The organism is Streptomyces corchorusii (assembly GCF_001514055.1).
Classification (GTDB): Bacteria; Actinomycetota; Actinomycetes; order Streptomycetales; family Streptomycetaceae; genus Streptomyces; species Streptomyces olivaceoviridis.
On sequence record NZ_KQ948356.1, the window covers coordinates 399,156 to 456,826 of the forward strand.

The 57,671-nt window shown below is 69.6% G+C and carries 53 protein-coding genes and 1 tRNA gene (2 of these 54 cut by a window edge); 29 read left to right on the top strand and 25 right to left on the bottom strand.

What is annotated here, in order from left to right:
- A protein-coding gene (locus AQJ11_RS17340) for an nSTAND1 domain-containing NTPase (RefSeq protein ID WP_059263651.1) crosses the window boundary here: on the top strand, positions 1–3,871 show its 3' portion. The gene continues 527 nt to the left of window position 1, outside the view; the window shows 3,871 of its 4,398 coding nt (coding positions 528–4,398); the start codon falls outside the window, past its left edge; its stop codon occupies positions 3,869–3,871.
- Positions 3,872–4,203: 332 nt separating this feature from the next.
- On the opposite strand, the gene AQJ11_RS17345 is transcribed toward AQJ11_RS17340, so the two are convergent.
- Positions 4,204–4,473 (bottom strand): hypothetical protein, encoded by a 270-nt coding sequence (locus AQJ11_RS17345; RefSeq protein ID WP_059263652.1) that lies wholly within the window; start codon positions 4,471–4,473, stop codon positions 4,204–4,206.
- A gap of 820 nt (positions 4,474–5,293) precedes the next feature.
- The gene (locus AQJ11_RS17350; RefSeq protein ID WP_059263653.1) at positions 5,294–6,052 is read right to left on the bottom strand and encodes a GntR family transcriptional regulator; all 759 of its coding nucleotides are present in this window, start codon (positions 6,050–6,052) and stop codon (positions 5,294–5,296) included.
- Positions 6,053–6,246: 194 nt separating this feature from the next.
- Between AQJ11_RS17350 and AQJ11_RS17355 the strand changes: the two genes are divergently transcribed.
- The 13 genes from AQJ11_RS17355 to AQJ11_RS17410 all read left to right on the top strand — a co-directional run bounded on the left by AQJ11_RS17355 (position 6,247) and on the right by AQJ11_RS17410 (position 13,474).
- Positions 6,247–6,576, top strand: a complete 330-nt coding sequence (locus AQJ11_RS17355) for an SCO3933 family regulatory protein (protein WP_059263654.1) — start codon at positions 6,247–6,249, stop codon at positions 6,574–6,576.
- Between the two features lie 2 nt (positions 6,577–6,578).
- Positions 6,579–7,919, top strand: a complete 1,341-nt coding sequence (locus tag AQJ11_RS17360; protein WP_059263655.1) for an FtsK/SpoIIIE domain-containing protein — start codon at positions 6,579–6,581, stop codon at positions 7,917–7,919.
- 102 nt (positions 7,920–8,021) lie between these two features.
- The gene (locus tag AQJ11_RS17365) at positions 8,022–8,693 is read left to right on the top strand and encodes a DUF2637 domain-containing protein (protein ID WP_059263656.1); all 672 of its coding nucleotides are present in this window, start codon (positions 8,022–8,024) and stop codon (positions 8,691–8,693) included.
- Between the two features lie 17 nt (positions 8,694–8,710).
- Positions 8,711–8,899 carry a mobile element transfer protein gene (locus AQJ11_RS17370; RefSeq protein ID WP_059263657.1) on the top strand — a complete coding sequence of 63 codons (189 nt, stop codon included), beginning with the start codon at positions 8,711–8,713 and terminating at the stop codon, positions 8,897–8,899.
- Between the two features lie 14 nt (positions 8,900–8,913).
- Positions 8,914–9,069: a hypothetical protein gene (locus AQJ11_RS49810; RefSeq protein WP_167360860.1), complete on the top strand. Its 156-nt coding sequence runs from the start codon at positions 8,914–8,916 to the stop codon at positions 9,067–9,069.
- Between the two features lie 23 nt (positions 9,070–9,092).
- Positions 9,093–9,395, top strand: coding sequence for a hypothetical protein (locus AQJ11_RS17375; RefSeq protein ID WP_059263658.1), 303 nt, complete (start codon positions 9,093–9,095; stop codon positions 9,393–9,395).
- Position 9,396: 1 nt separating this feature from the next.
- A complete protein-coding gene (locus tag AQJ11_RS17380) occupies positions 9,397–9,633 on the top strand; it encodes a hypothetical protein (RefSeq protein ID WP_059263659.1) in 237 nt (78 codons plus the stop codon).
- 93 nt (positions 9,634–9,726) lie between these two features.
- Positions 9,727–9,906 (top strand): hypothetical protein, encoded by a 180-nt coding sequence (locus AQJ11_RS17385; protein ID WP_059263660.1) that lies wholly within the window; start codon positions 9,727–9,729, stop codon positions 9,904–9,906.
- A gap of 5 nt (positions 9,907–9,911) precedes the next feature.
- Positions 9,912–10,082, top strand: a complete 171-nt coding sequence (locus tag AQJ11_RS49815) for a hypothetical protein (protein ID WP_167360861.1) — start codon at positions 9,912–9,914, stop codon at positions 10,080–10,082.
- Positions 10,079–10,744, top strand: coding sequence for a class I SAM-dependent methyltransferase (locus AQJ11_RS17395; RefSeq protein ID WP_059263662.1), 666 nt, complete (start codon positions 10,079–10,081; stop codon positions 10,742–10,744). The genes AQJ11_RS49815 and AQJ11_RS17395 overlap by 4 nt, the downstream gene beginning before the upstream one ends.
- Positions 10,741–12,132: a replication initiator protein RepSA gene (gene repSA / locus AQJ11_RS17400; protein WP_059263663.1), complete on the top strand. Its 1,392-nt coding sequence runs from the start codon at positions 10,741–10,743 to the stop codon at positions 12,130–12,132. The genes AQJ11_RS17395 and repSA overlap by 4 nt, the downstream gene beginning before the upstream one ends.
- A complete protein-coding gene (locus AQJ11_RS17405) occupies positions 12,129–12,317 on the top strand; it encodes a helix-turn-helix domain-containing protein (protein WP_059263664.1) in 189 nt (62 codons plus the stop codon). The genes repSA and AQJ11_RS17405 overlap by 4 nt, the downstream gene beginning before the upstream one ends.
- A complete protein-coding gene (locus AQJ11_RS17410) occupies positions 12,317–13,474 on the top strand; it encodes a tyrosine-type recombinase/integrase (RefSeq protein ID WP_059263665.1) in 1,158 nt (385 codons plus the stop codon). Before AQJ11_RS17405 ends, AQJ11_RS17410 begins: the two co-directional genes overlap by 1 nt.
- 55 nt (positions 13,475–13,529) lie before the next feature.
- On the opposite strand, the gene AQJ11_RS17415 is transcribed toward AQJ11_RS17410, so the two are convergent.
- From AQJ11_RS17415 to dnaA, 9 genes are all read right to left on the bottom strand, one after another.
- Positions 13,530–13,606: transfer RNA gene (locus AQJ11_RS17415), tRNA-Ile, on the bottom strand.
- A 120-nt stretch (positions 13,607–13,726) separates the two neighbouring features.
- Positions 13,727–14,476, bottom strand: a complete 750-nt coding sequence (locus AQJ11_RS17420; protein WP_175252205.1) for a DUF3566 domain-containing protein — start codon at positions 14,474–14,476, stop codon at positions 13,727–13,729.
- 18 nt (positions 14,477–14,494) lie between these two features.
- Positions 14,495–17,089, bottom strand: coding sequence for a DNA gyrase subunit A (gyrA, locus tag AQJ11_RS17425; RefSeq protein ID WP_014673780.1), 2,595 nt, complete (start codon positions 17,087–17,089; stop codon positions 14,495–14,497).
- 42 nt (positions 17,090–17,131) lie between these two features.
- Entirely contained in the window at positions 17,132–19,213 is a 2,082-nt protein-coding gene (gene gyrB, locus AQJ11_RS17430; protein ID WP_058081166.1) for a DNA topoisomerase (ATP-hydrolyzing) subunit B, read from the bottom strand.
- A 396-nt stretch (positions 19,214–19,609) separates the two neighbouring features.
- Positions 19,610–20,176: a DciA family protein gene (locus AQJ11_RS17435; RefSeq protein ID WP_059263666.1), complete on the bottom strand. Its 567-nt coding sequence runs from the start codon at positions 20,174–20,176 to the stop codon at positions 19,610–19,612.
- On the bottom strand, positions 20,173–21,294 hold the full coding sequence (gene recF / locus AQJ11_RS17440) for a DNA replication/repair protein RecF (protein ID WP_059263667.1): 1,122 nt from the start codon (positions 21,292–21,294) through the stop codon (positions 20,173–20,175). The genes AQJ11_RS17435 and recF overlap by 4 nt, the downstream gene beginning before the upstream one ends.
- Positions 21,295–21,372: 78 nt before the next feature.
- Positions 21,373–22,248 (bottom strand): phosphogluconate dehydrogenase (NAD(+)-dependent, decarboxylating), encoded by an 876-nt coding sequence (gene gnd / locus AQJ11_RS17445; protein WP_014673776.1) that lies wholly within the window; start codon positions 22,246–22,248, stop codon positions 21,373–21,375.
- 231 nt (positions 22,249–22,479) lie between these two features.
- On the bottom strand, positions 22,480–23,610 hold the full coding sequence (dnaN, locus tag AQJ11_RS17450; protein WP_014673775.1) for a DNA polymerase III subunit beta: 1,131 nt from the start codon (positions 23,608–23,610) through the stop codon (positions 22,480–22,482).
- A gap of 1,078 nt (positions 23,611–24,688) precedes the next feature.
- Positions 24,689–26,587: a chromosomal replication initiator protein DnaA gene (dnaA, locus tag AQJ11_RS17455; protein ID WP_079082338.1), complete on the bottom strand. Its 1,899-nt coding sequence runs from the start codon at positions 26,585–26,587 to the stop codon at positions 24,689–24,691.
- Positions 26,588–26,958: 371 nt separating this feature from the next.
- Here dnaA and rpmH point away from each other — a divergent pair, with 371 nt between their 5' ends.
- The 9 genes from rpmH to AQJ11_RS17495 all read left to right on the top strand — a co-directional run bounded on the left by rpmH (position 26,959) and on the right by AQJ11_RS17495 (position 33,822).
- Positions 26,959–27,096 carry a 50S ribosomal protein L34 gene (gene rpmH, locus AQJ11_RS46000; RefSeq protein WP_003956500.1) on the top strand — a complete coding sequence of 46 codons (138 nt, stop codon included), beginning with the start codon at positions 26,959–26,961 and terminating at the stop codon, positions 27,094–27,096.
- Positions 27,097–27,117: 21 nt separating this feature from the next.
- Positions 27,118–27,489, top strand: coding sequence for a ribonuclease P protein component (gene rnpA / locus AQJ11_RS46005; RefSeq protein ID WP_078611778.1), 372 nt, complete (start codon positions 27,118–27,120; stop codon positions 27,487–27,489).
- Positions 27,486–27,860: a membrane protein insertion efficiency factor YidD gene (gene yidD / locus AQJ11_RS17465; protein ID WP_014673773.1), complete on the top strand. Its 375-nt coding sequence runs from the start codon at positions 27,486–27,488 to the stop codon at positions 27,858–27,860. The genes rnpA and yidD overlap by 4 nt, the downstream gene beginning before the upstream one ends.
- A gap of 3 nt (positions 27,861–27,863) precedes the next feature.
- On the top strand, positions 27,864–29,132 hold the full coding sequence (gene yidC / locus AQJ11_RS17470; protein WP_014673772.1) for a membrane protein insertase YidC: 1,269 nt from the start codon (positions 27,864–27,866) through the stop codon (positions 29,130–29,132).
- A 15-nt stretch (positions 29,133–29,147) separates the two neighbouring features.
- Entirely contained in the window at positions 29,148–29,660 is a 513-nt protein-coding gene (locus tag AQJ11_RS17475) for a Jag family protein (RefSeq protein ID WP_014673771.1), read from the top strand.
- 117 nt (positions 29,661–29,777) lie between these two features.
- Positions 29,778–30,494, top strand: coding sequence for a 16S rRNA (guanine(527)-N(7))-methyltransferase RsmG (rsmG, locus tag AQJ11_RS17480; RefSeq protein WP_041665368.1), 717 nt, complete (start codon positions 29,778–29,780; stop codon positions 30,492–30,494).
- Between the two features lie 319 nt (positions 30,495–30,813).
- On the top strand, positions 30,814–31,887 hold the full coding sequence (locus tag AQJ11_RS17485) for a ParA family protein (protein ID WP_079082346.1): 1,074 nt from the start codon (positions 30,814–30,816) through the stop codon (positions 31,885–31,887).
- Positions 31,884–32,984: a ParB/RepB/Spo0J family partition protein gene (locus AQJ11_RS17490; RefSeq protein ID WP_041665366.1), complete on the top strand. Its 1,101-nt coding sequence runs from the start codon at positions 31,884–31,886 to the stop codon at positions 32,982–32,984. The genes AQJ11_RS17485 and AQJ11_RS17490 overlap by 4 nt, the downstream gene beginning before the upstream one ends.
- 220 nt (positions 32,985–33,204) lie before the next feature.
- Complete coding sequence (locus tag AQJ11_RS17495; protein WP_041665365.1) at positions 33,205–33,822, top strand: GNAT family N-acetyltransferase; 618 nt, start codon at positions 33,205–33,207, stop codon at positions 33,820–33,822.
- Positions 33,823–33,888: 66 nt separating this feature from the next.
- Here AQJ11_RS17495 and trxA read toward each other — a convergent pair whose 3' ends face one another.
- From trxA to AQJ11_RS17530, 8 genes are all read right to left on the bottom strand, one after another.
- A complete protein-coding gene (gene trxA, locus AQJ11_RS17500; protein WP_014673766.1) occupies positions 33,889–34,221 on the bottom strand; it encodes a thioredoxin in 333 nt (110 codons plus the stop codon).
- A gap of 48 nt (positions 34,222–34,269) precedes the next feature.
- Positions 34,270–35,238: a thioredoxin-disulfide reductase gene (trxB, locus tag AQJ11_RS17505; protein ID WP_014673765.1), complete on the bottom strand. Its 969-nt coding sequence runs from the start codon at positions 35,236–35,238 to the stop codon at positions 34,270–34,272.
- A 153-nt stretch (positions 35,239–35,391) separates the two neighbouring features.
- On the bottom strand, positions 35,392–35,835 hold the full coding sequence (locus AQJ11_RS52405; RefSeq protein WP_059263669.1) for a hypothetical protein: 444 nt from the start codon (positions 35,833–35,835) through the stop codon (positions 35,392–35,394).
- Positions 35,836–35,837: 2 nt separating this feature from the next.
- Positions 35,838–36,047, bottom strand: coding sequence for a hypothetical protein (locus AQJ11_RS52410; protein WP_159061669.1), 210 nt, complete (start codon positions 36,045–36,047; stop codon positions 35,838–35,840).
- Positions 36,048–36,329: 282 nt separating this feature from the next.
- Positions 36,330–37,079 (bottom strand): RNA polymerase sigma factor SigM, encoded by a 750-nt coding sequence (gene sigM / locus AQJ11_RS17515; protein WP_059263670.1) that lies wholly within the window; start codon positions 37,077–37,079, stop codon positions 36,330–36,332.
- A gap of 25 nt (positions 37,080–37,104) precedes the next feature.
- On the bottom strand, positions 37,105–38,826 hold the full coding sequence (locus AQJ11_RS17520) for a protein kinase family protein (protein ID WP_059263671.1): 1,722 nt from the start codon (positions 38,824–38,826) through the stop codon (positions 37,105–37,107).
- 118 nt (positions 38,827–38,944) lie between these two features.
- Positions 38,945–41,320 (bottom strand): murein biosynthesis integral membrane protein MurJ, encoded by a 2,376-nt coding sequence (gene murJ, locus AQJ11_RS17525; RefSeq protein ID WP_059263672.1) that lies wholly within the window; start codon positions 41,318–41,320, stop codon positions 38,945–38,947.
- A gap of 45 nt (positions 41,321–41,365) precedes the next feature.
- Positions 41,366–43,738: a DUF6049 family protein gene (locus AQJ11_RS17530; RefSeq protein ID WP_058081155.1), complete on the bottom strand. Its 2,373-nt coding sequence runs from the start codon at positions 43,736–43,738 to the stop codon at positions 41,366–41,368.
- A gap of 254 nt (positions 43,739–43,992) precedes the next feature.
- Between AQJ11_RS17530 and AQJ11_RS17535 the strand changes: the two genes are divergently transcribed.
- Positions 43,993–45,435 (top strand): CCA tRNA nucleotidyltransferase, encoded by a 1,443-nt coding sequence (locus AQJ11_RS17535; RefSeq protein ID WP_014673759.1) that lies wholly within the window; start codon positions 43,993–43,995, stop codon positions 45,433–45,435.
- A gap of 110 nt (positions 45,436–45,545) precedes the next feature.
- Here AQJ11_RS17535 and AQJ11_RS17540 read toward each other — a convergent pair whose 3' ends face one another.
- The 3 genes from AQJ11_RS17540 to AQJ11_RS17550 all read right to left on the bottom strand — a co-directional run bounded on the left by AQJ11_RS17540 (position 45,546) and on the right by AQJ11_RS17550 (position 48,718).
- Positions 45,546–46,808 carry an MFS transporter gene (locus AQJ11_RS17540; RefSeq protein WP_059263673.1) on the bottom strand — a complete coding sequence of 421 codons (1,263 nt, stop codon included), beginning with the start codon at positions 46,806–46,808 and terminating at the stop codon, positions 45,546–45,548.
- Between the two features lie 100 nt (positions 46,809–46,908).
- Positions 46,909–47,991 (bottom strand): inositol-3-phosphate synthase, encoded by a 1,083-nt coding sequence (locus AQJ11_RS17545; protein WP_014673757.1) that lies wholly within the window; start codon positions 47,989–47,991, stop codon positions 46,909–46,911.
- A 43-nt stretch (positions 47,992–48,034) separates the two neighbouring features.
- Positions 48,035–48,718 (bottom strand): PadR family transcriptional regulator, encoded by a 684-nt coding sequence (locus tag AQJ11_RS17550; protein WP_014673756.1) that lies wholly within the window; start codon positions 48,716–48,718, stop codon positions 48,035–48,037.
- A gap of 395 nt (positions 48,719–49,113) precedes the next feature.
- Here AQJ11_RS17550 and AQJ11_RS17555 point away from each other — a divergent pair, with 395 nt between their 5' ends.
- Together AQJ11_RS17555 and AQJ11_RS17560 are read left to right on the top strand one after the other, a co-directional pair.
- Positions 49,114–51,801: a transglycosylase domain-containing protein gene (locus tag AQJ11_RS17555; protein WP_244218280.1), complete on the top strand. Its 2,688-nt coding sequence runs from the start codon at positions 49,114–49,116 to the stop codon at positions 51,799–51,801.
- A 129-nt stretch (positions 51,802–51,930) separates the two neighbouring features.
- Positions 51,931–53,484 (top strand): glycosyltransferase family 87 protein, encoded by a 1,554-nt coding sequence (locus AQJ11_RS17560; RefSeq protein ID WP_175252204.1) that lies wholly within the window; start codon positions 51,931–51,933, stop codon positions 53,482–53,484.
- A 146-nt stretch (positions 53,485–53,630) separates the two neighbouring features.
- Here the strand turns inward: AQJ11_RS17560 and AQJ11_RS17565 are convergent, their stop codons facing one another.
- The 3 genes from AQJ11_RS17565 to AQJ11_RS17575 all read right to left on the bottom strand — a co-directional run bounded on the left by AQJ11_RS17565 (position 53,631) and on the right by AQJ11_RS17575 (position 56,301).
- The gene (locus AQJ11_RS17565) at positions 53,631–54,662 is read right to left on the bottom strand and encodes an alanine racemase (RefSeq protein WP_058081152.1); all 1,032 of its coding nucleotides are present in this window, start codon (positions 54,660–54,662) and stop codon (positions 53,631–53,633) included.
- An 85-nt stretch (positions 54,663–54,747) separates the two neighbouring features.
- Complete coding sequence (locus AQJ11_RS17570) at positions 54,748–55,866, bottom strand: lipid II:glycine glycyltransferase FemX (RefSeq protein WP_058081151.1); 1,119 nt, start codon at positions 55,864–55,866, stop codon at positions 54,748–54,750.
- A gap of 120 nt (positions 55,867–55,986) precedes the next feature.
- Positions 55,987–56,301, bottom strand: a complete 315-nt coding sequence (locus AQJ11_RS17575) for a hypothetical protein (protein ID WP_014673751.1) — start codon at positions 56,299–56,301, stop codon at positions 55,987–55,989.
- Between the two features lie 273 nt (positions 56,302–56,574).
- Between AQJ11_RS17575 and rpsF the strand changes: the two genes are divergently transcribed.
- The 3 genes from rpsF to rpsR all read left to right on the top strand — a co-directional run.
- The gene (gene rpsF, locus AQJ11_RS17580) at positions 56,575–56,865 is read left to right on the top strand and encodes a 30S ribosomal protein S6 (protein ID WP_014673750.1); all 291 of its coding nucleotides are present in this window, start codon (positions 56,575–56,577) and stop codon (positions 56,863–56,865) included.
- 80 nt (positions 56,866–56,945) lie between these two features.
- The gene (locus tag AQJ11_RS17585) at positions 56,946–57,524 is read left to right on the top strand and encodes a single-stranded DNA-binding protein (protein WP_014673749.1); all 579 of its coding nucleotides are present in this window, start codon (positions 56,946–56,948) and stop codon (positions 57,522–57,524) included.
- 81 nt (positions 57,525–57,605) lie between these two features.
- On the top strand, positions 57,606–57,671 hold the 5' portion of the coding sequence (gene rpsR / locus AQJ11_RS17590; RefSeq protein WP_003949403.1) for a 30S ribosomal protein S18. The gene runs 171 nt beyond the window's last position; 66 of the gene's 237 nt are visible here — the first part of the coding sequence; the start codon lies at positions 57,606–57,608; its stop codon lies beyond the right edge, outside the window.

Here is a 57,671-nt window from a genome sequence, read left to right on the forward strand (position 1 = left end):
GGTCATGCTGGTCGGCGCCTCGGGAGCCGGAAAGTCCTCCCTGCTGAACGCCGGCCTGGTCCCGGCGATCCGGGGCGGGGCCCTGGGAGCGGGGGTGTACGGCGGGACCGGGGACGCCGGTGCGGGGGCTTACGGCACGGGGGCTCATGGCGGGGCCGGGAACACGGGCGCGGGCACGGGGGTTCAGGCTGGGAACGCGGGCGCGGGCGGCAAGGGGGCGGCAGCCGACGGGACGGTCTCTCCCCGGCAGGAGACGGCCCCTCCCCGGCAGGAGACGGCCCCTCCCCGGCAGGAGACGGTCCCTCCCCGGCAGGAGGAGGCGCCCACCGGAGAGGCCCCCGCCCAGCTCCCCGCGTCTCCGCCCCCGGTCGACCACTCCGGCCAGCCCGCCGACCGCCCGGGTGCCCCTTCCTCCGACGACCCCGGCGGCCCTTCCTCCGATGCCCCCGCCGACCATCCCGCCGATCCGCCCGGCCCCGTCCTCCAGTTGGTCCCGGGTGCCGATCCGCTGGGTGAGCTGGTCCGCCGTGTCCCCGGTCTCGCCGCCGTCGCCGCCGACGCCCGCAGGGCCGAGCGGGAGGCGGCGCGGAACCCGGCGCTGCCGGGCTGCGACGCCCCGCACATCTCCCGGGCGGTACGCGAGGCGGTCGCGGCCTGGGCGGACCGCGCGACGGGCCCGGACGACCGGCCGGTCGTCATCGTGGACCAGTTCGAGGAGGCGTTCACCCTCTGCGCCGACGAGGTGGACCGGCGCGTCTTCATCCACTTCCTGCACGCCGCCTGCACCCCGCCCCCCGGCGCCGCCGGACCCGCGCCCGTCCGGGTCGTCCTCGGCATCCGCGCCGACTTCTACGAGCAGTGCCTCGGCTACCCGGAACTGGCCGACGCGCTCCAGCACCGGCACATGGTGCTCGGCCCGCTGACCAGCACCGAACTGCGCGAGGCGGTGACCGGTCCGGCCAAGGCGGTGGGGCTGGAGCTGGAGCCGGGCCTCGCCGAGCTGATCGTGCGCGAGGTGAGCGCCGACGGCCCGCGCGGCGCGCACGACGCGGGCGTGCTGCCGCTGCTCTCGCACGCCCTGCTGGCCACCTGGCAGCGCCGGAAGGCCGGCCGGCTGACACTGGCCGGCTACCGCGCGGCCGGCGGCATCCAGGGCGCGGTCGCGGCGACCGCCGAGCGCGCCTGGTCCGGGCTGGACCCGGCGGCCCGTGCCGCCGCCCGGCTGCTCCTGCTGCGGCTGGTCCGGCTGGGCGAGGACACCCAGGCCACGCGCCGGCGCGGCACCCGGCGGCAGCTGGCGGAGGAGTCGTCGGACCCCGGCAAGACGGAGGAGTCGCTGGAGGCCCTGGTGCGGGCCCGGCTGGTGACGCTGGACGCGGACACCGTGGAGATCACCCACGAGGCGCTGCTGCACGCCTGGCCCCGGCTGCGGCACTGGATCGACGAGGGCCGGGGCGACCACCTGCTGCGCCAGCGGCTGGAGGAGGACGGCCGGGCCTGGGAGGACTCGGGCCGGGACAGCTCGCTGCTGTACCGGGGGTCGCGGCTGGAGCAGGCCCGCGGCTGGGCCCGGTCGGCCGGGGACACGTACCTGACCCGGAGCGCGGTGGAGTTCCTGGCGGCCTCGGTGCGGCTGCGCAAGCGCTCGGTGTGGCTGAGCCGGGCCGCGGTGGCGGCGCTGGTGGCGCTGGCCGTGCTCGCGGCCGGTACGGCGGTGATCGCCTGGAAGCAGCGGGACGACGCCGTGTTCGAGCAGGTGCTCGCCGAGGCCGACCGGGTCCAGCACACCGACCCGTCCCTGGCCGCCCAGCTCGACCTGGTCGCGCACCAGCTCCGCCCCGACGACGAGGGCACGTACAGCCGTCTGATCTCGATCGTGAACGCGCCGCTGGCCACCCCGCTGTCCGGCCACACCGGCGCCGTCTACCTCACCTCCTTCAGCCCGGACGGCGACACGCTGGCGACGGCCGGCTACGACCGCACGGTCCGGCTGTGGGACGTGACCGACCCGCACCGCCCGGCCCCGCTCGGCGCGCCCCTGACCGGTCACACCAGCTGGGTGAGCAGTGCCGTCTTCAGCCCGGACGGCCGCACCCTGGCCAGCGCCGGCGACGACGGCACGGTCCGGCTGTGGGACGTGTCCGACCCCGCGCACGCCCGCCCGCTGGGCACGCCGCTCGCCGGCCGCCAGGGCACGATCTACCTGGTCGCCTTCAGTCCCGACGGGCGCACGCTGGCCACGGCCGGCGAGGACCGTACCGTGCGGCTGTGGGACATCACCGACCCGCGCCGGCCCGGCGCCCTCGCCACCCTGCGCGGGCACGGCGCCGCGGTGCGCTGTGTGGCGTTCGCCCCGGACGGGCGGACGCTCGCTACGGGCGGCGACGACGACACGATCCGGCTGTGGGACCTCTCCGCGCCACGCCGGCCGGAGCCGGTCAGGACACTGCGGGGGCACACCGACCTCGTGCACTCGGTGGCCTTCAGCCCCGACGGGCGCACCCTGGCCAGCGGCAGCGCGGACGACACCATCCGGCTGTGGGACGTGGCCGACCCCGCCCGCGCCGCGGCGGTCGGCTCGCCGCTGACCGGCCACACCGGCCCGGTCTGGTCGGTGGCGTTCAGCCCGGACGGCGTCCGGCTCGCCGCCGCGAGCGCGGACAGCACGGCGAGCCTGTGGAACGTCAGCGACCCGGGCTCCCCGTCCCAGGTCGGCGAGCCGCTGGCGGGCAGCAGCGGGGAGATGTACGCCCTGGGGTTCCGCCCGGACGGCCGTACCCTCGCCACCGGCAGCGGGGACGGCAAGGTGCGCCTGTGGTCGGTCCCGACCTCGGACATGATCGGCCGGAGCGGAGCGTTCCGCCCGGACGGCCGGGTGCTGGCCACGGCCGCCCGGGACGGCAGGCTGCGGCTGTGGAACGTGACGCGGCCCGGCCGGCCCGTCCTGCTCGGGGAGCCGTTCATGCGGGCCGACGGCGACCAGCGCTCCCTGATGTTCTCCCCCGACGGCCGCACGCTCGCCGTCCTCACCGGCGTCCGGACGGTCCACCTGTGGAACGTCACCGATCCCGCCCACCCGGTCGCCGCCGGCCCGCCGCTGCACCTGCGCACCCGCTTCATGGGCTCCGACGCGCTCGCCTACAGCCCGGACGGCCGCACCCTGGCCACCGCCTACGACGACCGCACCGTCCAGCTGTGGGACGTGACCGACCCGGGCCGCCCGGCCCCGCTCGGCAGCCCCCTCACCGGCCACCGGGGCTACATCAACAGCCTCGTCTTCAGCCCGGACGGCCACACGCTGGCCAGCGGCAGCGCGGACAGCACGATCCGGCTGTGGAACGTGACCGACCCCGCGCACACCCGCCCGCTGGGCACGCCGCTCACCGACCACTCCGGCCCGGTCAACGCGCTCGCCTTCGGTCCGGACGGCCACACGCTGGCCAGCGGCAGCGACGACGACACGGTCCGGCTGTGGAACACCGCCGACCCCGCGCACGCCGCACTCCTGGGCAAGCCGCTCACCGGCCACACCGAGGCGGTCACGTCCCTGACGTTCAGCGCCGGCGGCGACACCCTGGCCAGCGGCGGCAGCGACAACACGGTCCGCCTGTGGAACGTCGCCGACCCCGCCTCGGCGACCCCCATCGGCCAGTCGATGAGCCCCAACGCCAAGACGGGCAACTTCCTCATCTTCAGCCCCGAGAGCCACGTCCTGGGCGTCTCCAGCGGCGCCGACACGGTCCGGCTGTGGAGCCTGGACGCCGACACGGCGATCCGGCACATCTGCTCGGTCACCCGAGGCGTCCTGACCCCCCAGCGCTGGCACGAGTACCTGCCACGCCTGGGCTACGACCCCCCGTGCGGTCGATGATCGGCCAACCTGTGGGATTCCCCCCGTACTTGGCCCCACACAACCGACAACCTTGTTACCCTTGGCCATAGCCCGATCGCTGGTGCATCCCCCGTCGCCAGCGGTCGGGCCTTTTTCTTCCCCCGGACCCCACCACCCCCGAACAGCAGAAGACCCCCGGCCCTGCTGGACCGGGGGTCTTCTCGCTGGTGGGGCTAACAGGATTTGAACCTGTGGCCTCATCCTTATCAGGTCGATCACGGCCCCCGGGTAGGTGGAGAGATCCAAGCCGGGCGACGGTCTATCGACCGCTGGGGGCCGTTCGCGTTCCTTGGCGTTCGCCGCTGTTGGTGTCAGCTACTGGTGTCAGGCGCACCGACGGGCTTGACACGCCGCTGCGGAAGCCAATCGGCGAGCGCTTTCACGACGACCAGAACGGTCACCGCGACGACCAGCCATGTCGCCTGACGCAGAGCACCGGTCATCGTGTCGCCGTTGATCACGCACGCCATGATCACAGCCAGCGGGATCGTGATTTTCTTGCAGCTGTCAGTCCCACGTGCGACAGTTTCAAGCAGGTGGGTGTCGAGCACCGACAGTCCGCCAAGGCCCGGGATGGGCATACGTCCTCCTTGGTTGCCAGAAGGGCGCGCCCGGATCCTCTTCCCAAAGGCGGGCGCGTCCTTCGGTGTTGATGCTCCAACGGTATGGCACGACGCTGACACGTTGGTCCGCTCAGTCCTCGTCTCGCTAATGTCGAGGAACTCGTCGTCCACGTACAGGATGTCGTGTCCGATGCCCCACGGACCGCTTGCCCAGGTTCACAGTGACCTGCGGAAACGCACCGCTATATCACACCCTACTGACAATGACGGCGCCCAAACGACCTGCAAATCTCGTGTCACACGCCCAATTGCGCAACATGTCCGTATTTTTTGAGTGACTGGGATCACAAAAATAATCGAGGGGTCTGGCGGCCTCGTATCCTCGCCCACCACTCACCCCAGCTCCCATCCCGTCCGCCGTCGACCCACACACCGTGGAGCGGGCGTGGTTCATGGCGTCCAGGTGGAGCGCGCCACTGTACGAACGACCTGGACGCCATGGGCCGCGTCTGCTCGGCTCTGCCTGGGTCGGCGGTGGACGGGATGGGAGCTCCCCGCGCACGCCACTACGGGCCCGCGGTCGGGAACGGCGCCCCCTCCATCCCGGTGCCGGCCGATCCCCCGCCGGAGGCATTGTCTTGACCGTAGGCCGCTCTATGCGGTGCTCGCCTCATGGCCGCCGGCCCTATCCACCAGTGGGCGCGCGTCGGCACAGCGTGCGCGGAGCGGGCCGAAGGCAGGAGCGCAGCGCGCAGCGGAGCCGGGAAGCGCGCCCGGCGGAGCGGAGCGCAGCCGGGTGCCTTGATGAGGTAGAGAAACCTGTAACAGCTCGCGTGGGCTACGCGTCGAAGTCATACTCCAGGACGTAGGAGGCGGCATCGAGCGTCATCTCGTTGATCTCGACGGGGCGCCCCTCGTCCGCGAACGCGGTCCGGCAGATGAGGATGACCGGCGTGCCGGCGGAGATGCTCAGTTGATCCGCTTCGCCCTTCGTAGGCATGCGGGAGCGGATCTCTTCGCGGAAGTGGACGGGCTTGTAACCGAGTTCGGCGAGTCGGGCGTACGTTCCGCCGGGTCCAGTGTCCTCCTGCGTGATCGCAGACCCGGCAACCACCGAGGTGGGCAGATAGCTGGTCGCCAGAAGGACGGGCTTCCCGTCCAGGACGAACCGCCGCCGGCGCACGCACACGGTGTCCCCGTCCCCAAGCTCCAGGACGGCCCCGATCCCCTCAGGTGCCTCTTCCTCCGACACTGTGACCTGGTCGACCGCGAGGGTGCGGTTCTCGATGTCGGCAGACCAGATCGAGCGCCCGCTACCCCACTGTTCCTGCGAGAGGCGCTGGATACCTCGGCGCCGCAACGGGCGAAAGGCTCGGACGAAGACGCCGGCGCCCTTTCGGGACTCGGCCACCCCTTCGTCCTTCAGCACGCTAAGTGCCTGGCGAGCTGTCATGCGTGCCACGCCATGCGTGGCCATCAACTCGTTCTCCCCTGGAAGCCGATCACCGGGACCGTACGTGCCGGACTGGATCGCTTCCCGTAGAGAGTCCGCGATCCGCTGGTACTTCGGCCGACGGTCATCGTCGGTGCTGGCCATTCGGGAGCCCTCCTCTCTTCTCTAGACATCCCACTCTAGGGCAACAGTTGTTGCCCTGCCCCTTGCGTGTAGCCCACACCCGCACCTTTCAACGTCTCTATACATCCCTCTTGACGTCTCTAGAGAGGTACTGTTCTATGGAGATGTCTAGAGAGGTCACATCGGGAGACCTCCCCAGAACGAGGGATGCACTCATGCCGTCTTTCAAGATCGACCTGTCGTCCGCCGTGGTGTTCGTGGCGACCGCGCCGACGCCGAAGCTGGCCAACGCCAAGACCGGTGAGCGCGCGATGGACCGCGAGACCGGCGCCCCGCTGTCGACCGTGGGCCTGCTGGTCTCCGACGAGGGCGAGGGGAACCTGTACCAGGTGACCATCCCGGAGACGGGTTACCAGGGGGACCTGGTGCCGGGCATGCCGGTCAAGGTCATCGGGCTGAAGGCCCGTGACTGGGAGAACGAGTTCAACGGGCAGAAGCGGCACGGCATCTCGTTCCGCGCGGTCGCGATCACCCCGGCGGCCTGACCATGACCGACGTGACGATGTGGCTGGAGGCCACGGCCGGCTTAACCGCCGCCGGCGGCGTCAGCTACGCGAAGGTGCGGGCGCCGCGCGCGTACTGGGCGCTGGTGGGTCTGCCGGCGACGCTGACCCGGTTCGGGTTCTCGTACCGGTCCACGATGGACGTGTGCGGGCTGACGGTGCAGCCGTCGGGTCTGCGGGCGTTCATGACCCGCAACCTTGCTCGCCGTGAGGTGCAGCCGGTTCCGCCGAAGATCCGCCGGGTGCGGGGCACGTCGACCGGGCTGCGGGTGAGCCTGCGGCTTCCGGCCGGCCTGGAGCCCGCCGACGTGGCCGCCGCCTCGGAACGGCTGCGGCATGCCTGGGGTGTGCACTCGGTGACCGTGGTGGAGACAAAGCCGGGTTTCGTTGAGCTGCGGATGACCGGGTATGACGTGCTGCGCCGGGTCCGGATGCCGCGTAAGGCGGTGCCGCACGACATGATCGTGCCGGTGGCCCTGCGGGAGGACGGGACTGCTTTCGAGCGGGATTACCGCAAGGCCCCGATGGCGCTCACCCTGGGCGCGAACCTGTCGGGGAAGTCCATGTTCCAGCGCAACCTGATCAAGGGCTTGGCTCAGCTCCCGGTCGCGCTGGTGGGGGTGGACTGCAAGCGTGGGGTCGAGCAGTCCCGCTACGCGCCACGCCTGTCGGCCCTGGTCACCACCCCGGATGATGCTGCGTCCCTGTTCGGCATCCTGGTGGCGGAGATGGAGGACCGCTTCGACCTGCTGAGCAAGCACGGCGTCGCCGACATCTGGGAACTGCCCGAAGAGCTGCGGCCGGTGCCGGTGGTGGTCCTAGTGGATGAGGTCGCGGAACTGTTCCTGATCTCCTCACGCAAGGATGAGGAGCGGCGGGAGCGGATCGTGACCGCGTTGATCCGGCTGGCGCAGATGGCTCGCGCGGTCGGGATCTACCTGGAGATCTGCGGGCAGCGGTTCGGCTCCGACCTGGGCAAGGGCGCCACCATGCTCCGCGCCCAGCTCACCGGCCGTGTCGTGCACCGCGTCAACGACAAGCAGACCGCCGAAATGGGCCTGGCTGATGTCGCCCCGGATGCGGTGCCGGCCGCGAGCCTGATCCAGATGGACCGGCCCGGTACCGCCGTCGCTGCGGACACCTCCGGCGGCTGGTCGAAGATCCGCACCCCGGCCGTCACGCAGGAAGAAGTGGTGACGGTCTGCCGGGCCTTCGCCCACCTGGTCCCGGACCTGCCGTTCCTCGACCCGTTCCGCCCCTACGTGCCCGTCCAGGCGTCGGCGGAGGGCCCGTCGCTGGTCAAGCCGCGACCGGTCACCGAGTAACCAACCCCTGTTCCACGGTCGGCGCGACCGCTCCCGCGCCAGGTCCCTACCCCATCCATGCCTGATCTCCGGGCTCGACTCCTGTGAAGGGAGGTGTTCTCCATGCCTCGCTCGTCCCTCCGCCCGGATGCCGTGCTCGTGCAGGCCGTAATTGCTGGTGCGCTGTCCTTCGCTCACCTGCACGACCTGGCCGAAGCGGCCGGTCAGTCCGGGTGGAAGGCCTGGGCCTACCCGGTCTCCGTCGACCTGCTGCTGGTCGCCGCATGGCGTCGGCTGCGCAACGCCCGGCGTGACCGCTCGGCCTGGACCTGGTTCGTCATCGCTCTGGGCGCCTCGCTCGGCGCGAACATCGCCACCGCCGGACTCCTTGACCTCGGCAACGTCCCGGCCTGGCTGCGCATCCTCGTGGCTGGCTGGCCTGCCCTGGCCTTCCTCGGCGGAACCCTGCTCGTCCACTCACCCACCACCCCGCCCCCGGCTGAGCCGGAAACCGAGGAACCCGTCGTGCCGGAAGTCGCCGTCCACCGCGCCGACGAACCCGCACCTGCGCCGGCTCCCGAACTGGCTCCCGCGCCCGCGCCAGAACCGGCCCCGGTGAAGCCCGCGGCTTCCGCCCCGGTCATCCCGGCGGCGCTGCTGGACCACGCCCGCAAGCTCGCCGAATCCCACCGGGCCTCCACCGGCTCCTCGATGCCCGCCGACGTGCTCGCCGCCCGCCTCGGCCTGCCCCAGGACATGACCCGCACCATCACCGATCAACTCCAACTCGCCTGACCCGAAGGGAATCGCCCGTGACCGTCCACCGCTGCTTCCGTGACGTGGTCCGCATCGGCCCCGTCCAGGTCGCCACCTCCTACGACGGCCGTGGCCGCGACAAGCACACCGCCGCCTGCACCGCCCCGCGCTGCGGCTTCTCCGCCGACTACGACAGCCGCGCCGCCGCCGAACTCGCCGCCCGCACCCACCGCTGCAAGTCCTGAAAGGAGACCTGGTCATGGACGTTCCGCTCTGGCTCGCCGTCGCCGCGATCAGCTACCTCGGCGTCAAGCACGTCCGCCCGCCGTGGTGGCTCGTGGCCCTGCTCCTCCTCGGCGGCTACCTCGTCGCCCACAGCTTCCTCGGCCCCGTCGTCGCCTCCCTCGTCAACTAACCCAACCGAAAGGGCAACCCGCCGTGTTCACCCCGAAGTACCCGCCCCAGGACACCGCCCCGCCAGCCACCATCCAGCCGCAGACCAGCACCCCGGCGCCGGCCGAACAGGCCCCGGTCGCCCCGGCGGCCCCGGTTTCGAACCGGCCGACCGTCCAGCTCACCCCCGGCACCGCGCTCGCCCTCGTCGGCGGCGGCACGGCCGTCGTCCTGGTCGTCGGCGCGGTCCTGGTCTCCATGCTCCTCGCGGTCGCCATCACCGCCACCTCCGTGGCCGTGTGCGCCGTCGTCCTCCGCTCGATCCTGAACGCCGAAAGGAAGCGCTGACATGGGCATCTTCAGCCGCAAGAACAACACCCCGGAACCCGCCCGCAACGAGGAGATGGTCGAACTCGGCCGCGAGTACGCCATCGCCCGCCGCCACCGCGACACCAGGGCCATGAACCGGATCATGCGCCAGATCGGCACCGACAAGGACGTGACCGACCTGAGCGACTTCCGCGCCGGCCAGGAGTCCTACGACTCCATTCCGCCCATCCCACGCGGTCGCAACCGCCGCCGCTGACGGCCCCCGGGGCGGCCTCGGTCGCCAAACTTCCGCCGCCCCGGGCGCCTGCATCTCTTCCAGATCCAACGGACCCGAAAGGGAACCCTCATCATGCCCCAGCGCGCCCAGAACACGCCCATCTGCCGCGACTGCGACGGCTTCGCCACCGCCGCCATCACCACCGGCACCCGCCACCCGGACGGCAGCCGCGCCACCCTCACCGTCCCCTGCCCGGCCTGCAAGGGCACCGGCCACACCGCCCCCGCACCCGCGCTCACCCGGACGAGGTGACCGCCGTGGCGTTCCTCGACTGGCGCTCGCCCGAGCACTTCGACCACGGCAGTGACAAGCCCTGCGTGATCTGCACCAAGCCCACCCCGCTCCGCTCCGACAACGGCAAGCCCGTCCACAAGGTGTGCGCGGAAGCGTGGATCGACGATCACCCCGCGAAGGAGGGTCAGCAGTGAACACGGCTCTCCCCAACGGCCTGCGGGTGCTGGACCTGTACTGCTGCCAGGGCGGCGCCGCCATGGGCTACCACCTCGCTGGCTTCGAGGTCACCGGCGTTGATAGCAGCCCGCAGCCCCGCTACCCGTTCCGGTTCATCCAGGCCGACGCGGTCGACTTCGTCCGCGAGCACGGCGCGGAGTTCGACTTCATCCATGCCTCGCCTCCGTGCCAGCGGTACACCCTCGCCCAGCGCATCCAGCACCGGGATCACCCCGACCTGATCGCCCCCACCCGCGCCGCTCTCCAGGCCACCGGCCGCCCCTGGGTGATCGAGAACGTGGAAGAAGCAGCCTGCGAGCTGCGGGACCCGGTCACGCTGTGCGCGGCCGTGTTCGGGATGCGCACGTACCGGCACCGGCTGTTCGAGACCGGCGGCGGGTTCACCTTCACCCCGCCCCGCCACCGCCCGCACACCGCGCCCCTGACGAAGATGGGCCGCCCCAGGGCTGAGGGGCACTTCGCCCACTACGTCGGCAACTTCTCCGGCGTCCAGGAAGCCCGCGACGACATGGGTGTGCCCTGGATGAACCGCGACGGCATCCGCGAGTGCATCCCGCCCGCCTACACCGAATACATCGGCACCGCTCTGTACGCCTCCCTCCTGGAGGTGGCTGCGTGACCGACGCCGCCACCCTGGCGGGCCTGGACCCGGCCACCCTCAACGACGTGCTGAGGCTGGCCGGGTCCACCGGCTTCGACCGCATCCAGGAGCAGATCCGCCGCACCGGCGGCTGCACCGACCCGATCCGCCTGCAAGGCTCCACCGTCACCCGCGACCGCGAGACCGGCCACGTCCTGCACCACTACTCCACCGACACGGAACCGGGCGGCGTCCTCCGCATCGCCTGCGGCAACCGCCGCGCCTCCCGCTGCCCCTCCTGCGCCTGGACCTACGCCGGCGACACCTACCACCTCATCCGCGCCGGCCTCGTCGGCGACCCCGCCAAAGGCACCCCCCACACGATCCGGGACCACCCCCGCGTCTTCGCCACCCTCACCGCCCCCTCGTTCGGCCCCGTCCACAACCGGCCCGGCAACAGGCCCTGCCGCTGCGGCACCCGCCACAGCGAGGGCGGGCCCGAACTCGGCACCCCGCTGGACCCCGAGTCGTACGACTACGCGGGCGCCGTGCTGTGGAACAACCACGCCTCCGAGCTGTGGCGGTACTTCACGATCTACCTGCGCCGGGAGATCGCGAAGCGTGCCGGCCTCACCCAGAAGGCCGCGCGGGAGCAGTCCCGGGTCTCCTTCGGCAAGGTCGCCGAGTACCAGAAGCGCGGAGCGGTCCACTTCCACGCCGTGATCCGCTTCGACGGCCCCGACGGGCCCGACAGCCCGCCGCCGGCCTGGGCGACCCTCGACCTGCTCACCGACGCCATCCGCGCCGCAGCCGCCCGCGTCACCGTCGACGTCGACCCCGCCGGGGACCAGCCCGCCCGCACCCTCACCTGGGGAACGCAGATCGACGTGCGCCCGATCCGCGCGTTCGGTGACGGCGAGGAGATCACCGAACAAGCCGTCGCCTCCTACGTCGCCAAGTACGCCACCAAAGCCGCTGAGACCACCGGCACCGTCGACCGCCGCATCGGCAACAAAGAGGCACTGACCCTCCTCGGCGTACCCGACCACCCTCGCCGGCTCATCGAGGCATGCCTCGACCTCCACCCGCTCTACCCGGACCGCAAGCTGCGCGACTGGGCACACATGCTCGGCTTCCGCGGCCACTTCTCCACCAAGTCCCGGCGCTACTCCACCACCCTCGGCGCCCTGCGCCAGGTCCGCGCCGACTACCGCGCCGCCCAGCAACGCGCCGCCCTCGGCCTGCCCAACCCCGACGACGAGGAAGCCACCACGCTCACCCTCGCCCACTGGACCTACGCCGGCCACGGCCACACCCCCGGCGAATCCTGGCTCGCCGCCAACATCCGCCGCGACATCCAGCACAACCGCGAGATCGCCCGCGAAGAACTACCCGCCCTGCTTGACCTGGAAGGAGCCGCTACATGACCACCGCCGTCCCCGAGCTGCTGACCGTGCCCGAGGTCATGGCGCGGCTGAAGGTGGGCCGAACCAAGGTGTACGACCTGATCCGCACCCACCGCCTCGTGTCCATCAAGGTCGACGGATGCCGCCGCATCCCCGACCAGGCGGTGCGCGACTTCATCGCTGGACAGATCGGGGAGGCTGCCTGATGGCGAAGCGTCGGCCCAACGGCGGCGGCACGATCACCAAGCGGTCAGATGGTCGGTACCAGGGCGCTGCCTATGTGACCGACACGGACGGCAACCGGGTACGCAAGTACGTCTACGGCCGGACCTGGGATGAAGCGAACGAGAAGCTTGGCAAGCTCCAGGATCAGGAGCGCAACGGCATCCCGGTGCCGTCCCGGTCCTGGACGCTCGGAGAGTGGCTGGGTTACTGGCTAGAGCACATCGTCGCTCCGGAGCGCGAGCACAACACGTACGTGAAGTACGAGTCCAAGGTGCGCCTGTACCTGCTGCCGCATCTCGGTAAGAAGCCGCTGGTCAAGCTCACTCCTGCACAGATCCGTGCCTTCATGGCCACACTGACACGGGAAAAGGTCGGGGCCTCCGCCCGCTTCGAGGTTCTGCGTGTCCTACGCAACGCTCTCAACCGGGCCATGCGCGAGGAGCTGGTCACGCGGAATGTGGCTCTCCTGGTCGACATGCCTAAGGTCAGCAAAGACAGGGGCACAGCATGGAACGCTCGGGAGGCGATCGCCTTCCTGCGCTCGGTGCGCGTCCACCGGCTCTACGCGGCCTGCGTCCTCGTCCTGGTCCTCGGCCTCCGCCGAAGCGAGGTTCTTGGGCTGCGCTGGCAGGACATCGACTTCGAGGCCGGCCACTTCACCCCGGTCAAGCAGGTGCAGCGGGTCAAGGGCGTGGGCCTGGTCCTCAAGGACCTCAAGACGGAGTCCTCACAGGCCGTGCTGCCGCTCCCGGAGTTCTGCGCTCGCGTCCTGGAGGAGCGACGGGAGCTTCAGGAACTGGAACGGAAGATCGCCGGTGAGCACTGGTCGCAAGAGCCGGACCATGACCTGATCTTCTCCTCCGAGCACGGCGGCATGATCGATCCGGTGGGCTTCTCCCGTACCTTCGATCGGCTCGTCAAGCGGGCCGGAGTCCGCCGGATCACGGTCCGCCTCGCCCGGCACACCTGCGGGACCCTGCTCGCCTTCCTGAAGGTGCACCCCAAGGTCGCTCAGGCGATCCTCCGGCACAGCCAGATCAGCATGACCATGGACGTCTACACGCACGTGGTCGGCGACAGCGAGCGGGAAGCGGTCGGCATGCTCGCCGAGCTTCTGGAAGATCCACTCATCGGCTGATGTCAGCCATGGATGTCAAAGGCCCCCAGCCGATACCGACTGGGGGCCTTTGTGCTGGTGGGGCTAACAGGATTTGAACCTGTGGCCTCATCCTTATCAGGGATGCGCTCTAACCAACTGAGCTATAGCCCCGCCGCGCTTTGCGGTGTGTGTCCCGCGCGCTGACTCCTGAAGATTAGCGCACGACCGCGTCAGTCCCAAAATCGGTTGTCGGGGGACCGTCAGAACGCCGCTGGTCCGCGGGTCCGCGGGTCACTCGTCCTCCGCCAGCGTCAGCTCGATGCCGCCCACGAACCCCGCGGAGAGGTTGTAGATGAACGCGCCGAGCGTCGCGAGCGCCGTGGCCAGGACCACGTCGATGACCGCGATGATCGCCGCGAACGTCAGGACGTGGGGGAGCGACAGGAACGCCTGGAGGTCGAAGCCGTTCGCCTCGTTCGAGCCGGTCGCCTCCGAGATCGTGCCGCCGACCGTCGAGAACACGCCCATCGCGTCCATGACCATCCACAGCACCGCCGAGGCGACGACCGTGCAGATGCCGAGCGCGATGGAGAGCAGGAAGCTGACCTTCATCACCGACCACGGGTCGGCCTTGGCCACCCGCAGCCGCGCCTTGCGGGTGCGCGGCGCCGTCCGCACGCCCGTGCGCGGCTTGCGCGTCGCGCCGGCGGGCGCCTGCGCCGGATAGGCCTGCGGCGGGTGGTAGGGCCCGTCGGCCTGCTCCGGGCGCCGCTCCCCGGGAAGCGGCGACGCCGGCCGCGCCTCACCGGACGCGGCCGGGCCTCGGGTGTCCGCCACAGTTCCCCCCTGGGATCCAGACGTACGGGAAGAGTCCGTCTCGGACACCTTCACCGGCTTCAGGTTCGTCGTCTGCGGGTCGTGCGCGCCACCGGCGGGCGCACTCCCCGCGGGCAGCCCGTTCGCGGCGGAGCCACGGCCGCCGCCGTCCGTTTCCGTACCCGTGGAGGTACCGGCCGATCCGGCGCCCGTGGCTCCGCTCACGCTGACTCACTCCTCGTGCTACTCGGCCGAGGGTGCCTCACCCTCGTCCGTGCCGGTGATCGCGGCACCCTCGGCGGTCTCGTCCACGGCCACGTCGCCGTCGACTTCCTCCGCCTCGCGCCCCGCTTCGGCGTTACGTGCGATACCGACCACGGCATCGCGCTTGCCCAGATTGATCAGTTGGACGCCCATGGTGTCACGGCCCGTCTCCCTGACCTCGCTGACTCGCGTGCGAATCACACCGCCGGAGAGGGTGATCGCGAGGATTTCGTCGTTCTCCTCGACGATCAGCGCGCCGACGAGCGAACCACGGTCCTCCACGATCTTGGCGGCCTTGATACCGAGGCCGCCGCGGCCCTGGACGCGGTACTCGTCGACGGCGGTCCGCTTCGCGTACCCACCGTCGGTGGCAGTGAACACGAACGTACCGGGTCGCACCACATTCATCGAGAGAAGCTCGTCGCCCTCCCGGAAACTCATCCCCTTGACGCCGGAGGTGGCGCGGCCCATCGGGCGCAGGGACTCGTCCGAGGCGGTGAACCGGATCGACTGCGCCTTCTTGCTGATCAGCAGCAGATCGTCGTCCGCCGAGACCAGCTCGGCGCCGATCAGCTCGTCGTCCGAACCGTCCTCGCGTTCCCGCAGGTTGATGGCGATGACACCGCCGGAGCGAGGCGAATCGTAATCCTTCAGTGGCGTCTTCTTGACCAAGCCCGACTTGGTGGCCAGCACCAGGTACGGCGCCGCCTCGTAGTCACGGATCGCCAGGATCTCGGCGATCGCCTCGTCCGGCTGGAAGGCGAGCAGGTTCGCCACGTGCTGGCCGCGCGCGTCCCGGCCGGCCTCGGGCAGCTCGTACGCCTTCGCCCGGTACACCCGGCCCTTGTTGGTGAAGAACAGCAGCCAGTGGTGCGTGGTGGAGACGAAGAAGTGGTCGACGATGTCGTCTTCCTTCAGCTTCGTGCCGCGCACGCCCTTGCCGCCGCGCTTCTGCGCCCGGTAGTCGTCCGTCTTCGTCCGCTTGACGTAGCCGCCGCGCGTGACGGTGACGACGATGTCCTCCTCGGCGATCAGGTCCTCGATGGACATGTCGCCCTCGTACGGGATCAGCTTGGTCTGGCGGTCGTCGCCGTACTTCTCGACGATCGCGGCCAGCTCCTCGCTGACGATCCCGCGCTGGCGCACCGGCGAGGCGAGGATCTCGTTGTACTCGTTGATCTTCGCCTGGAGTTCGTCGTGCTCCTGGACGATCTTCTGCCGCTCCAGGGCCGCCAGCCGGCGCAGCTGCATCTCAAGGATGGCGTTCGCCTGGATCTCGTCGATCTCCAGGAGGCCCATCAGGCCGCTGCGCGCGATCTCGACGGTCTCACTGCGCCGGATCAGCGCGATGACCTCGTCGATGGCGTCCAGGGCCTTCAGCAGGCCGCGCAGGATGTGGGCGCGCTCCTCGGCCTTGCGCAGCCGGAACCGGGTCCGGCGGACGATGACCTCGATCTGGTGCGTCACCCAGTGGCGGATGAACGCGTCCAGGGACAGGGTGCGCGGCACGCCGTCGACCAGCGCCAGCATGTTGGCGCCGAAGTTCGTCTGGAGGTCCGTGTGCTTGTACAGGTTGTTCAGCACGACCTTGGCGACCGCGTCCCGCTTCAGGACGATCACCAGGCGCTGGCCGGTGCGCGAGCTGGTCTCGTCGCGGACGTCCGCGATGCCGCCGATCTTGCCGTCCTTCACCAGGTCGGCGATCTTCTGCGCCAGGTTGTCCGGGTTCACCTGGTACGGCAGCTCGGTGACCACCAGGCACTGGCGGCCCTGGATCTCCTCGACCTCGACCACCGCGCGCATCGTGATGGAGCCGCGGCCGGTGCGGTACGCCTCCTCGATGCCCTTGCGGCCCACCACCAGGGCGCCGGTCGGGAAGTCGGGGCCCTTGATGCGCTCCATGAGCGCGTCCAGCAGCTCCTCGTGGGAGACCTCGGGGTTCTCCAGGTACCACTGGGCGCCGGCCGCGACCTCGCGCAGGTTGTGCGGCGGGATGTTGGTGGCCATGCCGACCGCGATACCGGCCGAGCCGTTGATCAGCAGGTTCGGGAAGCGGGCCGGCAGGACGGTCGGCTCCTGGGAGCGGCCGTCGTAGTTGTCCGTGAAGTCGACGGTCTCCTCGTCGATGTCCCGGACCATCTCCATCGACAGCGGCGCCATCTTGCACTCGGTGTAGCGCATGGCCGCCGCGGGGTCGTTGCCCGGGGAGCCGAAGTTGCCGTTGGAGTCCACCAGCGGCATCCGCATCGACCACGGCTGGGCGAGGCGCACCAGGGCGTCGTAGATGGAGGAGTCGCCGTGCGGGTGGTAGTTGCCCATGACGTCGCCGACGACACGGGCGCACTTGTAGAAGCCGCGCTCGGGGCGGTAGCCGCCGTCGTACATCGCGTACAGCACACGGCGGTGGACGGGCTTGAGACCGTCCCGGACGTCGGGCAGCGCACGGGACACGATGACGGACATCGCGTAGTCCAGGTACGAGCGCTGCATCTCCGTCTCAAGCCCGACGGGCTCGACACGCATCACGAGTTCGCCGCCCTCTTCGGGGGTGACGGGGGTGTTCTCGTCGGCCATTGCTGGTGAAGATCCTTCCTGGTGCGGTCAGCTGAGACCGACTCAGATGTCGAGGAAGCGGACGTCCTTGGCGTTGCGCTGGATGAACTGGCGACGGGCCTCGACGTCCTCGCCCATGAGGACCGAGAACAGGTCGTCGGCCTGGGCGGCGTCGTCCAGGGTGACCTGGCCGAGGACCCGGTGCTCCTGGTCCATGGTGGTCACGCGCAGCTCCTCGGCGTTCATCTCGCCGAGACCCTTGAAGCGCTGGATCGAGTCCTCGCGGACGCGCTTGCCACGCTGGCGGCCCATCTCGATCAGCGCGTCGCGCTCGCGGTCCGAGTAGGCGTACTCCACGTCGTCACGGCCCCACTTGATCTTGTACAGCGGGGGGCGGGACAGGTACACGTGCCCGGCCTCGACCAGCGGCCGCATGAAGCGGAACAGGAAGGTCAGCAGCAGGGTACTGATGTGCTGGCCGTCGACGTCGGCGTCCGCCATCAGGATGATCTTGTGGTAGCGGAGCTTCTCGATGTCGAAGTCCTCGTGCACACCCGTGCCGAAGGCCGAGATCAGCGCCTGGATCTCCTGGTTCTGGAGGATCTTGTCGATCCGGGCCTTCTCCACGTTCAGGATCTTGCCGCGGATCGGGAGGATCGCCTGGTACTGCGGGTTCCGGCCGGACTTGGCCGAGCCGCCGGCGGAGTCGCCCTCGACGATGAAGATCTCGCACTTGGCCGGGTCGTTGGACTGGCAGTCGGCCAGCTTGCCCGGCAGCGACGCCGACTCCAGCAGCCCCTTGCGCCGGGTCAGGTCACGGGCCTTGCGGGCCGCCACGCGCGCGGTGGCCGCCTGGATGCCCTTGCGGATGATGTCCGCGGCCTCGACCGGGTTGCGGTCCAGCCAGTCGTTGAGGTGCTCGTAGACCGCCTTCTGCACGAAGGTCTTCGCCTCCGTGTTGCCCAGCTTGGTCTTCGTCTGGCCCTCGAACTGCGGCTCGCTCAGCTTGACCGAGATGATCGCGGTCAGACCCTCGCGGATGTCGTCACCGGTGAGGTTGTCGTCCTTCTCGCGCAGCAGCTTCTTGTCGCGCGCGTACTTGTTGATGAGGCTGGTGAGGGCCGCGCGGAAGCCCTCCTCGTGCGTACCGCCCTCATGGGTGTGGATGATGTTCGCGAAGGAGTACACGCCCTCGGTGTAGCCGCTGTTCCACTGCATGGCGACCTCAAGGGACAGGCTCTTGTCCTTGTCCTCGGCCTCCAGCGAGACGACCGTGGGGTGCACCGCCTCCCCCTTGCGGGAGTTGAGGTACTTCACGAAGTCGACGATGCCGCCCTCGTAGTGGTACGTGACGGTCTTGACCTCGGCCTTCTCGTCCGCACCCGCCTCGTCCGCGCCGCTCGTGGCCTTCGCCGACTCGCGCTCGTCGGTGAGCCGGATCGTCAGGCCCTTGTTGAGGAACGCCATCTCCTGGAAACGCCGGGACAGCGTCTCGAAGGAGTACTCGGTGGTCTCGAAGATCTCCGGGTCGGCCCAGAAAGTGACCGACGTACCGGTCTCCTGCGTCGCCTCGTGCTTGACCAGCGGCGCCGTCGGGACGCCCATCTTGTAGTCCTGCGTCCAGCGGTGGCCGTCGGTCCTCACCTCGACGGCGACCTTGGTGGACAGCGCGTTGACGACGGACACACCGACACCGTGCAGACCGCCGGAGACGGCGTACCCGCCGCCGCCGAACTTGCCGCCCGCGTGCAGCACGGTGAGCACAACCTCGACGGCCGGCTTGCCCTCGGAGGGCACGATGCCCACCGGGATGCCACGGCCGTTGTCGACGACGCGCACGCCGCCGTCGGCGAGGATCGTCACGTCGATGGTGTCCGCGTAACCGGCCAGCGCCTCGTCGACCGAGTTGTCGACGACCTCGTACACCAGGTGGTGCAGACCGCGCTCGCCCGTTGAGCCGATGTACATGCCGGGCCGCTTGCGGACCGCGTCCAGCCCTTCGAGCACGGTGATGGCGCTGGCGTCGTAGGACGCGGAGGCCGCGGCGGACTCCGTGGCCTCGGCGTTCACGCCGGCGTCGGTGGACGGGATGTTCTCGTTGGGGTTGCCGGAATCGGCCACGAAGCGCCCTTTCTGGCACAGCACGAGCCGGGCTCGTCGGCAGGTTGCCGGAGCGGCTGCGGCATGTTGCGTTGGTAAGCCTTGATCAGCGTTGCTCAGCTTTTCCCGGGCGGTCCCCACGTTGGGGCGGGATTGTCTTCCAGTCTACCGGTAGCACTGACATCGATGGGGGTTTGCGGGCACCTGAGCTCCCATGTGCCGCCCTCAACCGGTCTCCGCCGGGTACCGATATACGGAAGGGGGCTCCAAGCGGCTCACAGCGGCACTCAGCGCTTCGAGCCGTCAACCCGTGGCTACTGGCGGGTCAGATGGCGATCCGAGGCCGGTCGCCGGGGGTTCCGGGGCACCCCACAGCGGTGATCCACACCTGTGGACGGGGGTACGACAGCACGCCGGACCGGACGCCCGACGTGAGGTACATCACCCGTAGGTGTCGCCGGGTCCGGTGCTCCCCGGAGCCCGCAGCGGGCCGTAGCGACGGGTCTGGCCGCCCGGATTGAGCACCTTGATGATCCGTACGCTGCCGTGCCCGAGGTCCTCGTTGATCCGCGCGACCAGGGTGGGGGCGAGCACCCGGAGCTGGGTCGCCCAGGCCGTCGAGTCGCACTGGACGGTCAGCACCCGCTCGTCCTCGTCGTACCGCTGCGGCACACAGTGCTTGGCCAGGTCCTCGCCGACGATCTGCGGCCAGCGGCCCATCACCCCGCCCACCGCGGCCGGCTTCTCCCAGCCGCGCTCGGTGATCAGCCGGTTGATCGCCGCACCCAGCGCCATCGGGTCGCGCCCGTCGGCGCGCGCCCCGGAACGCAGGCCGCCGCCGCGCCGCGCCTGCTTCTTCTGCCGCGCCGCGTCCCCCCGCGCGCGTGCCTGCTCCCTCGCCGCGCGCAACGCCACGCGCGCGAGGTCGACACCGGAGGGCTCGGCGCCGCCCCGGGCGCCCGTCTTCCGGGGGTTCGGGGTGCCCGGGCCCGGCTCCTCTGTGCTCATACGCGCTCCACCGTCCCACCGGCCACCGCGTACCGCGCGCCGGCCAGCACAGGGGGTACGTCGTCGTCCACGGCGGCGGTGACCAGCACCTGCTCGCCGGGCGCGACCAGCTCCGCCAGCCGCTCCCGGCGGCGGGCGTCCAGCTCGGCGAAGACGTCGTCCAGGATCAGCACCGGCTCGTTGCCCTCGGCGCGCAGCAGGTCGTAGGAGGCCAGCCGCAGCGCGAGGGCGTAGGACCAGGACTCGCCGTGCGAGGCGTACCCCTTGGCGGGCAGCTGACCGAGTTTGAGGAGCAGATCGTCCCGGTGCGGTCCCACCAGGGTGACGCCCCGCTCGATCTCCTGCTTGCGCGCCTCGGAGAGGGCCGCCGTCAGCTGGGCGTAGAGGTCCTCGCGCGTGTGCGCCTCACCGGGCGCCGACAGCTTGTACTCCAGCGCGACCGGACCGCCGCCGGGAGCGAGCTGTTCGTACGCCTTGTCGGCGAGCGGCCGCAGCGCGGCGATGAGGTCCATCCGCTGGGCGAGCAGCTCGGCGCCCGCGCGCGCGAGGTGCTGGTCCCACACGTCGAGCGTGGACAGGTCCATGGACCGCCCACCGTGCCGGCGGGCCAGCGCGGCCGTCTTCAACAGGGTGTTGCGCTGCTTGAGCACCCGCTCGTAGTCCGAGCGCACACCCGCCATCCGCGGGGACCGCGCGGTGATCAGCTCGTCGAGGAACCGCCGCCGCTCGCCCGGGTCGCCCTTGACGAGCGCGAGGTCCTCGGGCGCGAACAGCACGGTCCGCACGATCCCCAGCACATCCCGCGGCCTGACCTGCGAGGACCGGTTGATGCGGGCGCGGTTGGCCTTGCCCGGGTTGACCTCCAGCTCGATCAGCTGCTGCCGGTCGCCCTGCCGGACCTGCGCCCGCACCACCGCCCGCTCGGCGCCCATGCGGACCAGGGGGGCGTCGGAGGCCACCCGGTGGCTGCCGAGGGTCGCCAGGTATCCGACCGCCTCCACGAGGTTGGTCTTGCCCTGCCCGTTGGGGCCGACGAAGGCGGTGACGCCCGGGTCGAGCGGGACCTCGGCCCGGGCGTACGAGCGGAAGTCGGCGAGCGACAGATGCGTGACGTGCATGGCGGTACCGCCGACCTCCCTCAGGCTTGTGGATCGCGGAGCGACCCAGGGCTGTGGATCGCGGAGCGACCCTGTGGATTACTTCTTCTCCACCGCGTGACCGCCGAACTGGTTGCGCAGCGCGGCGATCATCTTCATCTGCGGCGAGTCCTCCTGGCGGGAGGCGAACCGCGCGAACAGCGACGCGGTGATCGCCGGCAGCGGCACCGCGTTGTCGATCGCGGCCTCCACGGTCCAGCGTCCCTCGCCCGAGTCCTGCGCGTAACCGCGCAGACCGTCCAGGTGCTCGTCCTCGTCGAGGGCGTTCACCGCGAGGTCCAGCAGCCAGGAGCGGATGACCGTGCCCTCCTGCCAGGAGCGGAAGACCTCACGGACGTCCGTGACGGAGTCGACCTTCTCCAGCAGCTCCCAGCCCTCGGCGTAGGCCTGCATCATGGCGTACTCGATGCCGTTGTGGACCATCTTCGCGAAGTGGCCCGCGCCGACCTTGCCCGCGTGCACCGAACCGAAGTCGCCCTCCGGCTTCAGCGCGTCGAAGACCGGCTGCACCTTGGCCACGTTCTCGGCGTCGCCGCCGTACATCAGCGCGTACCCGTTCTCCAGGCCCCAGACGCCCCCGGAGACGCCGCAGTCGACGAAGCCTATGCCCTTGGCGGCCAGCTCCTCGGCGTGCCTCTCGTCGTCCGTCCAGCGGGAGTTGCCGCCGTCCACGACCACGTCGCCGGGCTCCAGCAGCTCGGCCAGCTGGTCGATGGTCGACTGGGTGGGCTCACCGGCCGGGACCATCACCCAGACCACCCGCGGGCCCTTGAGCTTGCCCACAAGCTCTTCCAGGCTGTGGACATCCGCGAGGTCCGCGTTGCGGTCGTATCCGATGACGGTGTGGCCCGCGCGGCGGATCCGCTCGCGCATGTTGCCGCCCATCTTGCCGAGGCCGACGAGACCGAGCTCCATCAGTTGTGTTCCTTAGGTCGCTGTGTGGCGTGAGAGGCACCGAAGATGCCGAGCCGAGCCTAAACCCGGACGCTCATGCACAGCTGTGGGCATAGCCGCTCACCTGCGAGAACGGCCTCGTCCACGGACTCGTGCCGCCGTAGCGGCGCGGCCGGCGCCCACCCGTCCCGGCCGACCGCGGTGCCGGGCGCCCCTGCGGCGCCCGGCACCGTGCACAGCTGTGGACAGCGGTCAGCCGCTGAGCCGCACCGGCATGATCAGGTACTTGTAGGCCTCGTCGGCCTCCGCGTCCACCGCCGGCTTGCCGCTCAGCAGCGCCGGCTTCGTGGACGTGGTGAACGACAGCTGCGCCACCGGCGAGTCGATCGCGCTCAGACCGTCCAGCAGGAACGTCGGGTTGAAGGCGATGGAGATGTCATCGCCGTCCAGCTGGGCGTCCACCCTTTCCACAGCCTGTGCGTCGTCGCTCGACCCGGCCTCCAGGATCAGCACACCCTGCTCGAAGCTGAGCCGCACCGGGGTGTTCCGCTCGGCGACCAGCGCCACGCGCTTGACGGCCTCCACGAACGGCGCGGTCTCGATCACGGCGATGGAGTTGAACTCGGTCGGGAACAGCGTGCGGTACTTCGGCAGGTCGCCTTCGAGCAGACGCGTGGTCGTACGCCGCCCGGCGCCCTCGAAACCGATCAGGCCCTCACCGGCGCCGGACCCGGACAGCGCCAGCGTGACGCTGTCCCCGGCGCCCAGCGCCTTCGCGGTGTCCAGCAGCGTCTTCGCCGGGACCAGGGCGACCGCGGACGCGTCGGGGTTCTCCGGCTTCCACAGGAACTCGCGGACCGCGAAGCGGTAGCGGTCGGTGGAGGCCAGGGTGACCGTGTCGCCCTCGATCTCGATGCGCACACCGGTGAGCACCGGGAGCGTGTCGTCCCGGCCGGCCGCGATGGCCACCTGGGAGACGGCGGCGGCGAAGACCTCACCGGGGACGGTGCCGGTCGCGTTCGGCATCTGCGGCAGCGACGGGTACTCCTCCACGGGCAGGGTGTGGAGGGTGAACCGGGAGGAGCCGCACGTCACGGTGACCCGTACACCGTCTGTGGAAATCTCCACCGGCCGGTTGGGCAGGGCGCGGGAGATGTCGGCGAGCAGCCGGCCGGAGACGAGGACGGTGCCCTCCTCCTCGACCTCCGCCTCGACGTTCACCCGCGCGGAGACCTCGTAGTCGAAGCTGGACAGGCTGAGCTGGCCGTCCTCGGCCTTCAGCAGCAGGCCGGCGAGGACAGGCGCCGGCGGACGGGCCGGGAGGCTGCGTGCGGCCCACGCCACTGCCTCCGCGAGTACGTCGCGTTCCACCCGGATCTTCACCGTAAGCCGCCTCCTGATGCTGCCGTTGCGCTTGAGTCCTCCGACTCGGTGTCACCGCCCTCTTCGACGGGAAGGACACCGGAACCAGTCTGACGCACGGCACTGACAGTAGGTGCCCGTTGGGGTCAAGTCCGACCGAGGGGCAGCCGGGCGCGAGACGGCGAGTTGTGCACAGGCCCCGCTTCGAAACGATTGCCGAGCTCTCTCTAGTCGGGAGTAGTAGTAGGGCCTGTGGATACCGTGGATAACCACGTTTGCCCAGCTCAGCGCGGATATTTTGTCCACCGGTCCTGTGGGTGGAGGCAGTGGACAACCGGGGCTGTCTGTGGAGAACGGAAAGTTCTGCACACGTCGCCCACAGGCTGAGGGCAGTTCTCCCCAGCTGTGTCCCCAGGAATACCCAGGTTTCCCACACCCCAATCCGGCAGCTTCCTGTGACGGCTTTCACTCGACGCGGTGAGCGGGTGTGCCGGGTTGCCGAACAGTGGACAGCGCTGTGGAGAAGCTGGGGATCGCTGGGGACAACTGCCCCCAGCCTGTGGGTCGTCGGTGGACAACTCCGTGCACAGGCTGTGGATCTCCGCGTTGTCCACAGTCTGTGGAGATCGTTCGTCCACGATTCCACAGGCCTCTGAGCTGGGCAGAAGCCATGGACGAGGCTTCCCTGTGGACACAGCTCGGGACAACTCCGCAGTCCCCAGGATGTGGACGGAAGAAAGTCACCGAATCTGTGGAGAGTGGCCGTAACCAGGCAAGTAATCGAACACCGGATGGCGGGCGGCTGTGCGCGCATGGCCACGGCAGGCCGCACCGTCGGCGTCACGCGAGCCGTGCCGGCGGCGTCACGCGAGCCGTGCCGGCGGCGTCACGCGAGCCGTGCCGCCTGCTTCACGGGAGCCGGCCGTCGACGACGGGCGGGCGATTTCGCCCGCCCGCTCGGCCCGTCCATCGGACGCGGGGGAACGGCTGGCGGGGACGCGAAGAGGCGCCCCCGGGATCTCCGTCCCGAAGGCGCCTCGGTGCCGCGTAGGCAGGCGTGGACCGGCGTGGGCCGGCGTGGGCCGGCGTGGACCGCGGGTCAGCCGTTCTTGATCCGGTTGGTCAGCTCGGTCACCTGGTTGTAGATCGACCGCCGCTCGGCCATCAGCGCCCGGATCTTGCGGTCGGCGTGCATGACGGTCGTGTGGTCCCGCCCACCGAACTGCGCCCCGATCTTCGGCAGCGACAGATCCGTCAGCTCCCGGCACAGGTACATCGCGATCTGCCGCGCGGTCACCAGCTGACGGCCTCGCGAGCTGCCGCACAGGTCCTCGACCGTGAGCCCGAAGTAGTCCGCCGTCGCCGCCATGATGGCCGTCGCGGTGATCTCCGGCGTCGAGTCCTCGCCCCCGGGGATCAGGTCCTTCAGGACGATCTCCGTCAGGCCCAGGTCCACCGGCTGCCGGTTGAGCGAGGCGAACGCCGTCACCCGGATCAGCGCGCCCTCCAGCTCACGGATGTTCCGTGAGATCCGGGAGGCGATGAACTCCAGCACCTCCGGCGGGGCGTTGAGCTGCTCCTGCACCGCCTTCTTCCGGAGGATCGCGATGCGCGTCTCCAGCTCGGGCGGCTGGACGTCGGTGATGAGGCCCCACTCGAACCGGTTCCGCAGCCGGTCCTCCAGCGTGACCAGCTGCTTGGGCGGCCGGTCGCTGGAGAGCACGATCTGCTTGTTGGCGTTGTGGAGCGTGTTGAAGGTGTGGAAGAACTCCTCCTGCGTCGACTCCTTGTCCGCGAGGAACTGGATGTCGTCGACGAGCAGGATGTCCATCTCCCGGTAGCGCTTGCGGAAGCTGTCGCCCTTGCCGTCGCGGATGGAGTTGATGAACTCGTTGGTGAACTCCTCCGAGCTCACGTACCGCACGCGCGTGCCCGGGTAGAGGCTGCGCGCGTAGTGCCCGATGGCGTGCAGCAGGTGCGTCTTGCCGAGCCCCGACTCCCCGTAGATGAACAGGGGGTTGTAGGCCTTCGCCGGAGCCTCGGCGACCGCGACCGCCGCCGCGTGCGCGAACCGGTTGGAGGCGCCGATGACGAACGTGTCGAACAGGTACTTCGGGTTCAGCCGCGCGGTCGGCTCACCGGGGCCGCCCGTCGGCGCGGGCTGCGCGGCCAGCGGTCCGGGGGCGCCCGCCGAGGGCACGTCCGGGCGGCCGTGACCACCGCGGTGCACCGGCGGCTCGGGCAGCTCACGGCGGACCGGTTCACGCTGGTCGTACTCGGTCCGGGACGGCTCATAGTCCGCGCGCGGGTTGTCGTAGTCGCCGCGCTGCTGCTCGTACGGCGGCCGGTCCATGCCCTGCGGGCGGTAGTCCTGCGACGGCGAGCCGTACGCGTCCGCGCCGGAGCCGTAGCCGTCCTGGGACGACGGCGAGGCGTACGGGTCCCGCTCGGGGAAGCCGAGCCGGGGCTGCTGCCAGCCGTACTCGTCCTGACCGGGGCGCGGCCAGGCGCCGGGCTCGGGGCGCTGGTACTCGGACGGGTAGGCCGGGCGGGCGGTGGGGAGCTGGTCGGGGCGGGCGGGCGGCAGATGGTCGGCGCGCGGGTCGCCGCCCGGGTGGTCGCCGCGGTGGCGACCGTAGCCCTCATAGGGCCCCGCGGGAAGTTCCGGCTCCTCGTAGCGCGGCTTCGGGGTCTGCTGCGCGGGGGGTGCCGGCGGCTCGCCCGCCGAGTCGTCCACGGTGATCGCGATCCGGATGGGACGGCCGCACTCCCGGCTCAGCGTCTCGCTGACGATCGGTGCCAGGCGGCCTTCCAGGACGCCCTTCGCGAATTCGTTCGGCACGGCGAGCAGCGCGGTGTCCGCGACCAGCGCGAGCGGCTGGCAGCGCCGGATCCAGTGCTCGTCCTTCGCCTCCACACCCTGTCCGCGGCCCTCTCCGAGGAGCTGCTCCAGTACTCGTGGCCACACTGCGGCAAGATCGGCAGGTACGTCAGCCACAGGGCACGCTCTCTCACAGGTCCCACGAACGTGTGGTTCAGGGACGGGTCGGGATGAAAATCGGGTCGGGCGGGGATAAGGGAACGAATCGGAGTCCAGCCACGGTAGTCAGCGCGGCGGGTGCGGTTCAAGTTGTTGTCCCCAGCCTGTGGATAGTGTCCCTCGGAGACCCTCGGTTTGACCGGATGGCGCAGCCCCGCGTACCGTAACCAGGTCGAGTTGTCGATGGCTGCTGCCGCCTGCCTCCGATGGGCACAGATCACGTCAGGTGATCGGGAAGCGGTGCACTCGGGCGTGACGCGAGCTACTCGTGGGCGCACGGTGACAGCCAGGACGGCACCCCGCCACTACCGATTTTCTGGAGCCCCCGAGTGAGCAAGCGCACCTTCCAGCCGAACAACCGTCGTCGCGCGAAGACCCACGGCTTCCGGCTGCGTATGCGCACCCGTGCCGGCCGCGCGATTCTCGCGTCCCGCCGTAGCAAGGGTCGCGCCCGCCTGTCCGCCTGATCCCGATCAGGTCATGACGTCGTGCTGCCCACCGAGAACCGGCTGAGGCGGCGCGAGGACTTCGCGACCGCGGTACGACGAGGTCGTCGGGCCGGACGCCCGACCCTCGTCGTCCACCTTCGAAGCGGTGCAACGGACCCGCACGCGCCTGGGGAGAGCGCTCCCCCGACGCGTGCGGGTTTCGTCGTGAGCAAGGCCGTGGGTGGCGCGGTCGTGCGCAACACAGTGAAGCGCAGACTGCGTCATCTGATGCGTGACCGAGTCGCCCTGTTCCCCCCCGGTAGCCTGGTAGTCGTACGAGCGCTGCCCGGAGCGGGTGACGCCGACCACGCACAGCTGGCCCGAGACCTGGACGCCGCACTCCAGCGGCTGCTGGGAGGGGGCGCGCGATGAAGTACCCGCTGCTGGCTCTGATCAAGCTCTATCAGTGGACGATCAGTCCGCTGCTGGGGCCGGTGTGCAAGTACTACCCGTCGTGCTCCCACTACGGCTACACGGCCATCGACCGGCACGGTGCGATCAAGGGAACGGCACTCACCGCCTGGCGCATCCTCCGGTGCAATCCGTGGTCGCTGGGCGGCGTGGACCATGTTCCGCCGCGTAAGCGCCCGCGGTGGCACGAAATGCTGCGCAACGCGTGGCGCGCACGCACGGGCGGGCCCTCCGCCGCCGAACCGGCCACCGAAGCGAAGCCCGAGAAGCCTGCTTCCGAGCTTCCTCCGAGCCCGGCCGCAGAGACCTCGTCCCATGCCCAAGGAGCATGATTAGTGGACACGATTGCCAGCCTCTTCAGCTTCATCACAACACCCGTCTCATGGGTCATCGTCCAGTTCCACACGGTCTACGGCGCCCTCTTCGGCCCTGACACCGGGTGGGCCTGGGGCCTGTCCATCGTGTCCCTGGTGATCCTGATCCGCATCTGCCTGATCCCGCTCTTCGTGAAGCAGATCAAGGCGACCCGGGCCATGCAGACGCTCCAGCCCGAGATGAAGAAGATCCAGGAGCGCTACAAGAACGACAAGCAGCGTCAGTCCGAAGAGATGATGAAGCTGTACAAGGAGTCGGGCACCAACCCGCTCTCCTCGTGCCTTCCCATCCTGGCGCAGTCCCCGTTCTTCTTCGCCCTGTACCACGTGCTCAACGGCATCGCGTCGGGCCACACCATCGGCGTCATCAACGAGTCGCTGCTGGCCAGCGCCCGTAAGGCGCACATCTTCGGGGCCCCGCTCGCCGCGAAGTTCAAGGACGGCTCCGACACGATCCACGCCCTGGGCGCCTCGGTCACCGACGTCCGTGTCGTGACCGTGATCATGATCGTCCTGATGTCGGCGTCGCAGTTCTACACGCAGCGCCAGCTGATGACGAAGAACGTCGACACGACGGTGAAGACGCCGTTCATGCAGCAGCAGAAGATGCTGATGTACGTCTTCCCCATCATGTTCGCCGTCTTCGGTATCAACTTCCCGGTCGGTGTCCTCGTCTACTGGCTGACCACCAACGTGTGGACCATGGGCCAGCAGATGTACGTCATCCACAACAACCCGACCCCGGGTTCCAAGGCCCAGGCCGCCTACCTGGAGCGTCTGACCAAGCACGTCACGCATCACGGCAAGGTCAGCCGCCGGAGCGAGAAGACCATCGTCAAGGCGATCGTCGCCAAGGGACGCGACCGCAACGAGTTCGAGCGCAAGTTCATCAACGCGCTGACCAAGGCCGGCCTCACCGCCCAGAGCGACGGCACCGTGGTGAAGAGCACGGTCCAGGCCGCGGCGCAGACCGAGGACGGTGCGCCCGTCGACACCACCACGGCCGCCGCCCGGCGCCAGCAGCCCAAGCGTCAGACCAAGGCCCAGCGCCAGTCCGGGCCCAAGCAGGCGGGCGAGCCCACCTCGCTGGAGAAGTCCGACGAGCCGCAGGACGCCAAGCCCGCCGCTGCCAAGCAGCCCCAGAAGCCCGGCTCCGGCACCCGCAGCAAGGCCCAGTCCGGCCAGCGCAAGGGTGGCCCGCAGCGGCCCAAGTCCCCGTCCAAGAAGTAAGAAGGAGCCCATCCCGTGACGGAAGGCACCACCTCCGCTGCTGCCGAGGGTGCAGACACCCTCACCCGCCTGGAGCAGGAGGGTGAGATCGCGGCGGACTACCTGGAGGGTCTGCTGGACATCGCCGACCTCGACGGCGACATCGACATGGACGTCGAGGCCGACCGCGCCTCCGTGTCGATCATCAGCGACACCGGCGGCCGCGACCTTCAGAAGCTGGTCGGCCGGGACGGCGAGGTGCTGGAGGCGTTGCAGGAGCTGACGCGCCTGGCGGTGCACCGGGAGACCGGCGACCGCAGCCGGCTGATGCTGGACATCGCGGGGTACCGGGCGAAGAAGCGGTCCGAGCTGTCCGAGCTGGGCGCCCAGGCCGCCGCCGACGTCAAGAGCACCGGTGAGCCCGTGAAGCTCAAGCCGATGACCCCGTTCGAGCGCAAGGTCGTGCACGACGCGGTCAAGGCCGCAGGGCTGCGCAGCGAGTCCGAGGGCGAGGAGCCGCAGCGCTTCGTCGTCGTGCTGCCCGCCTGATCGGCTCTCCCATTCCACCGGCCCCGTCTGTTGAGCAGGCGGGGCCGAACTTTGTCAGCCTGGTAGTTCTGGTGGCCGGTGCGCGAAGCGCCGGCGCTGTACGGAAGGACGGTCCCCGTGACGGAGGCAGCGGAGCTTCCCCCCGCGCCCGAGCAGGCGCGCGAAGTGTTTGGCGATCGCTTCGCCGATGCGGTCCGCTATGCGGAGCTGCTCGCCGAGGCGGGCGTGCAGCGCGGCCTGATCGGCCCGCGGGAAGTGCCCCGTCTGTGGGAGCGGCACATCCTGAACTGCGCGGTGCTCTCCGAGGCCGTCCCCGAGGCAGTGACGGTCTGCGATGTCGGCTCTGGCGCCGGGCTGCCGGGCATCCCGCTGGCCCTGGTCCGCGACGACCTGAACATCACGCTGCTGGAGCCCTTGCTGCGGCGCACCAACTTCCTCACGGAGGTCGTCGAACTGCTCGGCCTGGACCACGTCACCGTGGTGCGCGGCCGTGCCGAGGAGGTCCTGGGCAAGCTCCCGCCGGTCCATGTGGTGACCGCCCGGGCCGTGGCCCCGCTCGACCGCCTGGCCACCTGGGGCATTCCGCTGCTGCGGCCGTACGGCGAGATGCTCGCGCTCAAGGGCGACACCGCCGAGGAGGAGCTGAAGGCATCCGCTGCCGCGCTCAGCAAGCTCGGCGCGGTGGAGACGTCCATCCTCCACGTGGGTGAGGGCATTGTGGATCCGCTGTCGACGGTGGTGCGGGTCGAGGTCGGTGAGAGCCCGGGCGGTGTGCGCTTCGCCGCCAAGCGTGCGAAGGCGGCCCGGACGGGACGGACGCGCCGACGCCGCTGATCCGTCCTGACGACGAGACGTACTCCACACAAGCTGCCAAACCCGCGCAAGCCGGAGTGTCGCAACGGTCCGGTCCCAGCCGCTGTGCATCGTGTTTCACGTGAAACGTCGCTCACTGCTGCACGGCATCATCAGTCGTGGCCGCGCTGCGGCCGAACCGCGCGACCGAAAGCCTCTCGGTTCCCTCGGGGAGGCCCCCGCCCCGGACACTCCGGCCCCATCCCCGGCAACTCCATCCCCCTCCAGGGGCACGGAGTTGTCCACAGAGGTGGATTTCTCCACAGAAGACCCGGCCTCACTGGTTCACGACCCCGAAGACATGGGAGGCTCTGTTCATTGCGAGCCTGAAGTCGAGGAGAGTGAATCCTTGCGGTCCGACGCCAACATCGCGGGACCGATGACCGATCCGGTCCCCGGTCCCCGTACCGAGTCGATGGGGGCGGATGTTTCACGTGAAACACCGCCTCCGATGGACGACACTCCCATCGGTCGTGCGGCCCAACTGGCGGTGGAGGCTCTCGGCCGCGCCGGCGAAGGCCTGCCTCGGCCGGAGCAGACCAGAGTCATTGTGGTCGCCAACCAGAAGGGTGGCGTGGGCAAGACGACGACGACCGTCAACCTTGCCGCTTCGCTGGCTCTGCACGGTGCCCGCGTCCTGGTGATCGACCTCGACCCGCAGGGCAACGCGTCCACGGCCCTCGGGATCGACCACCACGCCGACGTTCCCTCCATCTACGATGTGCTGGTCGAAAGCAAGCCTCTCGCCGAGGTCGTCCAGCCCGTCGTGGATGTCGAAGGTCTCTTCTGCGCCCCAGCCACCATCGATCTCGCCGGTGCGGAGATCGAGTTGGTGTCCCTGGTGGCTCGCGAGAGCCGGCTCCAGAGGGCCATCCAGGCGTATGAACAGCCGTTGGACTACATCCTCATCGACTGCCCGCCCTCGCTCGGCCTGTTGACGGTCAACGCGCTTGTCGCGGGTGCCGAGGTCCTCATCCCGATCCAGTGCGAGTACTACGCGCTGGAGGGACTCGGGCAACTCCTGCGCAACGTCGACCTGGTGCGGGGGCACCTCAACCCCGCCCTGCATGTGTCGACCATCCTGCTCACCATGTACGACGGCCGGACGCGCCTTGCTTCCCAGGTCGCGGAGGAGGTGCGCAGCCACTTCGGTGACGAGGTGCTACGGACGAGCATTCCCCGCTCCGTCCGCATCTCCGAGGCACCGAGTTACGGGCAGACGGTGCTGACTTACGATCCAGGATCGAGTGGCGCCCTCTCCTATCTTGAGGCCGCCCGAGAAATCGCGCTGAAGGGCATCGGCGTCAGCTATGACGCGAGCCAGGCCCATATCGGCGCTCAGAAAGACCAGAGCATGGTGGAGGGGATCCAGTGAGCGAGCGACGGAGGGGTCTGGGCCGTGGTCTCGGCGCACTGATCCCTGCTGCCCCGACGGAGAAGGCGCCGGCTCCGGCGGCGATGGGGGGCGGAGGAACCAGCGCCCCCGGAGCCGTTCCGGTGCTGACGACCGATCGTGGGGTGGCCGCGGCGAAGGTGGCCACACTGCCGCCGGTTGCACAGGAGGCCGAGGTGGCTCCGGCGAACCCGGCCGTCGAGGTGCCCGCGCCCCCGATGGGGGCCCATTTCGCCGAGATCCCCCTCGACGCCATCACGCCGAACCCACGCCAGCCGCGTGAGATCTTCGACGAGGACGCGCTCCAGGAACTGGTCACCTCCATCAAGGAGGTCGGTCTCCTCCAGCCCGTCGTGGTGCGGCAGATGGGTCCCGGCCGCTATGAGCTGATCATGGGTGAGCGGCGCTGGCGTGCCTGCCGTGAGGCCGGCCTGGAAGCCATCCCGGCCATCGTCCGGGCCACGGACGACGAGAAGCTTCTCCTGGACGCGCTGCTGGAGAACCTGCACCGCGCGCAGCTGAACCCGATCGAAGAGGCCGCTGCCTACGATCAGCTGCTGAAGGACTTCAACTGCACGCACGACCAGCTGGCTGACCGGATCGGTCGGTCCCGTCCGCAGGTCTCCAACACTCTGCGTCTGCTGAAGCTGTCCCCGACCGTCCAGAAGCGGGTGGCGGCCGGAGTGCTCTCGGCCGGCCACGCCCGGGCGCTGCTGGCCGTCGAGGACTCTGAGGAGCAGGACCGGCTGGCGCACCGGATCGTGGCCGAGGGACTGTCGGTCCGCTCCGTGGAAGAGATCGTGACGCTGATGGGCTCGCGGCCTCAGAAGGCCTCGCGCTCCCGGGGGCCCCGGGCCGGGTCGGTGCCCTCGCCGGCGCTGAACGAGCTGGCCACGCGGCTCTCGGACCGCTTCGAGACGCGGGTGAAGGTCGAGCTGGGCCAGAAGAAGGGCAAGATCACCGTGGAGTTCGCCTCCGCGGACGATCTGGAGCGGATCCTCAGCACGCTCGCCCCGGGCGAGAAGCTGGCCCTCCAGAAGAGCCTTCAGGAGAGCGACGGCGAGGAGACGCACGACTGATCCTTGGGCGATGCCGCCCTGTGGAGCAGTGGAGCGGACCGTGTCCGGTGTGTACCGGAACACGGTCCGCTCTTTGCTTTGCGGCGGTATCGAGTGAATCCGATCGTGGATACGATGCGATCAGATAGGGCATCCACCGGACAGCGTCTGCATCTGTGAGTGGAGAGACGGGGGCAGCCGCTCGCGATGCGGCGGGCGAAGGAAGCGAGGATCAGCCTTCATGGGGCGTCGGCTCGTGCCGCTCACACTGGACAACCTTCAGGACCTTCCCCACCGTTGTCGTTCCTGCGTCTTCTGGGAGCTGGACCCTGTCAGCGGCGAAGCGGCTGTGAAGGCGGACAGGGCCGCGCTGGAGAAGGAGTCCTGGATCTCCGCCGTCCTGCTGGACTGGGGGTCGTGCGGCCGGGTGGTGTACGTCGATGACGTACCGGCGGGCTTCGTCCTGTACGCCCCGCCGGCCTATGTCCCTCGCTCGACGGCCTTCCCCACGAGCCCGGTCTCGCCGGATGCCGTCCAGCTGATGACCGGCTTCGTCATGCCGGGGTACCAGGGGCAGGGGTTGGGCCGGGTGCTGGTGCAGACGGTCGCCAAGGATCTGCTGCGCCGGGGCTTCAGGGCGATCGAGGCGTTCGGCGACTCCCGCTGGAAGGAGCCCGCCTGTCTGTTGCCCGCCGAGCATCTGCTGGCCGTGGGCTTCAAGACGGTCCGGCAGCACCCCACGCATCCCCGGCTGCGGCTGGAGTTGCGGTCCACACTCTCCTGGAAGGAAGACGTGGAGATGGCGCTCGACAGGCTCCTGGGGGCGGTGCAGAAGGAACCCGCACTGAGGCCGCTGTAGCGGAGAGGGCTCAATAAGAAGGGGCCGACCCTTGCGGGTCGGCCCCTTCATGTTTCACGTGAAACGTCACTTGGTGATGAACTCTTCGAGGTCGCGGAGAAGCGCGGCCTTGGGCTTGGCGCCGACGATGGTCTTGGCAACCTCGCCGCCCTGGTAGACGTTCAGGGTCGGGATGGACATGACGCCGTACTTGGCGGCCGTGCCCGGGTTCTCATCGATGTTGAGCTTGACGATCTCGATCTTGTCGCCGTGCTCGGCGGCGATCGCCTCCAGGGACGGGGCGATCTGACGGCACGGGCCGCACCACGCCGCCCAGAAGTCCACGAGGACGGGCTTGTCGCTCTTGAGGACCTCCTGATCGAAGGAGTCGTCGGTCACAGTCTTCAGGTTGCCGGCCACGGTGGGCTCCTTACCTTGGTCGTGCGGTGGGGTGAGGGAGAGGGAAGGTCAGACGGCGGTCTTCTCGGGCTCCGCCTTCTCCTCGTCCGCGAGGGCGGCGAGGAAGCGCTCGGCGTCCAGGGCGGCGGAGCAGCCGGTCCCGGCCGCGGTGATCGCCTGGCGGTAGGTGTGGTCCACCACGTCGCCTGCGGCGAAGACACCGGTCAGGTTGGTGCGGGTGGACGGGGAGTCGACCTTCAGGTAGCCCTCCTCGTCCAGGTCCAGCTGGCCCTTGAACAGCTCGGTCCGCGGGTCGTGGCCGATCGCGATGAACAGGCCCGTCGCGGCCAGGTCGGACAGCTCGCCGGTCTTGACGTTCCGCAGCTTCAGGCCGGAGAGCTTCTGGTCGCCCTGGATCTCAGCGACCTCGCTGTCCCAGATGAACTTGATCTTCGGGTCACCGAAGGCACGCTCCTGCATCGCCTTGGAGGCGCGCAGGGTGTCCCGGCGGTGGACGATCGTCACGGACCTGGCGAACCGCGAGAGGAAGGTGGCCTCCTCCATCGCGGTGTCGCCACCGCCGATCACGACGATGTCCTGGTCCTTGAAGAAGAACCCGTCACAGGTGGCGCACCAGGAGACGCCACGCCCGGAGAGCGTGTCCTCGTTCGGCAGGCCCAGCTTCCGGTGCTGGGAGCCGGTCGTGACGATGACGGCCTTCGCCCGGTGGACCGTGCCCGCCGTGTCGGTGACGGTCTTGATCTCACCGGTCAGGTCGACGGAGACGATGTCGTCCGGGATCAGCTCGGCACCGAATCGTTCGGCCTGGGCGCGCATGTTGTCCATGAGCTCGGGGCCCATGATGCCGTCGCGGAAGCCCGGGAAGTTCTCCACCTCGGTGGTGTTCATCAGCGCGCCACCCGCGGTGACGGCGCCTTCGAACACCAGGGGCTTCAGCGACGCACGGGCGGTGTACAGCGCCGCCGTGTAGCCTGCGGGCCCGGAGCCGATGATGATCACGTTACGGACGTCGCTCACGGCTTGATTCCTCGTCTCTGGTCTGCGTCAGTCGACCGGTGGGAGCCCCTTTCGGGACTCTCACCCCACCCAACGGATCCTACGGGCCCTGCATTCCCGCTGTGCCTCGGCACACGCGTGCCCAGGGACGACCGAAGACGTGTTCCAGCCGGTTCAGTGACGCGCGACGGACTGCTTCAGCAGGACCGTGCCGGCCGAAGCCGTCTGCTGGTGCACACAGGCCGCGTCGACCACATAGGCGGTGACCCGCTTGCTGTCGTGCGTGTCGGCCACGACGACGAGATAGGCGGCCTTCCCCGCGTACGTTCCCGTCTTGGCGCCCAGGACGTCGGCGCTCTGGTTGAGCGCTTGCCGGACACAGTCGGGGACCGGAACCGTCGTCTGGAGCAGGGTGTTGGGGCCCTCGGTCGAGCCGGGCGTGTCCGACCCGCCGTCACCGTCCAGCCGAGGCTTCGCGCTGTCCGGCAGCAGACTCTTCTTGGTGGTGAGGAGGGCGTGCACCTGGTTCTGCACGCTGTCGCCGGAGAAGGTGCCGGCGGAAGCGGTCGGCGTCCCGTGGGCGGTCGTGTGGTCGGTGGTGTCCCCGAGTGACTTCACGATCAGCCCTCCGGCCCCCAGTACCGCGGCGGTGAGAACGGCACCCAGGACGAGCCGGCCCCGGCGCCGCCCATGGTGTGACCCCTTGCGTCCGGGCCCGGTCCCCGCGCGCGGGCGCCCTGCGGGGCGGTCGGCAGGGTGATCAGTGGCAGGAACGGTGGGGTGGGCAGCAGGGTGTGCAGTGGGGTGGGCAGTGGGGGGCGATGTTTCACGTGAAACATCGCCTGCGACGTCCTCGCCGCCCGCGTTCAGGGGCGCCTCGGCTGCGAGGGCGACGCCGATGCGCTCGACCACATCGTCCGGCATGCGCTCCGGTGCGGGCACCGACCCGAGCAGGCCCCGGATCTCTACCAGCGACGCATGAACATCCGCGCACGCTTCGCACGCGTCCAGATGGCTCCGTACGTCGGTGCTGCGATCCGGCGGAAGGAGACCCTCGGTGAGGTCGGAGATCTCCGCGACGTCCGGGTGCCCGGCCGTGTCTGTCGTGGAAGTCACGCTCGCCCACCTCCGCCCTTCACTACGGCTGTATCGCTCGGTCCCGCGTCCCTGGGACGTCCGCTCGGTGACCCCGTTGCCGGTGGGACGGATGCCCCCTGCCCCCGGTTCCGTTCCGGACCGGTCTCTTTCCCGTCCGGGGCACCGGCCGATCGCGCCGCCGGAGTGCCCTCAGGCCGTAGATGCGTGAGCAGGGGCAGCAGCCTTGCCCTGCCCCGGGCACACCGGCTCTTCACCGTCCCCGTCGGGACATCGAGGATGCGCGCGGCCTCCGCCACCGGGTAGCCCTGCATGTCCACCAGGACCAGAGCGGCCCGCTGCTCGGGCGGAAGGGTGCCGAGCGCTTCGAGGAGCTGTCGGTGCACGTCCTTGCGCTCGGCCGGCGCCGAGGCGGACTCGTACGGCTCCAGCAACTGCTCCAGCCGCTCGGTGTCGTCGACCGGAGCCGTCTTCCGCGAGGCCGCCTTACGTGCCCGGTCCAGGCAGGCGTTCACCGTGATCCGGTGCAGCCACGTCGTGACGGCCGACTGCCCCCGGAAGGTGTGGGCGGCCCGGTAGGCCGACACCAGGGCGTCCTGAACCGCGTCAGCGGCCTCCTCGCGGTCCCCCAGGGTCCGCAGGGCGACCGCCCAGAGCCGGTCCCGGTGGCGCCGCACGATCTCACCGAAGGCCTCGGGGTCGCCTTCCACGTGGCGGGCGAGCAGGTCGCGGTCGCCCACTCCGTCGTATCCGGCGCCCTCCGCCATCTGCCCCTCCGGTCCGGGTGAGACGTCAGCCCGTGAACTTCACTTCGCCGATGGCCTGCTTGTAGCCGGCACTGGCGTACAGGGTGGAGTCGTACCCCGAGTTGGGCACGGCCGTCAGCCAGACGAGAACGTACTGCGTCTTGACCGGCTTGCCGACCTTCACCGTGGCCGTGGTGCCCGTCGTCGTGGCGCTGCCGATCTTCGTCATGGAATCCAGCGAGGCCGGGGACAGCGAATCCGCGGTGTACAGCTCGACGGTCGTGTGGTCACCGCCGTAGCGGAGGTCGATGGTGGCCGAGCCGAGCTCCTTGGCCGAGCCGAGGTCGTAGACGATGCCGACGCCCGGCTTGTACGGCGCGATCGTCGGACCTTCGTTGAAGCTCTTGGTCTTCCAGTACGTCGAGGCGTCGCCGTCGTACGTCTTGGGGACGTTGCCGGGACTCTGGGCGTCGCCCTTGGCGACGAACTCCTGGCCGTTCTGAATCTTTATCGGAGTCGGCTTCGGCTTCACGGCGTTCTTGTCGCCGCCGTCCGTCGTCTGGCTCTTGTTGGTGTCGTCCGACTTCCCGCTCTGGTCCATCAGAGCGTCCGCCAGCTGCCAGCTGCCCAGTCCCAGCGCGGCGATGAGCAGGGCCGAGACCGCCCACTTCAGGGCCTTCCCGGTGCGGCTCTGGAGCGGGGGCGGCGGGGGAGCGATCGGCTGGGTGGCTCCCGGGTGCGGGGCCGGGCGGCCGTAGGTGCCCTGCTGATAGGTCGTGCGCTGGTACTCCGGCGGGGCCGTGAACGCCGGCTCGGGCGGGCGGATGCGCGGCATCTCACCGATCGCCTTCACCAGCTCCTCCGGCGTGGTGCACGGAGCCTCGTGACGGGACGCCGTGGCACCGTCGTTGACGAGGGCGCGCATGGCGAGTTCGGACAGACCGCGGTGCACACCGGCCCGCACCTGGTCCGGAGGGATGAGGCCGATGTCCTTGGGGAGACCGGACAGACCGTAGGCGTCGCTCTCGTAGGGCCAGCGCTGGGTCAGCGCCGCGTACAGCAGGGCGCCGATCGCCTCGGTGTCGGTGCGCTGCGGGGTGTCGGAGGTGATGCCCCGCAAGGCGGCGTTCACGGCGAGACCACGGATGCGCCACTGGCCGGTGGAGGCGCGCAGCACGGCGTTCGGGTTCAGCCGTAGATGGGCGAGACCCTCCCGGTGCGCGGCGGCCATGGCGGAGGCGACCTGACTGACCATCTGGTAGGCGTCGTGCGGCTCCAGCGGGCCGACGGCGAGCAGCGTGGACAGTTCGGTGGCGTCGGGCAGCCACTCGTGGACGACGTAGACGAGGTCGTTCTCCTCGACGGCGTCGAGGACCTGGACGAAGCGCGGATCGCCGAGGAGCGCCGAGGAACGGGCGGCGGCGAGGACGGAACGGGCCCGGGCGTGGTCCGCGGGCAGTACGTGGACGCCGACGGCACGACGGAGTTTCTCGTCGACCGCACGCCAACTGCTGAATCCGTCCAGACGGGTGACGCACTCCTCCAGTCGGTAGCGTCTGGCGAGCTTGTGACCGCTGTGCAACTCCGGAGGCGAGGCCTTCCGTCCGGGACCTTCGGTTCCGCCGCTCCCCTGTGCCTCCACGCTGTCCGTGTCCCGCTCCGGGTTCTTGGCCACCCCGTCGGCCGTGGACTGGTCCGCCTTGGCGGTCAGCGGCTGCTCACCGCTGTTGTCTGCCACGTCGACGGCAGCCGTGCTCCGTTCCGCCACCGTCGTCCCTGCCTCCCCATCCGTTGCACGCTGTCCGACGCCGAAACCAATTGTGCCCACAGTCCGCCGCTATGCACGACACACAGCGGCGGACGATGGTTGTGCGCCTACCCTCGCCTCAACGCCCCAGACGCCCGCGCACCATACCGACGAGCGAGTTGAGTTCCTCGATGCGCATCCGGCGGGCGGCGAGGAAGAAGACGCCGAACAGAACGACACCACCGGCGAGCAGCGCGGCGAAGGAGCCGACGACGCCCAGGCCGAGGGTGTGCCCGATGCCGTAGCAGGCCGCGCCGCTGAGCAGGGCCGCCGGGACCGAGGCGATACCCAGTCGCGCGTAGGTGCGCAGCACGCGGGAGCCGTCCAGGTCCCCGCCCAGCCGCTGGCGCAGTCGGCGCCAGGCGACGCCCACCCCGATGGCGTAGGCGAGGCCATAGGCGGCGGCCATGCCGGCGACGGCCCAGCGCGACGGCAGCAGGAAGTAGCACAGGGCCGAGGCTCCGGCGTTGACCACGGCCACGATCACCGTGTTGTAGAAGGGGGTGCGGGTGTCCTCGTAGGCGTAGAAGGCGCGCAGGACGACGTACTGCACCGAGTAGGGGATCAGACCGAGGGCGAAGGCCATCAGCATGTAGCCCATGTTGGTGGCCGCGCCGGTGCCGGCGGAGCCGAAGATCAGCGTGCACATCGGGATGCCGAGCGAGACGAACCCGAAGGCGATCGGCACGATGGCGACCGCGGTGGTGCGCAGACCCTGGGAGATGTCGTCGCGGACGGCGCCCGCGTCGCCCTCGGCGGCCGAGCGCGAGATGCGCGGCAGCAGGGCGGCCATCAGGGAGACGGTGATGATGGCCTGCGGCAGGCCCCAGATCAGCTGGGCGTTGGCGTAGGCGGCGAAACCGGTGCCCTTGACCCCGGAGTCCTTGCCGGCGGCGGTGGACAACTGGGTCACGACCATGGCGCCCGCCTGGTTGGCGAGGACGAACAGGACCGTCCACTTGGCGAGCATCGCGGCCTTGCCCAGGCCGTGACCCCGCCAGTCGAAGCGCAGCCGGACCCGGAAGCCGGTCTCGCGCAGGTAGGGGATCATCGCCAGGGCCTGGACGACCAGGCCGAGCAGCACGCCGACGCCGAGCAGGCGCTGGCCCTCCGGCGGGATGTTGTGGACCGTCATGTGCGAGTTCGCGGCGGTGCCGTAGACCCAGATGAACATGCCGAGCGTCACGATGATGACGATGTTGTTCAGGACCGGGGTCCACATCATCGCGCCGAACTTCCCGCGCGCGTTGAGGATCTGACCCATCACCACGTGGATGCCCATGAAGAAGATCGAGGGCAGGAAGTAACGGGTGAAGGTGACCGCGACCTCGTTCGCCGCCGGGTCGTCGGCCACCGGGGCGGCCAGCAGGCGCACCAGCAGCGGCGCGGCGAACATCGCGAGTCCGGTCAGCGCGGCCAGGGCCACCATCACGAGGGTCAGCAGCCGGTTGGCGAAGGCCTCGCCGCCGTCCTCGTCCTCCTTCATGGAGCGCACCAGCTGGGGCACGAACACGGAGTTCAGGCCGCCGCCGACGGTGAGGATGTAGATCATCGTCGGGAGCTGGTAGGCCACCTGGAAGGAGTCGGCGAGGAAGCCGAGGCCCAGCGCGGCGGCGATCAGCGCGGAGCGGACGAAGCCGGTGAGGCGGGAGACCATCGTGCCCGCCGCCATGACCGCACTGGACTTCATCAGCCCGGCGGCCCGCCCGCCCTTCTTGGCGGGAGCGGCCGTGTCACCGGCCGTGGTGGCTTCCGGCTCGACGACCCCGGGCGGGCCCGCGTGGCCCGGAGCGGCGGCCGGAGCGGGCAACTGGGAGTGTGCCGCGTATCCGGTGGCGGACGGACCGGCCGGGTATCCGGCGCCGGCGTACGGGTGGCCCTGCTGCGGGCCGTGACCGTGCGGGGGCGGGTACTGGCCGGCGGGGCCGTGTCCACCGCCCGGCGCCGCGGCAGGTCCGGGAACGGCCGGGGGATCCATGGGTGTGTGGGCGCCGCTGTGCTGCTGGTCCTTGAAGAGGTGCGCGAAGGCGTCCGGCTCGTGGTACTCCTCGCCGGAGTGCGTGACCAGGTCGTCCACGCCCACGAACTGGGTCGTGCGCGGGTCTTCGCCGTACGGCAGGTACGGGGTCGTGCTCCCCGGCTCCGGCGCCGGGGTCTGCGCCCACACGTGGGGGTCGGGCGCGTAGGGCGACTGGGCGGGCGGGGCGTACAGCGGCTGCTGCTGGTCGTACGTGCCCGGGGGCGGCGGCGGGTGCGCGGCACGGTCGTACAGCGCCTCGGCGACCGGGTCCTGGGCGGCCAGGTCGTGCGCCCGGTAGGGGTCCTGCTCGTAGGCGTCCTGGAGATACATGTCCGCCGCGTGCTGCGGCGGTACCTGGCCGGGCTCGGGCGGCGGCTCGGGGTAGCCCGAGCCGGCCGCGCCCTGACCGCGGTCACCGTCGTACGGCGCGTTCATGCTTACCCCACCTCATCGTCCCGGGCCCACCGGCCACGACATCGCTCAACGGTCCACTCTCTCACCCGTCCCGGACGGGTCGGCGCTTTCCGGTGCGGTGTCCGGCGCAGGGTCACTCGGCTGCTCCGGGTCGTCTGCCCCGGGGGTGGAGTCGGACTCCTCCGGGAGACGGTCGCCGGGCGCTTGCGGGTTCCCGGGCTCGCCCGTGTCCTCCCCCGCCGTTCCGGGGCCGTCCTCGTCGGCCTGCCGGGCGGCCGCGCGCTTGCGCTGGGTGTACATGCGGAAGCCGGCGAGCACCAGGAGCAGGACGCCGCCGCCGATGACCAGCATCACGGTGGGCGTGACCTCGGTGACCTTCACGTCGAAGCTGACGGCGTCGCCGTAGGGCTGGCCGTCCTCGGTGTACAGCTGGGCGAGGACCGTCACCCGGCCGTTGGCGTTGGCCGAGGTGGTGAACTTCACCGACTGGCTGTGCCCGCCGGAGACCTCCACGGGCTGCTCGTCGTAGGCCTTGCCGCCGATCTTCAGGCGGGTCGGCATGGTCGAGGTGAGGCGCAGCACCAGGTGCCCCACGGGCTGGACCAGGTTGTTCTGGACGGTCACCGGGATGGTGGCGCTCCGCCCCGAGAGCTTGGTCTCGGACTTGTCGATCAGCTTGACCTGTTCGGTCAGGTCGTCGATCCAGGCCTCAACGCCGTCGCGATAGCTGACTGCCTCGCCGCGCAGGCCCCGCCAGGACGTGGACATCTCGCGGTTTATGGCCCGCCCGAAGGGCGTGACCACGCGGGACTGGTCGGAGAGGATCACCCGGAAGTTGTCGAGCTTGTCCTGGGTGCGGGCGATCTGGTCGAAGGCCGCCCTCGGCAGTTCCTGCCGGCGCAGCGAGGAGGGGTAGGCGGACGCCGACGGGATGCGCGTGGTGGCGCCCGGGTCGGGCTTGTCCTTGGCCGCCGCGGAGAGGTCCTGGAACTGGGACCAGGTGCCGCCCTGGAGCGCCTTCAGCGCCGCCGCCATCGCCTGCGCCTGGCTCGCCGTGGGCATGCGCTGCGGGGCGACGACGATGCTGCGCTGCTTGTCCGTCTGCGTGTTCAGCGCCAGGCTCTGGGCCAGGAACCGCTGGACGGCGAGGGTGGCCGCGCCGGCCTTCGTGAGGTCGCCTTCGAACGCCTGGGACAGCCGGGCGTCGGCGACCACCGCCGTGGTGCCTCCGCCGACCGGACGGGCGGCGGACGGTGTGTACGGCAGTCCGCCGGTCTCCTGGAGGCTGTCGCTGCGGGCGATCACCCGGTCGGCGCCGGCGGAGGTCGCGACCTTCATGATCGACGGGTCCACGGCGCCGTCCACCGGCCAGGCGAAGTCGGTGCTGGGTGTGACATGGAGCACGGTCTTCACGGTGATCGCGGCGACGTCGGTGGCGTCCTTGAGGTGGCTGAGCGAGCCGGTGACGCTGGTGCCGTTGTGGGCCAGGGAGGCCAGGTCCGGGTCGGCGAACGGCAGGGCGACGACCTCCTTGCCGGCCACCGCCTTCTGCAGGGCCGCCAGCCACTGCTTGGCGACCGCCTGGTGCTCCCGCGGGCCGGGCGTGCTGGTGCCGTCGGCGCCCTGGAGCCGGTAGTTGCCCGCGGCCATCGCGTCGACCGAGGCGAGCAGGTCGGGGTCGATCACCCAGGTGACGTCGAGGTCCTTGCCCAGGTCCACCATCTGGGCCAGCCGGCCGCCGGGGGCCAGCTCCTTGGCCAGCTCGTCGTCGAGGAACTCCGGCGTCTGCGACTCGCCCGCGCCCGTCTTGGCCGTCATGTGGACCGTGGAGATCAGCGGCCACAGGAAGGACGTCTTGGTCTTGGTGTCGGCCTCCGACGACTGCCACGGCAGGAACGTCCGCTGGATGCCGAGCACCTGGTCCCAGGCCTGGGCGGAGGTCTGGCCGGACAGGGTGACGTCGAACTCGTAGACCCCGTCGTCGCCGAGGTCGAGCTTGTCCACGGGGACGGAGATCGTGAAGTGCTCGGCGACCCCGGGGGCCAGCTTGTCGAACTTCTCCTCGTACTTGTCGCCGACGTCCGTGCCGGAGCTGCCCTGCGGCTCGTCGGAGTGCCGGGCGACGGAATCGATCTCCGAGCGGCTGGTCAGCTCGGGGCCCACCCGCAGCCCCACATGGGCGTCGGTGACGGCCTGCTTGCCGTTGTTGGTCACCGTGCCCGACACGGTCAGCGTGTCGCCGTCCGTGGGGGCACTGGGGCTGAGCGAGTCCAGGGATACGGACACCGTGCCGGAGGAGGCGGCCTGCGCGGGCCCGGCGGCGGGCAGCTGGAGCAGACCGGCCAGCAGTGGTGCTCCGGCGAGCAGTGTTCCGGCGCGCCGCAGCCACCGGCGGGCAGGTGAGGCACTGGTCCCCTGGAAGTCAGCCGCCTCGGCCACGCGCTCGCCCGTCCCTCGTCGTCGTCAGTGGTCGTCGGAATGTGCGTCCACGCATGGTAACGATGCGCGCTGAAGGGAAGTGCCGCGGTCTCCTCCACAAGATCGAAGAACAACCGTGACCCGTCCCCTATATCCAGTATCGAGGGGAGAGCGGCCGTACGCCGCAAGAGCAGCGCTTGCACGGGTATGCCGGGAGCTGTCCACACCGTTATGGGGGCGCCTCCGGCCGCGCGGGGCACGTACCCTCTTCTGTTGTGCCGAACCCGAACGAAGACACTCCCTCCGCCCTGAGCCAGGCGCAGCAGCGCGCGGTCGCCGAGCTGCTGCGGGTGGCCCCGGTCGCCGACGACCTCGCCCGCCGATTCCAGGAAGCGGGCTTCTCGCTCGCCCTGGTCGGCGGATCGGTCCGCGACGCGCTGCTCGGCCGGCTCGGCAACGACCTGGACTTCACCACCGACGCCCGTCCCGAGGACGTACTGAAGATCGTCCGGCCCTGGGCGGACGCCGTCTGGGAGGTGGGCATCGCCTTCGGTACGGTCGGCGCGCACAAGGGCGGCTACCAGATCGAGATCACCACCTACCGGTCCGAGGCCTACGACCGCACCTCGCGCAAGCCGGAGGTGTCGTACGGCGACTCCATCGAGGAGGACCTGGTCCGCCGCGACTTCACGGTCAACGCGATGGCCGTGGCGCTGCCGGCGAAGGAGTTCATCGACCCGCACGGCGGACTGGAGGATCTCGCGGCGCGTGTCCTCCGGACGCCGGGTACGCCCGAGGAGTCGTTCTCGGACGACCCCCTGCGCATGATGCGGGCCGCCCGGTTCGCCGCCCAGCTGGACTTCGAGGTCGCCCCCGAGGTCGTCACCGCCATGACGGAGATGGCCGGACGGATCGAGATCGTCTCCGCCGAGCGGGTCCGGGACGAGCTGAACAAGCTGATCCTCTCCGCGTACCCGCGCAAGGGGCTGAGCCTGCTTGTCGACACCGGGCTCGCCGGGCATGTCCTGCCCGAGCTGCCGGCGCTGCGGCTGGAGAGGGACGAGCATCACCGGCACAAGGACGTCTACGAGCACACGCTGATCGTCCTGGAGCAGGCGATCGCACTGGAGGAGGACGGCCCGGACCTCACCCTCCGCCTGGCCGCGCTGCTGCACGACATCGGTAAGCCACGCACCCGCCGCTTCGAGCAGGACGGCCGGGTCTCCTTCCACCACCACGAGGTGGTCGGCGCCAAGATGACCAAGAAGCGCATGACCGCCTTGAAGTACTCCAACGAGCTGGTGAAGGATGTCTCACGGCTGGTCGAACTTCACCTGCGTTTCCACGGCTACGGAACCGGGGAGTGGACGGACTCGGCGGTCCGCCGGTACGTCCGTGACGCGGGCCCGCTGCTGGACCGCTTGCACAAGCTGACCCGTTCCGACTGCACCACGCGCAACAAGCGCAAGGCGGTGGCACTGTCCCGGGCCTACGACGGCCTGGAGGAGCGCATCGCCCAGCTTCAGGAGCAGGAGGAGCTCGACGCGATCCGTCCCGACCTCGATGGCAACCAGATCATGGAGATTCTGGGGATCGGTCCCGGCCCGGCCGTCGGCAAGGCGTACAAGCACATGCTGGAGCTGCGCCTGGAGAACGGTCCGATGGAGCGTGACGCTGCGGTGGCGGCGCTCAAGGAGTGGTGGGCCGAGCAGGGCTGAGTCGGTCCGGACGATGTTTCACGTGAAACAGTCGTCGGGGGCGGAGAAGCTGAGGGGCGATGTTTCACGTGAAACATCGCCCCTTGTTCTGTACTGCCGGCTGTTCTGTACTACCGGCGCGCGAAGCGGGCCAGCCCGGCGGCGATCACGCCATAGATGACGGCGACGAGAGTCACCAACACGGTCGAGCGGCCGTCCGGCGGAAGCATCAGGGCCGCCACTCCCGCGGCGCCAACGAAAGCGACGTTGAAGAGCACGTCGTACACGGAGAAGACCCGGCCGCGGAAGCCGTCCTCGACGCAGGACTGGACGATCGTGTCCGTGGCGATCTTTGCGCCCTGGGTGATCAGTCCCAGAACGAAGGCCGCGGCCATGAGTGGGCCGATGGCGAAGGGCAGGCCCAGGGCGGGTTCCAGCACCATGGCCGCGCCGGAGCACACCATGATCCAGCGGATGGGACCGAGCCGCCCCGCCGCCCACGGCGTCACCACGGCCGCCGCGAAGAATCCCGCGCCGGACAACGCCAGCGCCGGCCCGAGGAGTCGCAGCCCTTCCTCGGGAGTGTCGGCCAGGGCGTAGCGGCAGAGCATGAGCAGCAGGACGAGGAGGGCGCCGTAGCAGAAGCGCATGAGCGTCATCGCACCCAGAGCCCAGGCCGCTTCCCTGCGCCTCGGCGCGGCCAGGTGCCCCATGGCCGCCAGCAGCTCGCGCGCCGTCGTGGCGAGCGCCACGCCGAGGCGGGGCCGGCCCGGGTGCCGGTCGGGGCCGAGCAGGCCGGGTGCCATGCGCAGGGACGCGAAGCTCGCGCACAGGTACAGGAAGGCGCCGAGCACCACCACCGCCGCGTCGGAGTCCGACGCCACGATCCGCACGCCGAAGGCCAGGGCTCCGCCGGCCGTCGCGGCGAGGGTGCCGGCGGTCGGGGAGAGGGAATTGGCCAGTACCAGGCGCTCGGTGTCGACGACCCGTGGCAGGGCGGCGGACAGTCCCGCGAGGACGAAACGGTTGACGGCCGTGACGCACAGCGCGGACACGTAGAAGAGCCAGTCGGGAGCGTGGCCGAGCATCAGTGCGGCGGTGGCCGCGGCCAGCAGGGCGCGCAGCAGATTGCCGTACACGAAGACCTGCCGGCGTCGCCAGCGGTCCAGCAGGACACCGGCGAACGGTCCGACCAGTGAATAAGGGAGCAGCAGGACCGCCATCGCCGAGGCGATCGCGGCGGCCGAGGTCTGCTTCTCCGGGGAGAAGACGACGTACGCGGCGAGTGCGACCTGGTAGACACCGTCGGCGCCCTGGGACAGCAGGCGGACGCACAGCAGGCGCCGGAAGTTCCCCAGGCGCAGCAGGACGCGCAGGTCACGGACGACGGGCATGGATCACACCCTCACACATGCGGAAGGTCCCCGGGTCGCGGGACCCGGGGACCTTCACAGCCCTGGCAGGAGCGTTCTCGTGCGAGCGGCGCCGGTCGCCTTAGCGCTCGACCTCGCCGCGGATGAACTTCTCGACGTTCTCGCGGGCCTCGTCGTCGAAGTACTGGACCGGCGGGGACTTCATGAAGTACGAGGAGGCGGACAGGATCGGGCCACCGATGCCGCGGTCCTTGGCGATCTTCGCGGCGCGCAGCGCGTCGATGATGACACCGGCGGAGTTCGGGGAGTCCCAGACCTCCAGCTTGTACTCCAGGTTCAGCGGGACGTCACCGAAGGCGCGACCCTCCAGGCGGACGTAGGCCCACTTGCGGTCGTCCAGCCAGGCCACGTAGTCGGACGGGCCGATGTGGACGTTCTTCTCGCCGAGGTCCCGGTCGGGGATCTGCGAGGTGACGGCCTGCGTCTTGGAGATCTTCTTGGACTCCAGGCGCTCGCGCTCCAGCATGTTCTTGAAGTCCATGTTGCCGCCGACGTTCAGCTGCATCGTGCGGTCGAGGATGACACCGCGGTCCTCGAACAGCTTCGCCATGACACGGTGCGTGATGGTGGCGCCGACCTGGGACTTGATGTCGTCACCGACGATCGGCACACCGGCCTCGGTGAACTTGTCCGCCCACTCCTTGGTGCCGGCGATGAAGACCGGGAGGGCGTTGACGAAGGCGACCTTGGCGTCGATGGCGCACTGGGCGTAGAACTTCGCCGCGTCCTCGGAACCGACGGGCAGGTAGCAGACCAGGACGTCGACCTGCTTGTCCTTCAGGACCTGGACGACGTCAACCGGCTCGGCGTCCGACTCCTCGATGGTGGCGCGGTAGTACTTGCCGAGGCCGTCGAGGGTGTGGCCGCGCTGGACGGTGACACCGGTGGTCGGCACGTCGCAGATCTTGATCGTGTTGTTCTCGGAGGCGCCGATGGCGTCCGCGAGGTCAAGGCCGACCTTCTTGGCGTCGACGTCGAACGCGGCGACGAACTCGACGTCGCGGACGTGGTAGTCACCGAACTGCACGTGCATCAGGCCGGGGACCTTGGACGCCGGGTCGGCGTCCTTGTAGTACTCGACTCCCTGCACCAGCGACGCGGCGCAGTTGCCCACGCCGACGATGGCTACGCGAACCGAACCCATTCCGGTTGCTCCCTGTGTGTACGAGTGAGGCCCTGACTGGGACTCACGTGGCGGTGTCGTCGGGCGTATCCGTCCGGGGAGTGTCCCCGGGACGGGGCAGGCCGCCCGTCGATCCAGTGGTGGTGTCCTGCTGAGCGGACCCCCCGGACTCGGAACCCCTCAGGTCCCGCCCGGCCCGCTCGCTCTCGATGAGCTCGTTCAGCCAGCGCACTTCGCGCTCCACGGACTCCATCCCGTGGCGCTGGAGCTCAAGCGTGTAGTCGTCGAGGCGCTCCCGGGTGCGCGCCAGGGAGGCGCGCATCTTCTCCAAGCGCTCCTCCAGGCGGCTGCGCCGGCCCTCCAGGACGCGCATGCGCACATCGCGCGAGGTCTGCCCGAAGAAGGCGAACCGTGCGGCGAAGTGCTCGTCCTCGTACGCGTCGGGACCGGTCTGCGAGAGCAGTTCCTCGAAGTGCTCCTTGCCTTCCGCGGTCAGCCGGTAAACGATCTTGGCGCGGCGTCCGGCGAGGGGAGCGGCGAGTGCGTCGTCGTGGGTGTTCCCGGGTTCCTCGATCAGCCAGCCGTTCGCGACCAGCGTCTTGAGGCAGGGGTACAGCGTCCCGTAGCTGAACGCGCGGAACACACCCAGTGACGTGTTGAGTCGTTTGCGCAGCTCGTAGCCGTGCATCGGGGACTCCCGGAGCAGGCCGAGCACGGCGAACTCAAGGATGCCGGAGCGCCGGCTCATCGTCGCCTCCTCTCGGCCCCGCAGGACCGTCCCGCAGGTCTCGCACTGCCTGGCAGCGTCTTTATCTCGTGCTGATGTATCGACTCGATACATCAGCACGATAGAACGGCGTACCGCACGCGACAAGAGGGTTGGTGGTGAACGGGATCACATCACCGCTTCATTGGAGGCAACTTGCCTGTTTTGGGGTGAACTTCGGAGCTCGGCGCGTTTTGGTGGTGCGTAGTCTGTGCGGCATGACACCACCGGGAACCGCGTGATGCCTGGGGAGCGTCTTCGTCCCTGGTGCAGTACGGGTGAATGCAGGACCGACCACATCCGTACTTCGGGGGGACCGGAAATCAGCCGCCGTTCCAGGCGCGCACGGGTGCGCCTGCCCGAGGAGTAATCGTTCGATGAGCGAGCACCGTCGCAAACCGCCGCAGCCGCAGGGAGGCGGACGTGCCGCGGCCCGACGCGGCCAGTCCGGCTCGTCCTCCGGCCGCCGTGCGGCACCGCGAGGCGCCACCGGGTCCCCTGCCGACTCCTATGGGTCCCGTTCCCCGGGGTCGGAGTCCACGGACCCGGGAGGTGAGGAGCGTTCCTACGGCGGCCGTGCCGAGGCCCGCCGTGCCGCGCAGAGGGGTGGCCGACGCAGAGCGGCCGACAACGCCGGCGGCCGGCGCGGCGGCCCGGGCGGTCCGACCGGTCCCGGGCGCGGCGGCGGTCGTGCGACGACCGCACCCGGCAAGAAGCGGTTCATCGACTACCCGAGGGCCGGCAAGTACGGCTGGCGACGTTGGGTGCCGTCCTGGAAGCTGGTCAGCGGGCTGTTCATCGGCTTCGTCGGCAGCCTGGTCGTGATGGTCGGCGTCGGCTACGCGATGGTCTCCATCCCGAGCGAGAACGATGCGGCCAAGTCCCAGAACAACGTCTACTACTGGGCCGACGGCAGCCAGATGGTGGCGACGGGCACCGGGGTGAACCGGCAGAACGTCACCATCGACAAGATCCCCGAGGCCATGCAGTGGGCCGTGATCTCGGCGGAGAACAAGAGCTTCTACCAGGACTCAGGCGTCGACCCGATGGGTATCGCCCGAGCCCTGGGCAACATGGCCCGGGGCGGTCAGACGCAGGGCGGCTCGACGATCACCCAGCAGTTCGTGAAGAACACCTACCTGAGCCAGGAACAGACCGTCACCCGCAAGTTCAAGGAGATGTTCATCTCCATAAAGGTGGGGACGAGGCTCGACAAGAAACAGATCCTCCAGGGCTATCTGAACACCTCGTACTACGGCCGTGGCGCCTACGGCATCCAGGCCGCCGCGCGCACCTACTACGGCAAGGACGCGCTCGACCTCAAGCCGAGTGAGTGCGCCTTCCTGGCGGCGCTGCTGAAGGGTCCGACGTACTACGACCCGGCCGGCAACGCGGACCTCGACCCGTCGGCGAACGCGAAGGACAACCGGGAGCGTTCCGAGAAGCGCTGGCGCTGGATTCTCGACGAGATGCACAACGACAAGCACCTCTCGGACACCCAGTACCAGGAAGCTATCCAGGAGTACCCCAAGCCCCAGGACCGCAAGGCGACCAAGGGCATGACCGGCCAGATCAGCTACCTCGTCGACACGGCCAAGAAGTACGTCCTGAACCACTCCAAAATCACCGAGGCGCAGTTCGACCAGGGCGGGTACCAGATCTACACGACCTTCGACAAGAAGAGCGTGAACGCCCTGAGTGCGGCCGTGAAGAAGGTCCAGAAGGAGCGCCTCGATCCGAAGCATCGCGATCTGGACAAGTACGTCCAATTCGGTGCGGCGTCGGTGGTGCCGAAGGACGGTGCGATCGTCGCGCTCTACGGCGGTGACGGTTACGAGAACGGACACTTCACCAACAACGCCGACACTTCCGGTGTCCCCGTCGGCTCGACGTGGAAGCCGTTCGTCCTGGCCGCGGCGATGGAGTACGGCACCTACAAGTCCGACGGTGAGGGCATCTCGCCGCTGAGCAAGTACAACGGCAACGACAAGCTCAAGGTGAGGAACCAGGACGGAAGCTACGTCCTGAAGAAGGACGGCTCGGTCTTCTACCAGCGCAACGAGGGCCCCAGGCCCTGGGGCTACGTCACGCTGCGCAAGGCCATGGAGCAGTCCATCAACACCCCGTTCGTGCAGCTCGGCATGGATGTGGGGATGTCGAAGGTCCGAGACGTCGCGAGGGCCTCCGGCATCCTCGACGCAAGCTTCGCCGACCTCAACGCGTCCTTCGCCATCGGCACCTCGACGCCGAGCGCGATCCGGATGGCCGACGCCTACGCGACGTTCGCCGCGTCCGGTGAGCACGCGGATCCGTACTCGGTGACGAGCGTCAAGAAGGACGGCCAGGAACTGCGGAGCTTCATCACCAAGCCCAAGCGGACGCGGGCGATGCCGGAGAACGTGGCCAACAACGTCACGGACACCCTGGAGAACGTGATCCAGAACGGTACGGGTCAGAACGCCAAGGCCCTGGGACGTACCGCGGCCGGCAAGACCGGTACCACCGACAGCAACAAGTCGGCCTGGTTCGTCGGCTACACCCAGCAGCTGTCGACCTCGGTCGCGATGTTCCGCGAGAACCCCAAGGACCACGAGTTGCTGTCCATGAACGGTACGGCGGGCGTGGACTCCATCCATGGTGGTGACATCCCGACCCAGGTGTGGACCGAGTACATGAAGGACGCGCTCAAGGGCAAGAACGACCCGGGCTTCCCGGACGCCATCGAGATCGGCAAGGTCCAGGACGAGGTGGGTGCTCCCTCCCCGACCCCGAGCGTCACCATCACGCCGAGCCCGACGCCGAGCGACTCGCCGAGCCCGACGCCGAGCAAGACGACCACCTCACCGTCTCCGTCGGTGAGCGAGTCCTGCCAGCTCGGCTGGGACCCGAACTGCAACGGCAATGGTGGGGCCAATGGCAATGGCGCCGGAGGCGTGGACACAGGTGGTGTCGACGGGGGCGGAGGCGAGTCGCCGTCACCCACGGTCACGGACACGACCGGGACCGGTAACACCCGAGGGAACGGGAACGGGAACGGAGGCTTCTTCGGGAGCCAGACCGGCTAGTCCGGCGATCTGACCGGTTGGCGACCATATCGCCCACCGAGGGTGTTTCACGTGAAACATGGGCCGCCGCACCCACCAGGTGCGGCGGCCCTCGGTGTTTTCCTGGCCAGGTACGGCAGGATGTGTCCCATGCCCAGTGCAGAGATGACGCCCGCGAGCATGCACGAGCCCGAGTCCGTGCGATCCGCCGTGGCCGAGCCGGTGCAGCCGACGAGGGAGGACGAGGTCGCCGCCGCCGGCAGTGAGCTGATCGGCGGTCCTCTCGGGCGGCACGCCCTGCTGGGAACCTCCTGGTGGACACCCGTGCGGATCGTGGCGCTCGTGGCGATCGGCATGTTCGCCCTCGGCCTCGTCCAGAAGGCGCCCTGCTACCACAGCGGCTGGTTCTTCGGAGCGAGCAGTCAGTACACGCACGCCTGCTACTCCGACATCCCGCACCTCTACCAGGGCCGCGGGTTCGCCGACCATCTCGTGCCGTACTTCGACAAGATTCCCGGCGACATGGACTACCTCGAATACCCGGTGCTCACCGGCGTGTTCATGGAGGTGGCGTCCTGGCTGACCCCGCACAGCGGCAGCATCCAGCACCAGGAGCAGTGGTACTGGTTCGTCAACGCCGGGATGCTGATGGTGTGCGCCGCCGTCATCGCCGTGTGCGTGGCCCGCACCCACCGCCGGCGCCCCTGGGACGGTCTGCTGGTCGCCCTGGCGCCCGCCCTCGCGCTGACCGCGACCATCAACTGGGACCTGCTGGCCGTCGCGCTGACGGCCGCCGCGATGCTGATGTGGTCACGGGGCCGCGCCCTCGCCTTCGGTGTCCTCCTGGGGCTCGCCACGGCCGCCAAGCTGTATCCCGTCCTGCTGCTGGGGCCGCTGCTGGTGCTGTGCTGGCGGGCGGGCAAGTGGCGCGCGTTCTTCCAGGCCGTGTGCGGCGCGGTGGTCGCCTGGCTCGTGGTGAACCTGCCCGTGATGATCACGCACGACGCGACGGGCTTCCACATCCGTGAGGGCTGGGCGAAGTTCTACACCTTCAGCAAGGAGCGCGGCGTCGACTTCGGCTCCTTCTGGCTGATCTGGGCGCAGAACTCCAGCAGCCCGCCCACCACCGAGTTCGTCAACACCGCCGCCACGGTGCTCGTGGTGCTGTGCTTCCTGGGCATCGCCGCGCTGACGTTCACCGCCCCGCGCCGGCCGCGCTTCGCCCAGCTGGCCTTCCTGATGGTGGCCGCCTTCATCCTCACCAACAAGGTCTACTCCCCGCAGTACGTCCTGTGGCTGGTGCCGCTGGTGGTCCTCGCCCGGCCCAAGTGGCGGGACTTCCTGATCTGGCAGGCGTGCGAGGTGGCGTACTTCCTGGGGATCTGGCTGTACCTCGCCTACACGACCAGCGGAGACGCCCACAAGGGCCTGCCCACGCAGGGCTACCACTGGGCGATCGTCGTGCACCTGCTGGGCACGTTGTACCTGTGCGCCGTCGTCGTACGGGACATCCTCATGCCGGAGCGGGACGTGGTGCGCCGGTCCGGTGACGACGACCCGTCGGGCGGAGTGCTCGACGGCGCGGAGGACGTGTTCGTGCTCGGAGTGGGAGCCCATCCGCCGCACGACGCCGCCGACTTCGAGGGGCCTCAGGTGGACTGGGGCCGGCCGGAGACGCTGTCCCACGACGACCGTTCGCTCTGAGCGAACACGCGTCACCCCTCCTCAGTACGCGGCACGCCTCATAGGCACCCGGTCGGCGGTGCACACGAAGGCACGCGGCAGGCGGTGCGCACAGAAGGCCGTATCCGGGAGCACCGGATACGGCCTTCTCGGCGTTGTGGACGGGCTCAGCGGTCCACGAGACGGTCGAACTGGGTCGTGGTGTGCCGCAGATGGGCCACCAGTTCGTCGCCGACCTTCGGCTCGGGGGCGTCCGAGGGCACGAACAGGATCGACACCTGCATGTGCGGCGGCTCGGCGAACCAGCGCTGCTTGCCGCCCCAGACGAACGGGGAGAGGTTCCGGTTGACCGTGGCGAGCCCGGCCCGGGCGACGCCCTTGGCGCGCGGCATGACGCCGTGCAGGGCTTTCGGGGCCTCCAGGCCCACGCCGTGCGACGTTCCGCCCGCCACGACCACCAGGAAGCCGTCCGAGGCCGCCTTCTGCTGCCGGTAGCCGAACCGGTCGCCCTTCGCCACGCGCGTGACGTCCAGGACGGCGCCGCGGTACTCGGTGGCGTCGTGGTCCCCCAGCCACAGCCGCGTGCCGATGCGGGCGCGGAACCGGGTCTGCGGGAACTGCTGCTGGAGCCGGGCCAGGTCGTCCGCCTTGAGGTGGCTGACGAACATCGTGTGCAGCGGCAGCCGTGCCGCGCGCAGCCGGTCCATCCAGCCGATGACCTCCTCGACGGCGTCCGAGCCGTCGGTGCGGTCCAGCGGCAGGTGGATGGCGAAGCCCTCCAGCCGGACGTTCTCTATGGCCTGGTGCAGCTGGGGCAGATCCTGCTCGCTGATGCCGTGCCGCTTCATCGAGGACATCACCTCGATGACGACGCGGGCGCCCACGAGGCCGTACACGCCGTCGATCGACGACACCGAGCGGACGACCCGGTCGGGCAGCGGCACGGGCTCCTCGCCACGCCGGTACGGCGTGAGCACCAGCAGGTCACCGCTGAAGAAGTCCTTGATGCGCGCGGCCTCGTAGGTGGTGCCGACGGCGAGCAGGTCGGCACCGAGCCGTGTGGCCTCCTCCGACAGCCGTTCGTGCCCGAAGCCGTAGCCGTTGCCCTTGCAGACCGGGACGAGTCCCGGGAACTGCTCCTGCACGTGCTTGTGGTGCGCCCGCCAGCGCGCGGTGTCGACGTAGAGCGTGAGCGCCATGGCCGGACCCGGAACCTTTCTCGTGGCTGCGGTGGATCAGAGGTGTGAGAACTGCGAAGGCTATGGAATCAAACGCCCGCGCGGCTCAGCGTCGCGACATGTAGATGTCGAGCGCCTTGTGGAGCAGCTTGTTCAGCGGGAAGTCCCACTCGCCGAGGTACTCGGCGGCCTGGCCGCCGGTGCCGACCTTGAACTGGATGAGGCCGAAGAGGTGGTCGGTCTCATCCAGCGAGTCGGAGATGCCGCGCAGGTCGTAGACGGTGGCGCCGAGCGCGTAGGCGTCGCGCAGCATCCGCCACTGCATGGCGTTGGACGGCCGGACCTCGCGGCCGATGTTGTCCGAGGCGCCGTAGGAGTACCAGACGTGCCCGCCGACGATCAGCATCGTCGCCGCCGAGAGGTTCACCCCGTTGTGGCGGGCGAAGTACAGCCGCATGCGGTTGGGGTCCTCGGTGTTGAGGGCCGTCCACATGCGCTGGAAGTACGACAGCGGGCGGGGCCGGAAGTGGTCTCGGACGGCCGTGATCTCGTACAGCCGCTGCCACTCGGGCAGGTCCTGGTAGCCGCCCTGGACGACCTCGACGCCGGCCTTCTCGGCCTTCTTGATGTTGCGGCGCCACAGCTGGTTGAAGTTCTTGTGGACCTCTTCCAGGGAGCGGTTCGCCAGCGGCACCTGGTAGACGTAGCGGGGCTGCACGTCGCCGAAGCCTGCGCCGCCGTCCTCGCCCTGCTGCCAGCCCATGCGGCGCAGCTTGTCGGCCACCTCGAAGGCGCGCGGCTCGATGAAGTCGGCCTCCAGGTCACGCAGACGCTTGACGTCCGGGTCCTGGATGCCCCTCTTGATCGTGTCAGCGTTCCAGCGGCGGATGATCACCGGCGGGCCCATCTTCACGGAGAAGGCGCCCTGCTGCTTCAGATGCGCCAGCATCGGCTGGATCCAGTCGTCCAGGTTCGGCGCGTACCAGTTGATGACCGGGCCCTCGGGCAGATAGGCGAGGTAGCGCTTGATCTTGGGCAGCTGGCGGTAGAGGACCAGGCCCACGCCGACCATCTGGCCGCTCCTGTCGAACCAGCCCAGGCTCTCCGAGCGCCACTCCGCCTTCACATCTGCCCAGGCCGGGACCTGCATGTGGCTCGCCGCCGGCAGGCTCTGGATGAAGGCCAGATGCTGCTCGCGACTGATGGTCCTCAGGGTCAGGCTCATTCGGGGCGCTCCTCGGGCTGGTGTGTCCCCATGGGTACAGGGGCTCCGGCTCTCGCGCCGAAGCCTACTGCGCCTTGCGAGCGCCCCGACTGGGCGTACGGGGCTTTGAGCCCGGTGGAGTCAGCTGATGATCCCGCCGAACAGGCCGCCGTGGGCCATGCCGATCAGGAAACCGACCCCGGCGGCGCCGAGACCCAGGATCAGGCCGAACCGCTGCCGCGTGGTCACCGAGATCCACTGTCCGTACACGCCCGTGGCCAGTGCCACCAGGCCTGCCCACGAGGTCAACAGGTGAAGGCTGTGGAAGAAGGACGTGATGAAGGACAGCAGGCCGAGGACGAACGTCACCGCCATCAGGGTGTCCTGAAGGGGGTGGGGCTTGCCGTCCGTGGCGAAGAGGGAACCGGCGGTGTTGGGTCGCAATGCCTGTGCCATGGGCACCTCCTGCGGAAGGCGGCGCATCGTAGCGCCGTACACACCCGATGTGTACAGATTGTCGGGGTCGACGGCCGGATTTCAACCGGAAGCGTGTGTGCGGGTAGTCTGTACCGTCTGCACTGGTGTCTGCCCAGACCTGCCCGGGTCACACTGCCGGCGTCCCTGAAGGAACCCCGATTGTCAGTGGCGGCCGATACCGTTGCGTACGCATCACAACCCTCCTGCCACGGAACGACCGTGGCCGCTGAGTCCAAAGGAGGTGGGTTCCACATGCGTCACTACGAGGTGATGGTCATCCTCGACCCCGATCTCGAGGAGCGCGCTGTCTCCCCGCTGATCGAGAACTTCCTGTCCGTCGTCCGTGACGGCGGCGGCAAGGTTGAGAAGGTCGACACCTGGGGCCGTCGTCGTCTCGCCTACGAGATCAAGAAGAAGCCCGAGGGCATCTACTCGGTCATCGACCTGCAGGCCGAGCCTGCGGTCGTCAAGGAGCTCGACCGCCAGATGAACCTGAACGAGTCGGTCCTCCGGACCAAGGTCCTCCGCCCCGAGACCCACTGAGCTTCCCCGCTCAGCTGATCTCGGGATTCGAGTAGCAGCAACAAGCAGCCAGAGCAGCAAACCCGCCGAGAGGTTCCCCCATGGCAGGCGAGACCGTCATCACGGTCATCGGCAATCTTGTCGACGACCCCGAGCTGCGCTTCACCCCGTCCGGTGCGGCGGTCGCGAAGTTCCGCGTCGCGTCCACTCCCCGCACCTTCGACCGCCAGACGAACGAGTGGAAGGACGGCGAGAGCCTCTTCCTGACCTGCTCGGTCTGGCGCCAGGCGGCGGAGAACGTCGCCGAGTCGCTCCAGCGAGGCATGCGCGTCATCGTGCAGGGCCGACTGAAGCAGCGGTCCTACGAGGACCGTGAGGGCGTCAAGCGCACGGTCTACGAGCTGGACGTCGAGGAAGTCGGCCCCAGCCTGCGCAACGCCACGGCCAAGGTCACCAAGACCGCCGGTGGCGCTCGCGGTGGCCAGGGCGGTTACGGCGGCGGTGGCGGCCAGGGTGGCGGCGGCTGGGGCGGTGGCCCCGGTGGCGGCCAGCAGGGCGGCGGCGCTCCGGCCGACGACCCGTGGGCGACCGGCGCTCCCGCCGGTGGCAACCAGGGTGGCGGCGGCTGGGGCGGAGGCTCCGGCGGCGGTGGCGGCTACTCGGACGAGCCCCCCTTCTAAACCTTCGGGCCAGGCCTTCCGGGCCGGTCCGGGTCGAGGGCGGGTCGTATCCCAACTTCTTGATCACACAGGAGAAACACCATGGCGAAGCCGCCTGTGCGCAAGCCGAAGAAGAAGGTCTGCGCTTTCTGCAAGGACAAGGTCACG

Coding starts and splice junctions, on each gene's coding strand:
- gyrA (WP_014673780.1), bottom strand. CDS start 17,089: ATGGCCGACGAGAACACCCCCGTCACCCCCGAAGAGGGCGGCGAACTC.
- yidD (WP_014673773.1), top strand. CDS start 27,486: ATGAAGTACCCGCTGCTGGCTCTGATCAAGCTCTATCAGTGGACGATC.
- AQJ11_RS17350 (WP_059263653.1), bottom strand. CDS start 6,052: ATGGCCAGCACCGACGATGACCGTCGGCCGAAGTACCAGCGGATCGCG.
- sigM (WP_059263670.1), bottom strand. CDS start 37,079: ATGGCGGAGGGCGCCGGATACGACGGAGTGGGCGACCGCGACCTGCTC.
- AQJ11_RS17565 (WP_058081152.1), bottom strand. CDS start 54,662: ATGGCGCTCACGCTCTACGTCGACACCGCGCGCTGGCGGGCGCACCAC.
- AQJ11_RS17575 (WP_014673751.1), bottom strand. CDS start 56,301: ATGGCACAGGCATTGCGACCCAACACCGCCGGTTCCCTCTTCGCCACG.
- recF (WP_059263667.1), bottom strand. CDS start 21,294: ATGCACGTCACGCATCTGTCGCTCGCCGACTTCCGCTCGTACGCCCGG.
- AQJ11_RS17540 (WP_059263673.1), bottom strand. CDS start 46,808: ATGCCCGTCGTCCGTGACCTGCGCGTCCTGCTGCGCCTGGGGAACTTC.
- AQJ11_RS17585 (WP_014673749.1), top strand. CDS start 56,946: ATGGCAGGCGAGACCGTCATCACGGTCATCGGCAATCTTGTCGACGAC.
- rpsF (WP_014673750.1), top strand. CDS start 56,575: ATGCGTCACTACGAGGTGATGGTCATCCTCGACCCCGATCTCGAGGAG.
- AQJ11_RS17355 (WP_059263654.1), top strand. CDS start 6,247: ATGCCGTCTTTCAAGATCGACCTGTCGTCCGCCGTGGTGTTCGTGGCG.
- AQJ11_RS17410 (WP_059263665.1), top strand. CDS start 12,317: ATGGCGAAGCGTCGGCCCAACGGCGGCGGCACGATCACCAAGCGGTCA.
- AQJ11_RS49810 (WP_167360860.1), top strand. CDS start 8,914: ATGGACGTTCCGCTCTGGCTCGCCGTCGCCGCGATCAGCTACCTCGGC.
- AQJ11_RS17405 (WP_059263664.1), top strand. CDS start 12,129: ATGACCACCGCCGTCCCCGAGCTGCTGACCGTGCCCGAGGTCATGGCG.
- murJ (WP_059263672.1), bottom strand. CDS start 41,320: ATGAACGCGCCGTACGACGGTGACCGCGGTCAGGGCGCGGCCGGCTCG.
- AQJ11_RS17555 (WP_244218280.1), top strand. CDS start 49,114: ATGAGCGAGCACCGTCGCAAACCGCCGCAGCCGCAGGGAGGCGGACGT.
- AQJ11_RS17545 (WP_014673757.1), bottom strand. CDS start 47,991: ATGGGTTCGGTTCGCGTAGCCATCGTCGGCGTGGGCAACTGCGCCGCG.
- AQJ11_RS17345 (WP_059263652.1), bottom strand. CDS start 4,473: ATGCCCATCCCGGGCCTTGGCGGACTGTCGGTGCTCGACACCCACCTG.
- AQJ11_RS17365 (WP_059263656.1), top strand. CDS start 8,022: ATGCCTCGCTCGTCCCTCCGCCCGGATGCCGTGCTCGTGCAGGCCGTA.
- gnd (WP_014673776.1), bottom strand. CDS start 22,248: ATGGAGCTCGGTCTCGTCGGCCTCGGCAAGATGGGCGGCAACATGCGC.
- AQJ11_RS17550 (WP_014673756.1), bottom strand. CDS start 48,718: ATGAGCCGGCGCTCCGGCATCCTTGAGTTCGCCGTGCTCGGCCTGCTC.
- AQJ11_RS17485 (WP_079082346.1), top strand. CDS start 30,814: ATGGGAGGCTCTGTTCATTGCGAGCCTGAAGTCGAGGAGAGTGAATCC.
- AQJ11_RS17385 (WP_059263660.1), top strand. CDS start 9,727: ATGCCCCAGCGCGCCCAGAACACGCCCATCTGCCGCGACTGCGACGGC.
- AQJ11_RS17560 (WP_175252204.1), top strand. CDS start 51,931: ATGCCCAGTGCAGAGATGACGCCCGCGAGCATGCACGAGCCCGAGTCC.
- AQJ11_RS17435 (WP_059263666.1), bottom strand. CDS start 20,176: ATGAGCACAGAGGAGCCGGGCCCGGGCACCCCGAACCCCCGGAAGACG.
- AQJ11_RS17360 (WP_059263655.1), top strand. CDS start 6,579: ATGACCGACGTGACGATGTGGCTGGAGGCCACGGCCGGCTTAACCGCC.
- AQJ11_RS17495 (WP_041665365.1), top strand. CDS start 33,205: ATGGGGCGTCGGCTCGTGCCGCTCACACTGGACAACCTTCAGGACCTT.
- AQJ11_RS17570 (WP_058081151.1), bottom strand. CDS start 55,866: ATGAGCCTGACCCTGAGGACCATCAGTCGCGAGCAGCATCTGGCCTTC.
- AQJ11_RS17380 (WP_059263659.1), top strand. CDS start 9,397: ATGGGCATCTTCAGCCGCAAGAACAACACCCCGGAACCCGCCCGCAAC.